The organism is Streptomyces sp. NPDC087844 (assembly GCF_044742785.1).
Classification (GTDB): Bacteria; Actinomycetota; Actinomycetes; order Streptomycetales; family Streptomycetaceae; genus Streptomyces.
Genome location: NZ_JBIUVD010000002.1, coordinates 115,344 through 173,014 on the forward strand (window position 1 = coordinate 115,344; position 57,671 = coordinate 173,014).

General features: G+C 71.0%; 43 protein-coding genes and 1 pseudogene. 30 read left to right on the forward strand and 14 right to left on the reverse strand.

Going from position 1 to position 57,671, the window contains the following annotated elements; all coding sequences use genetic code 11:
* The first annotated feature begins 165 nt into the window (after positions 1 to 165).
* From ACIOKD_RS04185 to ACIOKD_RS04195, 3 genes are read left to right on the forward strand one after another with little or no spacing between them, the layout of a single operon-like run.
* Positions 166 to 1,338: a 5-(carboxyamino)imidazole ribonucleotide synthase gene (locus tag ACIOKD_RS04185; RefSeq protein ID WP_402077918.1), complete on the forward strand. Its 1,173-nt coding sequence runs from the start codon at positions 166 to 168 to the stop codon at positions 1,336 to 1,338.
* Positions 1,335 to 1,868 carry a 5-(carboxyamino)imidazole ribonucleotide mutase gene (gene purE / locus ACIOKD_RS04190; RefSeq protein ID WP_402077921.1) on the forward strand — a complete coding sequence of 178 codons (534 nt, stop codon included), beginning with the start codon at positions 1,335 to 1,337 and terminating at the stop codon, positions 1,866 to 1,868. The genes ACIOKD_RS04185 and purE overlap by 4 nt, the downstream gene beginning before the upstream one ends.
* 5 nt (positions 1,869 to 1,873) lie before the next feature.
* Positions 1,874 to 3,100, forward strand: a complete 1,227-nt coding sequence (locus ACIOKD_RS04195; RefSeq protein ID WP_402077923.1) for a dipeptidase — start codon at positions 1,874 to 1,876, stop codon at positions 3,098 to 3,100.
* An 82-nt stretch (positions 3,101 to 3,182) separates the two neighbouring features.
* Here the strand turns inward: ACIOKD_RS04195 and ACIOKD_RS04200 are convergent, their stop codons facing one another.
* Complete coding sequence (locus ACIOKD_RS04200) at positions 3,183 to 4,391, reverse strand: methyltransferase domain-containing protein (protein WP_402077925.1); 1,209 nt, start codon at positions 4,389 to 4,391, stop codon at positions 3,183 to 3,185.
* Positions 4,392 to 4,649: 258 nt separating this feature from the next.
* Between ACIOKD_RS04200 and ACIOKD_RS04205 the strand changes: the two genes are divergently transcribed.
* The 4 genes from ACIOKD_RS04205 (at position 4,650) to groL (ending at position 8,857) form a co-directional block, all read left to right on the forward strand.
* Entirely contained in the window at positions 4,650 to 5,450 is an 801-nt protein-coding gene (locus tag ACIOKD_RS04205; protein ID WP_402079168.1) for a polysaccharide deacetylase family protein, read from the forward strand.
* On the forward strand, positions 5,447 to 6,217 hold the full coding sequence (locus ACIOKD_RS04210; RefSeq protein WP_402077927.1) for a polysaccharide deacetylase family protein: 771 nt from the start codon (positions 5,447 to 5,449) through the stop codon (positions 6,215 to 6,217). The genes ACIOKD_RS04205 and ACIOKD_RS04210 overlap by 4 nt, the downstream gene beginning before the upstream one ends.
* A gap of 589 nt (positions 6,218 to 6,806) precedes the next feature.
* A complete protein-coding gene (gene groES, locus ACIOKD_RS04215) occupies positions 6,807 to 7,115 on the forward strand; it encodes a co-chaperone GroES (protein ID WP_055507210.1) in 309 nt (102 codons plus the stop codon).
* Positions 7,116 to 7,231: 116 nt separating this feature from the next.
* Positions 7,232 to 8,857 carry a chaperonin GroEL gene (groL, locus tag ACIOKD_RS04220; protein ID WP_402077929.1) on the forward strand — a complete coding sequence of 542 codons (1,626 nt, stop codon included), beginning with the start codon at positions 7,232 to 7,234 and terminating at the stop codon, positions 8,855 to 8,857.
* 191 nt (positions 8,858 to 9,048) lie between these two features.
* Here the strand turns inward: groL and ACIOKD_RS04225 are convergent, their stop codons facing one another.
* Together ACIOKD_RS04225 and ACIOKD_RS04230 are read right to left on the reverse strand one after the other, a co-directional pair.
* Positions 9,049 to 9,822, reverse strand: coding sequence for an SDR family NAD(P)-dependent oxidoreductase (locus ACIOKD_RS04225; protein WP_402077932.1), 774 nt, complete (start codon positions 9,820 to 9,822; stop codon positions 9,049 to 9,051).
* A gap of 9 nt (positions 9,823 to 9,831) precedes the next feature.
* Positions 9,832 to 10,503 carry an MOSC domain-containing protein gene (locus ACIOKD_RS04230; RefSeq protein ID WP_402077934.1) on the reverse strand — a complete coding sequence of 224 codons (672 nt, stop codon included), beginning with the start codon at positions 10,501 to 10,503 and terminating at the stop codon, positions 9,832 to 9,834.
* 79 nt (positions 10,504 to 10,582) lie between these two features.
* On the opposite strand from ACIOKD_RS04230, the gene ACIOKD_RS04235 reads away from it, so the two are divergent.
* On the forward strand, positions 10,583 to 11,497 hold the full coding sequence (locus tag ACIOKD_RS04235; protein WP_402077937.1) for a LysR family transcriptional regulator: 915 nt from the start codon (positions 10,583 to 10,585) through the stop codon (positions 11,495 to 11,497).
* Positions 11,498 to 11,613: 116 nt separating this feature from the next.
* Here the strand turns inward: ACIOKD_RS04235 and ACIOKD_RS04240 are convergent, their stop codons facing one another.
* The gene (locus ACIOKD_RS04240; RefSeq protein ID WP_402077940.1) at positions 11,614 to 11,937 is read right to left on the reverse strand and encodes a WhiB family transcriptional regulator; all 324 of its coding nucleotides are present in this window, start codon (positions 11,935 to 11,937) and stop codon (positions 11,614 to 11,616) included.
* Positions 11,938 to 12,317: 380 nt separating this feature from the next.
* On the opposite strand from ACIOKD_RS04240, the gene ACIOKD_RS04245 reads away from it, so the two are divergent.
* From ACIOKD_RS04245 to ACIOKD_RS04260, 4 genes are all read left to right on the forward strand, one after another.
* Positions 12,318 to 12,929 carry a response regulator transcription factor gene (locus tag ACIOKD_RS04245; RefSeq protein WP_003948568.1) on the forward strand — a complete coding sequence of 204 codons (612 nt, stop codon included), beginning with the start codon at positions 12,318 to 12,320 and terminating at the stop codon, positions 12,927 to 12,929.
* 271 nt (positions 12,930 to 13,200) lie between these two features.
* The gene (locus tag ACIOKD_RS04250; protein ID WP_189769700.1) at positions 13,201 to 13,788 is read left to right on the forward strand and encodes a sigma-70 family RNA polymerase sigma factor; all 588 of its coding nucleotides are present in this window, start codon (positions 13,201 to 13,203) and stop codon (positions 13,786 to 13,788) included.
* A gap of 317 nt (positions 13,789 to 14,105) precedes the next feature.
* Positions 14,106 to 15,611, forward strand: a complete 1,506-nt coding sequence (gene guaB / locus ACIOKD_RS04255; RefSeq protein WP_402077943.1) for an IMP dehydrogenase — start codon at positions 14,106 to 14,108, stop codon at positions 15,609 to 15,611.
* Between the two features lie 103 nt (positions 15,612 to 15,714).
* On the forward strand, positions 15,715 to 16,839 hold the full coding sequence (locus tag ACIOKD_RS04260; RefSeq protein WP_402077945.1) for a GuaB3 family IMP dehydrogenase-related protein: 1,125 nt from the start codon (positions 15,715 to 15,717) through the stop codon (positions 16,837 to 16,839).
* Positions 16,840 to 17,574: 735 nt separating this feature from the next.
* Here ACIOKD_RS04260 and ACIOKD_RS04265 read toward each other — a convergent pair.
* Positions 17,575 to 18,780 (reverse strand): nucleotide sugar dehydrogenase, encoded by a 1,206-nt coding sequence (locus tag ACIOKD_RS04265; protein ID WP_402077947.1) that lies wholly within the window; start codon positions 18,778 to 18,780, stop codon positions 17,575 to 17,577.
* Positions 18,781 to 19,079: 299 nt separating this feature from the next.
* On the opposite strand from ACIOKD_RS04265, the gene ACIOKD_RS04270 reads away from it, so the two are divergent.
* The 10 genes and pseudogenes from ACIOKD_RS04270 to ACIOKD_RS04315 all read left to right on the forward strand — a co-directional run bounded on the left by ACIOKD_RS04270 (position 19,080) and on the right by ACIOKD_RS04315 (position 38,068).
* The gene (locus ACIOKD_RS04270; protein ID WP_402077949.1) at positions 19,080 to 20,786 is read left to right on the forward strand and encodes a glycerol-3-phosphate dehydrogenase/oxidase; all 1,707 of its coding nucleotides are present in this window, start codon (positions 19,080 to 19,082) and stop codon (positions 20,784 to 20,786) included.
* 340 nt (positions 20,787 to 21,126) lie between these two features.
* A complete protein-coding gene (locus ACIOKD_RS04275) occupies positions 21,127 to 23,235 on the forward strand; it encodes a serine/threonine-protein kinase (RefSeq protein ID WP_402077951.1) in 2,109 nt (702 codons plus the stop codon).
* Positions 23,236 to 23,389: 154 nt separating this feature from the next.
* Positions 23,390 to 26,284, forward strand: coding sequence for a protein kinase (locus tag ACIOKD_RS04280; protein WP_402077954.1), 2,895 nt, complete (start codon positions 23,390 to 23,392; stop codon positions 26,282 to 26,284).
* 276 nt (positions 26,285 to 26,560) lie between these two features.
* Positions 26,561 to 28,357: a serine/threonine-protein kinase gene (locus ACIOKD_RS04285; protein ID WP_402079170.1), complete on the forward strand. Its 1,797-nt coding sequence runs from the start codon at positions 26,561 to 26,563 to the stop codon at positions 28,355 to 28,357.
* 275 nt (positions 28,358 to 28,632) lie between these two features.
* Positions 28,633 to 30,258 carry a serine/threonine-protein kinase gene (locus tag ACIOKD_RS04290; protein WP_402077957.1) on the forward strand — a complete coding sequence of 542 codons (1,626 nt, stop codon included), beginning with the start codon at positions 28,633 to 28,635 and terminating at the stop codon, positions 30,256 to 30,258.
* A gap of 100 nt (positions 30,259 to 30,358) precedes the next feature.
* A complete protein-coding gene (locus tag ACIOKD_RS04295; protein WP_402077960.1) occupies positions 30,359 to 32,101 on the forward strand; it encodes a serine/threonine-protein kinase in 1,743 nt (580 codons plus the stop codon).
* Between the two features lie 412 nt (positions 32,102 to 32,513).
* Positions 32,514 to 33,956, forward strand: a complete 1,443-nt coding sequence (locus ACIOKD_RS04300) for a diacylglycerol/lipid kinase family protein (RefSeq protein WP_402077964.1) — start codon at positions 32,514 to 32,516, stop codon at positions 33,954 to 33,956.
* A gap of 53 nt (positions 33,957 to 34,009) precedes the next feature.
* Positions 34,010 to 34,285 (forward strand): annotated as a pseudogene (locus ACIOKD_RS04305) (serine/threonine protein kinase); the annotation flags it as partial.
* Positions 34,286 to 34,551: 266 nt separating this feature from the next.
* A complete protein-coding gene (locus ACIOKD_RS04310; protein ID WP_402077967.1) occupies positions 34,552 to 36,189 on the forward strand; it encodes a succinic semialdehyde dehydrogenase in 1,638 nt (545 codons plus the stop codon).
* A 91-nt stretch (positions 36,190 to 36,280) separates the two neighbouring features.
* Positions 36,281 to 38,068: a GMC oxidoreductase gene (locus ACIOKD_RS04315; protein ID WP_402077971.1), complete on the forward strand. Its 1,788-nt coding sequence runs from the start codon at positions 36,281 to 36,283 to the stop codon at positions 38,066 to 38,068.
* 171 nt (positions 38,069 to 38,239) lie between these two features.
* Here ACIOKD_RS04315 and ACIOKD_RS04320 read toward each other — a convergent pair whose 3' ends face one another.
* A complete protein-coding gene (locus tag ACIOKD_RS04320) occupies positions 38,240 to 39,211 on the reverse strand; it encodes an LPXTG cell wall anchor domain-containing protein (protein WP_402077973.1) in 972 nt (323 codons plus the stop codon).
* Positions 39,212 to 39,495: 284 nt separating this feature from the next.
* On the opposite strand from ACIOKD_RS04320, the gene ACIOKD_RS04325 reads away from it, so the two are divergent.
* Positions 39,496 to 40,746 (forward strand): hypothetical protein, encoded by a 1,251-nt coding sequence (locus tag ACIOKD_RS04325; RefSeq protein WP_402077976.1) that lies wholly within the window; start codon positions 39,496 to 39,498, stop codon positions 40,744 to 40,746.
* Between the two features lie 47 nt (positions 40,747 to 40,793).
* Entirely contained in the window at positions 40,794 to 41,666 is an 873-nt protein-coding gene (locus ACIOKD_RS04330) for a hypothetical protein (RefSeq protein WP_402077979.1), read from the forward strand.
* A 605-nt stretch (positions 41,667 to 42,271) separates the two neighbouring features.
* Here ACIOKD_RS04330 and ACIOKD_RS04335 read toward each other — a convergent pair.
* A complete protein-coding gene (locus ACIOKD_RS04335; protein WP_402077981.1) occupies positions 42,272 to 42,577 on the reverse strand; it encodes a chorismate mutase in 306 nt (101 codons plus the stop codon).
* A gap of 520 nt (positions 42,578 to 43,097) precedes the next feature.
* On the opposite strand from ACIOKD_RS04335, the gene guaA reads away from it, so the two are divergent.
* Positions 43,098 to 44,675 carry a glutamine-hydrolyzing GMP synthase gene (gene guaA / locus ACIOKD_RS04340; protein ID WP_402077984.1) on the forward strand — a complete coding sequence of 526 codons (1,578 nt, stop codon included), beginning with the start codon at positions 43,098 to 43,100 and terminating at the stop codon, positions 44,673 to 44,675.
* Between the two features lie 21 nt (positions 44,676 to 44,696).
* Here guaA and ACIOKD_RS04345 read toward each other — a convergent pair whose 3' ends face one another.
* Positions 44,697 to 45,179 carry a pyridoxamine 5'-phosphate oxidase family protein gene (locus tag ACIOKD_RS04345; protein WP_402077987.1) on the reverse strand — a complete coding sequence of 161 codons (483 nt, stop codon included), beginning with the start codon at positions 45,177 to 45,179 and terminating at the stop codon, positions 44,697 to 44,699.
* A 93-nt stretch (positions 45,180 to 45,272) separates the two neighbouring features.
* Positions 45,273 to 45,836, reverse strand: a complete 564-nt coding sequence (locus tag ACIOKD_RS04350; RefSeq protein WP_402077990.1) for a hypothetical protein — start codon at positions 45,834 to 45,836, stop codon at positions 45,273 to 45,275.
* Positions 45,837 to 46,205: 369 nt separating this feature from the next.
* On the opposite strand from ACIOKD_RS04350, the gene ACIOKD_RS04355 reads away from it, so the two are divergent.
* On the forward strand, positions 46,206 to 47,000 hold the full coding sequence (locus ACIOKD_RS04355) for a class II aldolase/adducin family protein (RefSeq protein WP_402077994.1): 795 nt from the start codon (positions 46,206 to 46,208) through the stop codon (positions 46,998 to 47,000).
* 54 nt (positions 47,001 to 47,054) lie between these two features.
* Here ACIOKD_RS04355 and ACIOKD_RS04360 read toward each other — a convergent pair whose 3' ends face one another.
* Positions 47,055 to 48,098, reverse strand: coding sequence for a DUF4429 domain-containing protein (locus ACIOKD_RS04360; protein ID WP_402077997.1), 1,044 nt, complete (start codon positions 48,096 to 48,098; stop codon positions 47,055 to 47,057).
* A gap of 245 nt (positions 48,099 to 48,343) precedes the next feature.
* Here ACIOKD_RS04360 and ACIOKD_RS04365 point away from each other — a divergent pair, with 245 nt between their 5' ends.
* Positions 48,344 to 49,645 (forward strand): hypothetical protein, encoded by a 1,302-nt coding sequence (locus ACIOKD_RS04365; RefSeq protein WP_402077999.1) that lies wholly within the window; start codon positions 48,344 to 48,346, stop codon positions 49,643 to 49,645.
* Between the two features lie 239 nt (positions 49,646 to 49,884).
* Complete coding sequence (locus ACIOKD_RS04370) at positions 49,885 to 50,430, forward strand: DoxX family protein (RefSeq protein ID WP_402078002.1); 546 nt, start codon at positions 49,885 to 49,887, stop codon at positions 50,428 to 50,430.
* 632 nt (positions 50,431 to 51,062) lie between these two features.
* Here ACIOKD_RS04370 and ACIOKD_RS04375 read toward each other — a convergent pair.
* Together ACIOKD_RS04375 and ACIOKD_RS04380 are read right to left on the reverse strand one after the other, a co-directional pair.
* Entirely contained in the window at positions 51,063 to 51,302 is a 240-nt protein-coding gene (locus ACIOKD_RS04375; RefSeq protein WP_402078005.1) for a hypothetical protein, read from the reverse strand.
* Positions 51,289 to 52,809, reverse strand: coding sequence for a PspC domain-containing protein (locus ACIOKD_RS04380; RefSeq protein ID WP_402078008.1), 1,521 nt, complete (start codon positions 52,807 to 52,809; stop codon positions 51,289 to 51,291). The genes ACIOKD_RS04375 and ACIOKD_RS04380 overlap by 14 nt, the downstream gene beginning before the upstream one ends.
* 601 nt (positions 52,810 to 53,410) lie before the next feature.
* Between ACIOKD_RS04380 and ACIOKD_RS04385 the strand changes: the two genes are divergently transcribed.
* Complete coding sequence (locus tag ACIOKD_RS04385; protein ID WP_402078010.1) at positions 53,411 to 54,694, forward strand: PspC domain-containing protein; 1,284 nt, start codon at positions 53,411 to 53,413, stop codon at positions 54,692 to 54,694.
* Positions 54,691 to 55,476, forward strand: coding sequence for a LuxR C-terminal-related transcriptional regulator (locus tag ACIOKD_RS04390; protein ID WP_402078013.1), 786 nt, complete (start codon positions 54,691 to 54,693; stop codon positions 55,474 to 55,476). The genes ACIOKD_RS04385 and ACIOKD_RS04390 overlap by 4 nt, the downstream gene beginning before the upstream one ends.
* Positions 55,477 to 55,651: 175 nt before the next feature.
* Here the strand turns inward: ACIOKD_RS04390 and ACIOKD_RS04395 are convergent, their stop codons facing one another.
* Together ACIOKD_RS04395 and ACIOKD_RS04400 are read right to left on the reverse strand one after the other, a co-directional pair.
* Complete coding sequence (locus ACIOKD_RS04395) at positions 55,652 to 55,960, reverse strand: class I SAM-dependent methyltransferase (RefSeq protein WP_402078015.1); 309 nt, start codon at positions 55,958 to 55,960, stop codon at positions 55,652 to 55,654.
* A gap of 149 nt (positions 55,961 to 56,109) precedes the next feature.
* The gene (locus ACIOKD_RS04400) at positions 56,110 to 57,168 is read right to left on the reverse strand and encodes an NlpC/P60 family protein (protein ID WP_402078018.1); all 1,059 of its coding nucleotides are present in this window, start codon (positions 57,166 to 57,168) and stop codon (positions 56,110 to 56,112) included.
* Positions 57,169 to 57,671: the final 503 nt, after the last annotated feature.

A 57,671-nucleotide genomic window follows, 5' to 3' on the forward strand; every position in this document is an offset into this window, starting at 1 on the left:
TACGTCATTTTCGTCAACCTTCGTCGACTCCGCCATGCTAACCAGCGGTTCCTCGCGCTGCCCGGCTCGGACTCGAAGATGTGGCCGGGATGTGACGAACCCGCACAAGGTCCGATGATCGTGCGGGCGACAGGGGTGGCTCGAAACGGCCGATACCCTGGGGGCGTGACGTTCCCGGTAGTCGGCATGGTCGGCGGCGGTCAGCTCGCTCGTATGACGCACGAGGCTGGCATCCCGCTCGGCATCAGGTTCAAGCTCCTCAGTGACACCCCCCAGGACTCTGCGGCGCAGGTGGTCAGCGAGGTCGTCGTCGGCGACTATCGCGACCTCGGCACGCTGCGGGCCTTCGCGCGGGGCTGCGACGTGATCACTTTCGATCACGAACACGTACCCACCGAGCATCTGCGGGCACTGGAGGCGGACGGCATCCCCGTGCGCCCCGGCCCCGACGCGCTCGTGCACGCCCAGGACAAGGGCGTGATGCGCGCGAAGCTCGTCGAGATCGGGGTGCCGTGCCCACGGCACCGGATCGTGAGCGATCCCGCAGACGTGGTGGCCTTCGCGGCGGAAGGGCTCCCCGAAGGGGCCGAGGGGGACGGCTTCCCGGTCGTCCTGAAGACCGTCCGCGGCGGCTACGACGGCAAGGGCGTGTGGATCGTCCGGTCCGCGGCCGACGCCGAGGACCCCTTCCGGGCGGGCGTCCCGGTCCTCGCCGAGGAGAAGGTCGACTTCGCCCGCGAACTGGCCGCCAACGTCGTACGGTCGCCGCACGGCCAGGCCGTGGCCTACCCGGTTGTCGAGTCCCAGCAGGTCGACGGGGTCTGCGACACGGTGATCGCGCCCGCGCCCGGCATCTCCGACGAGCTCGCGCTCCGGGCGGAGGAACTGGCCCTGCGCATCGCGAAGGAACTCGGCGTCGTCGGCCACCTCGCCGTCGAGCTCTTCGAGACCCGTGGACCCGACGGGAAGAACGGCATCCTCGTCAACGAACTGGCCATGCGCCCGCACAACTCCGGCCACTGGACCCAGGACGGCGCGATCACCTCCCAGTTCGCCAACCACGTCCGCGCGGTCCTGGACCTGCCCCTGGGCGACCCTCGCCCGCGCGCGAAGTGGACGGTCATGGTGAACGTCCTGGGGGGCGACTACCCCGACATGTACTCCGCGTACCTGCACTGCATGGCACGCGACCCCCAGCTCAAGATCCACATGTACGGAAAGGACGTGAAGCCCGGCCGCAAGGTGGGCCACGTCAACACCTACGGCGACGACCTCGACGACGTGCTGGAGCGCGCCCGTCACGCAGCCGGCTACCTCAGAGGAACGATCACCGAATGAGCCCTGTCGTAGGCATTGTCATGGGGTCGGACTCCGACTGGCCCGTCATGGAAGCGGCCGCGCAGGCCCTCGACGAGTTCGAGATCGCGTACGAGGTCGACGTGGTCTCCGCCCACCGGATGCCGCGCGAGATGATCACGTACGGCGAGGAGGCGGCCGGGCGTGGCCTGAAAGCGATCATCGCGGGTGCGGGCGGCGCCGCCCATCTGCCTGGCATGCTCGCCTCGGTCAGTCCGCTGCCCGTGATCGGCGTACCGGTCCCGCTGAAGTACCTCGACGGCATGGACTCGCTGCTGTCGATCGTCCAGATGCCGGCCGGTGTCCCGGTCGCCACGGTCTCGGTGGGCGGCGCGCGCAACGCGGGCCTGCTCGCCGCCCGCATCCTGGCCACGCACGACGAGGAACTCCTCGCCAAGATGCGTGACTTCCAGCAGGAGCTGAACGACCAGGCCACCGAGAAGGGCAGAAGGCTGCGCTCCAAGGTCGAGAGCAGCGCGGGCACGGGCAGCGGCTTCGGCTTCGGAAAGTGACGGACATGACTTCCCCCGGTACTCCCCCCAGTACTCCCTCCGGTACTCCCCGCGGCACCTCTCTTGACGACGCCCGCGCGTTCCTCGCCGACTTCCCCGTGGTCGACGGGCACAACGACCTTCCCTGGGCGCTGCGCGAGCAGGTCCGCTACGACATCGGCGCCCGCGACATCGCCGCCGACCAGAGCGCCCACCTGCACACCGACCTGGCGCGACTGCGCGCGGGCGGCGTCGGCGCGCAGTACTGGTCGGTGTACGTGCGCTCGGACCTGCCCGGCGCGGTCACGGCGACCCTCGAACAGATCGACTGCGTACGGCAGCTGATCGAGCGCTACCCGGCGGATCTGCGGAGTGCCCTGACCGCCGCCGACATGGAGGCGGCGCGCGCCGAGGGCCGGATCGCCTCGCTGATGGGCGCCGAGGGCGGCCACTCGATCGACAACTCCCTCGCCACGCTGCGCGGCCTGTTCGAGTTGGGGGTGCGCTACATGACCCTCACCCACAACGACAACATCGCGTGGGCGGACTCGGCGACCGACGAGCCGGTGGTCGGCGGCCTGTCGCCGTTCGGCCACGAGGTCGTACGCGAGATGAACCGGCTGGGCATGCTGGTGGACCTCTCCCACGTGGCCGCCACGACCATGCGGGACGCGCTGGACACGTCCACCGCGCCGGTGATCTTCTCGCACTCGTCCTCGCGCGCGATCTGCGACCATCCGCGCAACATCCCGGACGACGTGCTGGAGCGCCTGCCGGCCAACGGCGGTGTCGCGATGGTGACGTTCGTGCCGAAGTTCGTCCTCCAGGCAGCCGTCGACTGGACGGAGGCCGCGGACGAGAACATGCGGGAGAAGGGCTTCCACCACCTCGACTCGACCGCCGAGGCGATGAAGGTCCACCAGGCCTTCGAGGAGTCCAACCCCCGCCCGGCCGCGACCGTTTCGACGGTCGCCGACCATCTCGACCACATGCGTGAGGTGGCGGGTGTTGATCACCTCGGCATCGGCGGCGACTACGACGGCACGGCGTTCACCCCCGACGGCCTCAGCGACGTCTCCGGCTACCCGAACCTGATCGCGGAACTCCTGGACCGCGGCTGGTCGAAGCCGGACCTCGCCAAGCTGACCTGGCAGAACTCGGTACGGGTCCTGGCCGCGGCGGAGGACGTGGCCCGCGACGAACAGTCCCGCAGGGGCCCGTCGAACGCGACCCTGGAGCAGCTGGACGGCTAGCCGTCTTTCCTGGCCGTCTTAGCCGTCTTGACCGCCTTGACCGCCTTGACCCTCTTGGCTGTCTGTCTGTCTAACTAACTGTCTAACTGTCGAGCGTGGCGGGGTGCCCCAGGAGCATGGTCGGGGCGCCCCGCACGCGCGTCAGGAACACGGTCGCCGAGTGCGGTCCCTGCGGCTTCACCTTGCGCCGCAACTCCTCCGGCTCGACCGCCGACCCGCGCTTCTTCACGGTCAGGACGCCCACCTCGCGCTGCCGCAACAGCGCCTTGAGCTTCTTGACGCCGAAGGGGAGCTGGTCGGTGATCTCGTAGGCGGTGGCGTACGGCGTGGCCGTCGCGGAGTCCGCGGTGACGTAGGCGATGGTCTCGTCGACCAGCCCTCCGCCGTCCAGGCCGGCGGCCACTTCGGCGACCAGATGCGCGCGGATGACGGCACCGTCGGGCTCGTACAGGAAGCGTCCCACGGGACGCACCGCGGGATCGGGCAGTCCGCGGCCGTGGAGGGTGCGCGTCCCGGGCAGCAGGGTCGCGCGGACCGAGCCCGCCTCCCCGGTGCCGAACCACAGCACGGCTTCCTTCACGTCCCCGGCGTCCGAGATCCACTCGGCCCCGGCCTCGGCGGGGACGGTCTCGTGCGGAATGCCGGGGGCGATCTTCAGCGCGGCGAGAGGCGCTTCGCGGGCGGCTTGGACGGCCCACGACAGCGGCGGTGAGTAGGCCTCGGGGTCGAAGATCCGCCCGCGCCCGCCCCGGCGCCCCGGATCCACGAAGACGGCGTCGTACCCGGCGGTGTCGACCTCGGTGACATCGGCCTCGCGCACCTCGATCAGCTCCGCGAGCCCGAGCGCCTCGGCGTTCGCGCGGGCCACGGCCGCGGTCAGCGGGTCCCGGTCGACGGCGAGGACCCGGATCCCGGCGCGGGCGAGCGCGATCGCGTCACCGCCGATGCCGCAGCACAGATCGGCCACGGACCGCACCCCGAGTTCCCCGAAGCGCGCGGCACGGTACGCGGCGACGCTCGCCCGGGTCGACTGCTCGACCCCGTTCGGCGTGAAGAACATCTCCGCCGCGTCCGCCGCACCGAACTTCGCGACGGCCCGCTGCCGCAGCCGCGCCTGCCCGATCGCGGCCGACACGAGCCCGACGGGATGACCGCGCCGCAGCCGCGTCGCCACGGCCAGTTCCTGGGCCGGTTCGGTACCGCGCACCTCGTCGAGAAGGGCACGCCCCTCGGACGTGCGCAGAGCGGCGAAGGAGGCGAGCGGGGAGTCCGGCGGATCGAGGTCGTTCACCGCCCCATTGTGGGCCAGTCGGTGGACGGCACGCGCGCGACGGCGGTGTCGAGCCAGGGGAGGGCTGTTGACCTGGGAGTATCCGGCCCCATGCGACTTGTACGACAATCCCACAGCAACAGTGTCAAAGGGGTCGAGGTGAGCGCCTTGAAAGGGGCGCGGGGAACTGCGCGGCCCGCCCTCACCGGCCCGCGGCCGACCGCCCACCCGTCCCGAGCGGCTGCGCGCACGACCCTGACTCTGCTGGCGGCCACCGCGATGGCAACGGGCTGCGTGGGTCCGGCCCCCAAGGACACCAAGCCGGCCGCAGGCCAGCAAGCAGCCGCCGAACTCCGCCGGGAACAACGCGCCCACGCCGCCGCGGTGAAGAGATGGGGCCTGGCCAAGGCCCCCCTGCCCGCGCCCCCCGCCCCGGCGAAGAAGCCGCACATCACCACCCGTGACGGCTTCGAGGTGGACGACCACGACGGACTGCCGCCCGTCTTCACGACGATCCCCACCAAGGACAAGGTCGTCTTCCTCACCATCGACGACGGGGCCGAGAAGGACCCGGCGTTCCTGCGGATGATGAGCGAGCTGAAGATCCCGTACACCGCGTTCCTCAGTGACTACCTGGTCAAGGAGGACTACGGGTACTTCAAGAAGATGCAGGCCGACGGGGTGGCTCTGAACAACCACACGCTTCACCACCGTTACCTGCCGGGCCTGTCGTACGCCGCGCAGAAGCGTGAGATCTGCGGGATGCAGGACGTGATCGAGAAGCGGTACGGAAAGCGGCCGACGCTCTTCCGCCCGCCTTTCGGTGACTACAACGAGGACACCCTGCGGGCCGCCAAGGCCTGCGGCGTCAAGGCGGCCCCCCTCTGGAACGAGGAGGTCTTCGTCGACCGCTGGGAGTACCGGGAGTGGGACCGCGACCTGCGCCCCGGAGACATCGTTCTCAGCCATTTCCGCGGCAAGGAGGACTGGGAGGGCACGATGCCCGACATGGTCCGCCGCTTCCTGAAGCTGATCACCGACAAGGGGTACGCGGTGGCACGCCTGGAGGACTACCTGTGAGGCGTCGGGGAGCCACCGCCGCACTTCTCACCGGCGTGCTCTGCCTCACCGGCTGCGCCCAGTCCGTCGACCCCATCGAGCGGCTGGGCAAGAAGGCCGCGCAGAAGGTACGCACACACGGGCCCCCTGCGGACGCGTACCGCCGCTGGGGCCTGAGCGCCCCGCTCGCCGCGGCGCCGGACCCGTCCGCCCCGAGGCCCGCCTTACGGGCCGCGGGGCCCGGCCTGCCGCCCGTGGTGGACCGCGTCCCGACCCGCGACAAGGTCGTCTTCCTGACCTTCGACGACGGCGCGGAGCGGGATCCGCGGTTCGTCGACATGGTCAGGGAACTGCGGCTGCCGGTCAGCGTGTTCCTCACGGACAGCGTCGTCGGCCCGGGGTACGCCCACTTCGGCCGGCTGCGCGCGGTCGGCGCGAGTGTGCAGAACCACACGCTCGATCATCCGTATCTGCCGGGGCTGCCGTACGAGGGGCAGCGGGCCGAGATCTGCGGCCAGCAGGAGAAGCTCAAGCAGCGGTTCGGGATCCGGCCTCGGCTTTTTCGGCCGCCCTATGGGGAGTACGACGGCGACACGCTGCGGGCGGCGGGGGATTGCGGGATCGCCGCGGTCGTTCTCTGGCGTGATGCCGAGCGGTTGCGGGCGGGGGACATTCTGCATTGTCCGGAGGGGGAGGGGGGCGGCGCGTTGACGGCCGCGACCACGGGGATGCTGCGCCGCATTCAGGAGCAGGGGTTCGCTGTGGCGCGGCTGGAGGACTACCTGTAGGGGGCCCGGAGGGGTTCCTCGCCCCCGCCGCCCCTACCCTCCCCCGTCGTCACCGCATGGGGGCTCCGCCCCCTCGCCCCCGTTGCGCAGTTCCCCGCGCCCCTGAGGGGTTGGGGTCTGGGGGTGCGTCCCCCGTTGAAAGGCCGGGGCGCAGCCCCGCCTATCAGGGGCGCGGGGAACTGCGCGGCCAGCCCCCGCCGGGCCCGCAGGCGAAATCCCTCAGGCCTGTCCGGCGCTTGAGGACGAGCGCGCAGCGCGTCCGGGGGCGCGGGGAACTGCGCGATCCGTCCCCGCCGGGGCCGCAGGCGGAGTCCTTTCAGGCCGTCCGGCGCTTGAGGGCAACGGGGGTCCGGGGGCCGTGGCACCAGGGCGTACAGCCCCCTCTCGACCCGCCGGGATGCCGCTGACCGCCTGACGCGACTGGCACTCCGCTTGACCGAGTGCTAATCGCAGTCATAGTGTCGGCTCTGGCACTCACCACAGGAGAGTGCCAATAGCGACGGGCAGGTCCGGCACCCGCGACGACGGATCCACCTGGTCGCCACCTCAGACAGTTAACCCCGTAATCTCCGAAGGGGGAGGTCGGATAGTGACGACCACCAGCTCCAAGGTTGCCATCAAGCCGCTCGAAGACCGCATTGTGGTCCAGCCGCTCGAAGCCGAGCAGACCACCGCCTCTGGCCTGGTCATTCCGGACACCGCGAAGGAGAAGCCCCAGGAGGGCGTCGTCCTGGCCGTTGGTCCGGGCCGCTTCGAGAACGGCGAGCGTCTTCCGCTCGACGTCAAGACCGGCGACATCGTGCTCTACAGCAAGTACGGCGGTACCGAGGTGAAGTACAACGGCGAGGAGTACCTCGTCCTCTCGGCTCGCGACGTGCTCGCGATCATCGAGAAGTAATTCACCCAGGTTTGCTTTGAACTGCGCCCCTGGCCCCAGCGAGTACTGAACGCGAGTGCTAAGAAGCCGGGTGCTGGGGGCGCCGTTCGTTTTTTCGAGAGGACTGAATCAGCTCCATGGCGAAGATCCTGAAGTTCGACGAGGACGCCCGTCGCGCCCTTGAGCGCGGCGTCAACAAGCTTGCCGACACCGTGAAGGTGACGATCGGCCCCAAGGGCCGCAACGTCGTCATCGACAAGAAGTTCGGCGCCCCCACCATCACCAACGACGGTGTCACGATCGCCCGCGAGGTCGAGCTCGACGACCCGTACGAGAACCTCGGCGCCCAGCTGGTGAAGGAGGTGGCGACCAAGACCAACGACATCGCGGGTGACGGTACGACCACCGCCACCGTGCTGGCCCAGGCGCTCGTACGCGAGGGCCTGAAGAACGTCGCCGCCGGCGCGTCCCCCGCCCTTCTCAAGAAGGGCATCGACGCGGCCGTCGCCGCGGTCTCCGAGGAGCTCCTCGCGACCGCCCGCCCGATCGAGGAGAAGTCCGACATCGCGGCCGTCGCCGGTCTGTCCGCCCAGGACAGCCAGGTCGGCGAGCTCATCGCCGAGGCGATGGACAAGGTCGGCAAGGACGGTGTCATCACCGTCGAGGAGTCCAACACCTTCGGTCTTGAGCTTGAGTTCACCGAGGGCATGGCCTTCGACAAGGGTTACCTGTCGCCGTACATGGTGTCCGACCAGGAGCGTATGGAGGCCGTCCTCGACGAGCCGTACATCCTGATCCACCAGGGCAAGGTCTCCTCGATCCAGGACCTGCTGCCCCTCCTTGAGAAGGTCATCCAGACCAACGCGTCGAAGCCGCTGCTGATCATCGCCGAGGACGTCGAGGGCGAAGCCCTGTCGACCCTGGTCGTGAACAAGATCCGCGGCACCTTCAACGCGGTGGCCGTCAAGGCTCCCGGCTTCGGCGACCGCCGCAAGGCCATGCTCGGTGACATCGCCACGCTCACCGGCGCCACGGTCATCGCCGAGGAGGTCGGCCTCAAGCTCGACCAGGTCGGCCTGGACGTGCTGGGCACCGCCCGCCGCGTCACCGTCACCAAGGACGACACGACCATCGTCGACGGCGGCGGCAACAGCGCCGACGTGACCGGCCGTGTCAACCAGATCAAGGCCGAGATCGAGTCCACGGACTCCGACTGGGACCGCGAGAAGCTCCAGGAGCGCCTCGCGAAGCTGGCCGGCGGCGTGTGCGTGATCAAGGTCGGCGCCGCCACGGAGGTGGAGCTGAAGGAGAAGAAGCACCGTCTGGAGGACGCCATCTCCGCGACCCGCGCCGCGGTCGAGGAGGGCATCGTCTCCGGTGGTGGCTCCGCGCTCGTCCACGCCGTGAAGGTCCTCGAAGGCAACCTCGGCAAGACCGGCGACGAGGCGACCGGTGTCGCCGTCGTCCGCAAGGCCGCCGTCGAGCCGCTGCGCTGGATCGCCGAGAACGCCGGCCTGGAGGGTTACGTCATCACCTCCAAGGTCGCCGAGCTCGACAAGGGCCAGGGCTTCAACGCCGCGACCGGTGAGTACGGCGACCTGGTCAAGGCCGGCGTCATCGACCCGGTCAAGGTCACCCGTTCCGCCCTGGAGAACGCCGCCTCCATCGCCTCCCTGCTCCTCACGACCGAGACCCTGGTCGTCGAGAAGCCGGCCGAGGAAGAGGGCGACGCGGGCCACGGCGGCCACGGCCACTCGCACTAGGCGCTCCGCCCGGCGTTCTACCGGATGCGCGGTGATGCGACCGCGGGCCCGGTGAGGGCTGGTCGCGCCCACGCGACGGAGCCGCACATGGATACAGCCCCGCGCCCCTTCGGGGCGCGACATGAAGGCCCGGCCCCGCCTCGGCGGGGGCCGGGCCTTCATGCTGCCGCCGCCTAACGGCACCGACGCGCTCACCTCGGGCCGTACTTGCGGCCCGTCTTCGAGCTGATGCCGCTGAGCAGGCCCCGCGGGGTCACCTTCGCCACGCCCATCAGGGCCTTGTAGCGCGGGTCCGGGATGGACAGCGACTTGTCCCGGGCCAGGTCCGCCAGCGCGGCCGCGACCACCTTGTCGGCGTCCAGCCACATCCAGTTGGGGATGTTGTCCGTGCCCATCCCGGCCCGCTCGTGGAACTCGGTCCGCACGAACCCGGGGCACAGCGCCATCAGCCGGACGCCACTGCCCGCCAGGTCCTTCGCCACGCCCTGCGTGAACTGCACGACCCACGCCTTCGACGCCCCGTACGTGCCGCGCGGCAGGAACGCGGCCGTCGACGCCACGTTGACGACACCGCCGCGACCGCGCTCCCTCATGGCCTCGGCCGCCGCCGACGTCAGCCGCAGCACCGCCTCGCAGTGCACCTTGAGCATCTTCAGCTCGTCCGCCATCGGTACGTCCAGATAGAGGCCCTTGTTGCCGAAGCCCGCGTTGTTGACGAGCAGGTCGACCGCGTTCTTGCGGTCCGAGACGCGGGCGGCCACCGCCTCGATGCCCTCGTCGGTCGCCAGATCCGCCGTCAGCACCTCCGCCTCGATGCCGTGCCGGTCGTGCAGTTCCGTCGCCTGCTCGCCGAGCCGCTTGCTGTCACGCGCGACCAGCACGAGGTTGTGCCCGTCGGCGGCCAGCCGCCGTGCGAAGGCGGCACCGATGCCCGCTGTCGATCCCGTAATCAAAGCCGTTGTCATGGCCCAAGGTTAGTGACCGCCGTACTTCTCGACGTACTTCAGCGCCGTCTCCCGTGCCGCCGGGTGCAGGGCGTCGCCCGCCGCCAGCACCCGCGGCAGCAGCGTCCGTTCGAGCGTGACCGCGCGGAACTGGAGAGCGGCGGTCACCTCGTGGTCCGGCCGGTGCACGATCTCGATCGGATCGCCCGCCCGTATCTCGCCGGACTCGATCACCCGCAGATACGCGCCGGACGCACCCTTCCGCGTGAACCGCCTGACCCACCCCTTCTCGCCCAGGTGGCCCTGGAAGGTGAGGCAGGGAATCCGCCCGGACGTCACTTCGAGCACGACCTCGGAGCCGATGCGCCAGCGCTCCCCGATCCTCGCCCCGGACACGTCGATGCCCTCCGTCGTGAGGTTCTCCCCGAACATCCCGCTGGACAGAGGGCGCCCCAGCTCGCGTTCCCACTCGTCGAGGTCCTCGCGCGCGAAGGCGTACACGGCCTGGTCGTCGCCGCCGTGGTGCCGCAGCTCGCACACGGCGTCCCCGGCGAGACCGCTCCCGCCGACGCCCTTCGGCCCGGGCGCGGCGACCCGTACCGGCCCGTCGACCGGCCGCTTGTTCATCCCTGTCACGCCGTCGGCCTGATCCGTGTAGTCGACCGCCTCGGGTCGTCCCAGATTCACTGAAAGAAGCTTCATGACGGCACGCTAGGCGATGCGATCCAAAGCGTCGATGCGATATTCGTCGCCGTATCCAAGATTCGCTTATGCTTCTAGGGTGATCGAGGCCCGTCATCTGCGTGTCCTGCGTGCCGTCTCCGCCACCGGCTCCTTCTCGGCGGCGGGGCGCGAACTGGGCTGCACCCAGCCCGCCGTCAGCCAGCAGATGAAGGCACTCGAAACCTCCGTCGGTACACCGCTGCTCATCCGCACCGGCCGCGAGATGCGGCTGACCCAGGCCGGCGAGGCCCTCGTGCGGCACGCGGCGGGCATCATCGCCGGTCTGACCGCCGCCGAGGAGGAGGTCGCCGCGATCGCCGGGCTGCGCGCGGGCAGGGTGCGCCTGGTCTCGTTCCCCAGCGGAAGCTCCACGCTCGTACCGACCGCGCTCGCCGCCCTGCGCGCCGCGCACCCCGGCACCCGGGTCTCCCTGGAGGAGGCCGAACCGCCGCGCTCCGTCGAGATGCTGCGTGAGGGCGACTGCGACGTGACACTCGCCTTCCGCTACGAGGGCGCGGCCTCAGCGGCGGGTTCGGCGGGCGCGGAGGAGTGGGACGACCTGGTGATCCGGCCGCTGCTCACGGACCGGCTCGTCGGTCTGGTCCCCGAGGGGCACCGGCTGGCCCGGGCGGGCACGGTCGCCATCGGCGACCTCGCCGACGAGCCGTGGATCGCCGGCTGCCCGCGCTGCCGGGCCCAGCTGGTCGAGGTCTGTGAGAGCGCGGGCTTCACCCCGCGCATCGACTTCGCGACCGACGACTATCCGGCGGTGGTCGGTCTGGTCGGGGCGGGCCTCGGGGTCGCGGTCCTGCCGGAGCTGGCCATCGAGTCCGTACGCCCCAGGGGTGCACGCACAGTGACGGTGGAGCCGGCCCTGCGACGGGAGATCGTCGCGCTCACCCTGCCGGATCTGGCCCAGGTGCCCGCCGTGGCGGCCACGCTGGACCAGCTGGCCAGGGCCGCCAGCCGTTGAACCCGGTTCTGCGGGGCCCGGTTTCGCGGAGGCCCGGTCCTTTGGGGCGCGGAGTATGCCGTCGGGGACGTGAAGAGGGGGCACGCGCGCGCGTGTCGGTTCGGAGAAACGTTCCTTCAGTGGTGTGACGGGTCGCCCCCGCTCGATGTCGAGACCAGACGGGTGCGCGCCCGTCCCATGAGTTCCTCGCGCTCGTCCTCGGTCAGGCCGCCCCACACGCCGTACGGCTCGCGCACCGCGAGCGCGTGCGCGGCGCACTCCGCTCGCACCGGGCACCTCATGCAGACCTCTTTGGCGGAGTTCTCACGAGCGCTCCGTGCCGCACCGCGCTCGCCCTCGGGGTGGAAGAAGAGCGAGCTGTCGACCCCGCGGCACGCCGCGAGGAGCTGCCAGTCCCACAGATCCGCGTTCGGTCCGGGAAGGCGGGAGAAATCTGCCATTGCTTTGTCCCCTTGTAGCCGTTTTGGTCGGTTACGTGCCCATCACCGTACATCTACGATCTAAGGAGATGAAAATATGACTCATTGCAAATCTAGCCGCAGACACCAGTAAATGGAACGAAAAGCGGCTAAATGGGGCATGGCTTGTGATGAAACCTTGAGGGTCTGCCGCACGTGTCTGCACCGTGTCCGCGCCCTCACGTAGAGTGCCGAACGTGGCTCACCGCCCCGTAACTCTTTCGAGTGACCGTCGTTGAGTGTGCGAGGCGGTTGAAGGAACAAACGCTCGGGCAAGCGTCCGAGTCGGTCGACCGCACAGGTGACGATTTCGTACCAGCCTGGAGGCCCAAGGTGACGCGCATCAGCTGCGGAGGACGGCCATGACATCCGTCCTCGTCTGCGACGACTCCCCGCTTGCCCGAGAGGCGCTCCGCCGTGCGGTGGCGACCGTGCCCGGCGTAGAGCGCGTGACCACGGCGGCCAACGGCGAGGAAGTCCTCCGCCGCTGGGGTGCCGACCGTTCGGACCTGATTCTGATGGACGTACGCATGCCCGGTCTGGGCGGCGTGGAGACGGTCCGGCGGCTGCTGTCCGCCGACCCCGGTGCGCGCATCATCATGCTCACCGTGGCCGAGGACCTGGACGGTGTCGCACTCGCGGTCGCCGCCGGTGCCCGCGGCTATCTCCACAAGGACGCCTCCCGCGCGGAGCTGCGGGCGACCGTCACCCAGGCCCTCGCCGACCCGACCTGGCGGCTCGCCCCGCGCAGACTGCGGTCGGCCGAGATGGGCGCGGCGCCGACGCTCACCGCGCGTGAGATCCAGGTCCTGGAAGGCATGAGCCACGGCCGGTCGAACGCGGAGATCGGCCGTGAGCTGTTCCTCTCCGAGGACACGGTCAAGACGCACGCCCGCCGGCTCTTCAAGAAGCTCGGCGCCTCGGACCGCGCGCACGCGGTCGCGCTCGGGTTCCGATGGGGCCTGGTCCGCTAGGTGAACCGCCGCGGGGGTACGGGTGTCCCCGCCTGCCGTGAGGCGGGCGGGGCCGGGCCCGACAGGGGATCGAATGACGCCGTTCGGGCACCCGATCCCCGTTTCCCGGCGGATGCCGCATCCTTGAGGTGTGGAGTTCCTCGGGAACAAGTCGGTCGAGCGGGAGGGGAGGGCGCAGGAGATGAGTTCCGGCGCACCTGCTCATAACGCTTCGGTGCACAACTACGGACGCGGTGCCACGGAACGAACGACGCCAAGGCACCATGGACCGATGCGTGACGACGAGGCGACTAATGCCCAAGGGGTCATTGGTGGGCTCGTTCACCGCGCGGTCGACGGCGACGAGCAGGCCACGCACGATCTGCTCGCCCATGTCCACCCGCTCGCCATCCGCTACTGCCGTACGCGACTGTCCCGCCTTCCGGGCGACGCGCGGCACTTCGTGGAGGACCTGGCGCAGGAGGTCTGCGTAGCGGTGCTGCTCGCACTGCCGCGCTACAAGGACACCGGGCGCCCCTTCGAGGCCTTCGTCTTCGCGATCGCCGCCCACAAGGTGGCCGACCTGCAGCGGGCCGCGATGCGCCATCCCGGTTCGACGGCCGTGCCGTCGGACGAGATGCCCGAGCGGCCGGACGACTCGCTCGGCCCCGAGGAGCGCGCCCTCCTCAGCAGCGATGCCGAGTGGGCGAAGAAGCTGATGGCCAACCTCCCCGAGAACCAGCGCGAACTCCTGCTGCTGAGGATCGCGGTGGGCCTCACGGCCGAGGAGACCGGACAGATGTTGGGAATGTCACCCGGCGCGGTCCGGGTCGCCCAGCACCGGGCGCTCAGCCGCCTGCGGGCACTGGCCGAGCAGTAGGCGGTTCTCCTTACGGGTTACGGGTTACGGGTGCGGCTTCCGGCGGGCCCAGGACCGGGTCCGCCGACGTGCGGATCGCAGTGGGGCGGGCTTTCTCGCCGGTGCGCTTCGGTACTCACCGGTACTCACCGGTACTCACCGGTGCTCACCGGTACGCATCGGTACGCATCGGTGTGGGGCAACGCGCTGAACACAGTGGCCGCCCGGCCCGTAGGAACCTACGAGCCCCAGGGGCGCTCCCGACCGTGGAATGAGAGAGCCATGCTTCCCGTTAGCATGGACATCCGCACCGATCAAGGCCATTTGGGGAAGGTGTCATGACTGCAAACGTCGACGGAGTGCCCGAGAAATTCGCGACGCTCGGGCTGACCTACGACGACGTGCTGCTGCTGCCGGGCGCATCGGAAGTGCTGCCGGGCGCGGTCGACACCTCGTCCCGCATCTCCCGCAACGTACGCGTGAACATCCCGCTGCTCTCGGCGGCGATGGACAAGGTCACCGAGTCCCGGATGGCGATCGCCATGGCCCGTCAGGGCGGCGTCGGGGTCCTGCACCGGAACCTCTCCATCGAGGACCAGGTCAACCAGGTCGACCTCGTGAAGCGCTCCGAGTCCGGCATGGTCACCGACCCGATCACGGTGCACCCGGACGCGACGCTGGGCGAGGCCGACGCGCTGTGCGCCAAGTTCCGCATCAGCGGTGTCCCCGTCACCGACGGCAACGGCAAGCTGCTCGGCATCGTCACCAACCGCGACATGGCCTTCGAGACCGACCGCTCCCGTCAGGTGCGCGAGGTCATGACCCCGATGCCGCTCGTCACCGGCAAGGTCGGCACCTCCGGGACCGACGCCATGGAGCTGCTGCGCCGCCACAAGATCGAGAAGCTTCCGCTGGTCGACGACGCGGGCATCCTCAAGGGCCTCATCACGGTCAAGGACTTCGTCAAGGCCGAGAAGTACCCGAACGCCGCGAAGGACGCCGAGGGCCGCCTCCTCGTGGGCGCCGCCGTGGGCGCGAGCCCTGAGGCCCTTGAGCGGGCCCAGGCGCTCGCCGAGGCCGGTGTGGACTTCCTGATCGTCGACACCTCGCACGGGCACAACAGCAACGCCCTCAACTGGATGGCGAAGATCAAGTCGAGCGTCGGCGTCGATGTGATCGGCGGCAACGTGGCCACCCGTGACGGCGCCCAGGCGCTGATCGACGCCGGTGTCGACGGCGTCAAGGTGGGCGTGGGCCCCGGCTCGATCTGTACGACCCGGGTGGTCGCCGGTATCGGCGTACCGCAGGTCACCGCCATCTACGAAGCGGCCCTCGCGGCCCGCTCCGCCGGTGTACCGGTGATCGGGGACGGCGGTCTGCAGTACTCCGGAGACATCGGCAAGGCGCTCGCCGCCGGCGCCGACACGGTGATGCTCGGCAGCCTCCTCGCCGGCTGCGAGGAGTCGCCCGGCGAGCTGCTCTTCATCAACGGCAAGCAGTTCAAGTCGTACCGCGGCATGGGTTCGCTCGGTGCCATGCAGTCCCGTGGCCAGGGCAAGTCGTACTCGAAGGACCGCTACTTCCAGGCCGAGGTGGCCTCCGACGACAAGCTCGTGCCCGAGGGCATCGAGGGCCAGGTGCCCTACCGCGGCCCGCTCGGGAACGTGCTGCACCAGCTCGTCGGCGGTCTGCGCCAGACCATGGGCTACGTCGGCGCCGCCTCCATCGACGAGATGGAGACCAAGGGCCGCTTCGTACGGATCACCTCGGCGGGCCTCAAGGAGAGCCACCCGCACGACATCCAGATGACGGTCGAGGCACCGAACTACAGCCGCGGCCAGTAGCAGCGACACGTTCGAGGGCGGTCTCGGAGACTCCGGGACCGCCCTCGCCGTATGCGTCGGGGATACTGGAACGCGCAGAACCGAAGAGGGAAAGGCCACACACGTGACTGAGATCGAGATCGGGCGCGGCAAGCGCGGCCGCCGGGCGTACGCCTTCGACGACATCGCCGTCGTCCCGAGCCGCCGTACGCGCGACCCGAAGGAGGTCTCGATCGCCTGGCAGATCGACGCCTACCGCTTCGAGCTGCCGTTCCTGGCGGCTCCCATGGACTCGGTGGTCTCCCCGGCGACCGCCATCCGCATCGGGGAGCTGGGCGGCCTGGGCGTCCTCAACCTCGAAGGCCTGTGGACGCGGCACGAGGACCCGCAGTCCCTCCTCGACGAGATCGTGGGGCTGGACGTCGAGACCGCGACCCGCCGCCTCCAGGAGATCTACGCGGCTCCCATCAGGGAGGAGCTGATCGGGCTGCGCATCAAGGAGGTGCGCGACTCGGGCGTGGTCACCGCGGCGGCGCTCTCCCCGCAGCGCACCGCCGAGTTCTCCAAGGCAGTCGTGGACGCGGGCGTCGACATCTTCGTCATCCGCGGTACGACGGTCTCGGCGGAGCACGTCTCGGGCGCCTCCGAGCCGCTGAACCTGAAGCAGTTCATCTACGAGCTGGACGTCCCGGTCATCGTCGGCGGCTGCGCCACGTACACCGCGGCCCTGCACCTGATGCGTACCGGCGCGGCCGGTGTCCTGGTGGGCTTCGGCGGCGGTGCCGCGCACACCACGCGCAACGTCCTGGGCATCCAGGTCCCGATGGCCACCGCCGTCGCCGACGTGGCCGCCGCCCGCCGCGACTACATGGACGAGTCCGGCGGTCGGTACGTGCACGTGATCGCGGACGGCGGTGTCGGCTGGTCCGGCGACCTGCCCAAGGCCATCGCCTGCGGCGCCGACTCGGTGATGATGGGCTCCCCGCTCGCCCGCGCGACGGACGCGCCCGGCCGGGGCCACCACTGGGGCATGGAGGCCGTCAACGAGGAGCTGCCGCGCGGCAAGAAGGTCGACCTCGGCACCGTCGGCACCATCGAGGAGGTCCTGCTGGGCCCCTCGCACACGCCCGACGGTTCCATGAACTTCTTCGGCGCCCTGCGCCGCGCGATGGCCACGACCGGCTACAGCGAGCTGAAGGAGTTCCAGCGGGTCGAGGTCACGGTGGCGGACGCCCAGCACAAGCGCTGACGCCGCGCTCCATCCGAGCGGACGAACGACGAGGGGCCCGGTCACTCACAGGGGTGAGTGACCGGGCCCTTTCGCGTGCCCGCGTGCCCGAACGTCCTGGTGGGGCGCGTTCCGCGTTCGGGGGGCGCACGGTTGCCTTTGGGCCGAATGCGCGGGAAACGGCCGTGTCGAGGCGATAACGTCCGTGTTCGGCGCTCCAGTTGTGTGGGCGCCCCCTTCCAAGGACACGTTCCGGACCCCGGCCCTCGGGGCCCGGCCCGAGTTCTGACGAGCCGCCTACCGGGTCTCTGGGCGGCGTCGTGGAAGGGGGCCGCCCATGGGCCGCCACCGCAAGCCCACCCGCTGGGACCGGATCCGTCTGCGGACGGTGAAGTGCCGGAGGAGGTGGATTCTGCGGATTTTCGGATGGTGAGCGGCCGCCCCCAAGACAACTAGGGGCGGACACTCCGTGAACCATCCTGGAGCCTGCCGCAGCGCCCCTGCGGTGGGCTCCACCCTTTTTGCACGGTGCCGAATACTGCCGACGAACGGCACGGCACCGCAGGAGGTGGATCCTGTGGATTCCCGGATGGTGAGCGGCCGCCCCCAGCACAACTAGGGGCGGACACTCCGTGAACCATCCTGGAGCCTGCCGCAGCACCCACTGCGGTGGGCTCCACCTGTTCCGTACGGTACCGGCGGTGGGCGTCGTTCGCCACCAGCGGCAGGGGCTCCGGCCGTGTCGGGCGCCCCCCTTCACAACCTGTGCGCCGCCCCCGTGGGGGTCGCTCCGCGGGTGTCCAGCAGGAGCTGTGCCTTCACCGACAGGCCCTGCAGGTCGTACGTGCGGTGTTGCTGGAGCAGGATCGTCAGGTCCGCGTCGGCCGCCGCCTCGTACAGGGAGTCCACGCGGGGGACCGGGCGGTCGAGGATGGACCAGGACGGGACGTGCGGGTCGTGGTAGCTGACGGCGGCGCCCAGTTCCATCAGGCGGGTCGCGATCTCCTGGGCGGGTGAGCCCTGCTGGTCGGCGTGGTCGGACTTGTAGGTGACGCCGAGGAGCAGCACACGCGCGCCGCGGGCCGACTTGCCGTGTTCGTTGAGGAGTGCGGCCGCGCGCTGGATGACGTACCGGGGCATGTGGTCGTTGACCTGCTGGGCCAGTTCGACCATGCGCAGGGCTCGGGTCCCGGGGCCCGCCAGGTCGCGTGGGACGGCGTGGCCGCCCACTCCGGGGCCGGGGCGGAAGGCCTGGAAGCCGAACGGCTTGGTCTCGGCGCAGCGGATGACGTCCCACAGGTCGACGCCCAGGTCGTGGCAGAGGACGGCCATCTCGTTGACCAGGGCGATGTTGACGTGCCGGTAGTTGGTCTCCAGGAGCTGCACGGTCTCCGCCTCGCGGGGTCCGCGCGCGCGTACGACCTTGTCGGTGAGCCGGCCGTAGAACGCGGCGGCCGACTCCGTGCAGGCCGGGGTGAGCCCGCCGATGACCTTCGGGGTGTTGGCGGGGCCGTGGTCGCGATTGCCCGGGTCCACCCGGCTGGGTGAGTACGCGAGGTGGAAGTCGCGGCCCGCCCGGAGCCCGGAGCCCTCTTCGAGGAGCGGACGGAGGAATTCCTCGGTCGTCCCCGGGTACACGGGGGACTCCAGGATCACCGTGGTGTGCGGGCGCAGGTGCGCGGCCAGGGTGCGGGCGGCGGAGGCCACCTGCCCCAGGTCGAGCGTTCCGTCCGCGCCGCGCGGGGTCGGAGCGCAGATGACGGCGGTGCGTACGCGGCCCAGCTCGGCCGGGTCCGTGGCCCGCCGGAATCCCGTGGACAGCATCCGGCGCAGATCGGCCGCGGCCAGTGGCGCCGGATCGCCGCACTCGTAGCCGAGGGTGGGGATGCCGGTGGAGGCGGCGGCCCGGGCCAGGGGCAGGCCGAGCTGGCCGAGGCCGATGACGGCGAGGTCTGCGGGCATGGCGGTGGGCCGTCCTTCCCTGTAGCCGGAGTGGCAGTAGCCGGAGCTGGGCGAGGGCGCAAGCCCTGTGGACAGAACGGGCGAGCGCAATGTCAGACTAGGAGTAAATATGACCGATATGCGGGATTGTTCGGTTGCGTTTCTCCTGGAGTCGCCGAGCCGGGCACCGGGAGTTGTCCACAGGCGGACCGCCGGTGGTGGCCGATGGCGGGCATCACGGTCAGAATTTGGGCATGGGGGATGTGAGCGGGGCCTCGCCGTACGGGTGAGCCCGGCGCGACAGACAGCTGGAGGCAACTGTGCGGACAGCGACACTGGGACCGGCGGAGCGCGCCGAGTCACTCGCGGCGATGGCCGAGCACGAACTGGATGTGCTCGTCGTGGGAGCGGGCGTGGTGGGCGCGGGCACCGCGTTGGACGCCGTGACCCGCGGCCTGTCCACCGGCCTGGTCGAGGCACGTGACTGGGCGTCGGGCACATCGAGCCGGTCGAGCAAGCTGATCCATGGCGGCCTGCGCTATCTGGAGATGCTCGACTTCGCGCTCGTACGGGAGGCGCTGAAGGAGCGCGGGCTGCTGCTTGAGCGGCTCGCACCGCATCTCGTGAAGCCCGTGCCGTTCCTGTATCCCTTGCAGCACAAGGGCTGGGAGCGGCTGTACGCCGGATCGGGCGTCGCGCTCTACGACGCGATGTCCATGGCGCGCGGCCACGGGCGCGGCCTGCCGATGCACCGCCACCTCTCCCGGCGGCACGCACTGCGCGTCGCCCCCGCCCTGAAGAAGGACGCCCTGGTCGGGGCGCTGCAGTACTACGACGCGCAGATGGACGACGCCCGCTATGTGGCGACCCTGGTGCGCACCTCGGCGGCGTACGGCGCGAAGGTCGCCAACCGGGCGCGCGTGACCGGCTTCCTGCGCGAGGGCGAACGGGTCGTCGGTGCCAGGGTGCGGGACGTCGAGGGCGGCGGGGAGTACGAGATCCGCGCCAAGCAGGTCGTGAACGCCACCGGCGTGTGGACGGACGACACCCAGGCCATGGTCGGAGAGCGGGGCCAGTTCCACGTCCGGGCCTCCAAAGGCATCCATCTGGTCGTACCGAAGGACCGGATCACCTCGTCGAGCGGGCTGATCCTGCGCACCGAGAAGTCCGTGCTGTTCGTGATCCCCTGGGGCCGGCACTGGATCGTGGGCACGACGGACACCGAGTGGGACCTCGACAAGGCGCATCCGGCGGCGTCCAGCGCCGACATCGACTACGTACTGGAGCACGTGAACGCGGTACTGGCGGTCCCGCTGACACGCGACGACGTACAGGGGGTGTACGCGGGACTGCGGCCGCTGCTCGCCGGTGAGTCGGAGGCCACGAGCAAGCTGTCGCGCGAGCACACCGTGGCCCATCCGGCGCCCGGGCTCGTGGTCGTGGCGGGCGGCAAGTACACGACCTACCGGGTGATGGCCAAGGACGCGGTGGACGAGGCGGTGCACGGCCTCGACCAGCGGGTCGCCGAGTGCGTCACCGAGGACATCCCGCTGGTCGGCGCCGAGGGCTACCGGGCCCTGTGGAACGCGCGAGCGCGGATCGCCGCGCGGACCGGTCTGCACGTGGTGCGCGTGGAGCACCTGCTGAACCGGTACGGATCACTCGCCGAGGAAGTGCTCGACCTCATCGTCGCGGACGCCACGCTGGGCGATCCGCTGCCGGCGGCCGACGACTACCTGCGCGCCGAGATCGTCTACGCGGCCTCGCACGAGGGGGCCCGGCATCTGGACGACGTGCTGACGCGGCGCACCCGGATCTCGATCGAGACCTTCGACCGGGGCACGCGCAGCGCGCGGGAGGCCGCCGAACTGATGGCGCCGGTGCTCGGCTGGGACAAGGACCAGATCGAGCGCGAGATCGAGCACTACCAGAAGCGGGTGGAGGCGGAGCGGGAGTCGCAGCGCCAGCCGGACGACCTGACGGCCGACGCGGCGCGGCTGGGAGCACCGGACATCGTGCCGCTGTAGGGGTGCAACTCGGCGGCGGGCAGGGGCCGGTACCCGCCGCCGGAAGCGGCCGTGTGCGCGGTCGTGTTCGCGGCCGGGTATCTCGTGGTGGCTTTCGCGGGGGTTGAGTGGGTACCCGCATTCGGAGGTTGCGGAGAAGGCAGAGCCCTCGGCGGTGGCGGCGAAATCCTCCCTTGTCACAGTTCATGACAGGGGAGGAGCCGGGCCGAGGGGCGGATGGGGCACGGATGGGGGGCGGTTCGGGGAAGCGTTGTCTCCAGGAGGGGCACCCGGGGCATCGGACGGTGGCCGGGTGGGGGACAATGGAGGCTCTGTCAGGGCGGGTTGCATGAGGGGACGCATGTCGGAGGCGGAGCGGGCGGGAGCATCCCGTCAGGACGATAGTGAGCGTCTCCTCGCCGGGCGGTACCGGTTGGGAGGAGTCCTCGGCCGCGGCGGCATGGGCACCGTGTGGCGGGCCGAGGACGAGACGCTGGGCCGCACGGTCGCCGTGAAGGAACTGCGGTTGCCGCCACGTATCGACGAGGACGAGAAGCGTCGACTGATCACACGGACCTTCCGCGAGGCCAAGGCCATCGCAAGGATCCGCAACAACAGCGCTGTGACGGTCTATGACGTGGTCGACGAGGACAACCGGCCCTGGATCGTGATGGAACTCGTCGAGGGCAAGTCCCTCGCCGAGGCGATCCGCGAGGACGGACTGCTCACGCCGAAGCGCGCGGCCGAGGTGGGCCTCGCCATTCTCGACGTGCTGCGTTCGGCGCACCGAGAGGGCATCCTGCACCGCGACGTGAAGCCGTCGAACGTGCTCATCGCCGAGGACGGCCGGGTCGTGCTCACGGACTTCGGCATCGCCCAGGTCGAGGGCGACCCGTCCATCACCTCGACCGGCATGCTGGTCGGCGCGCCCTCGTACATCTCGCCGGAGCGGGCCCGAGGACACAAGCCGGGCCCCGCGGCCGACCTGTGGTCGCTGGGCGGCCTGTTGTACGCGGCGGTGGAAGGCGTGCCGCCGTACGACAAGGGGTCCGCCATCGCGACGCTCACCGCGGTGATGACGGAACCGGTGGAGCAGCCGAAGAACGCGGGCCCGCTGGAGAACGTCATCTACGGGCTCCTCGTCAAGGACCCCGAGCAGCGCCTCGACGACGCCGGGGCACGGGCGATGCTCACCGAGATCATCAACACGCCCGAGCCCAAGGACGAGCCGGAGCCGGTGGACGCGACGAAGGTCGTGCCGTTGCCGGACCTCCCCTCCGGCCCCGCCAGGAAGGGGACTTCGGGCGGCGGCAAGAAGAGTGAGGAGCCGGGCGACCGGCTGCGCGGGGCGCTGCGCTCCGTGCGGAAGGGCAAGGGCGCCGGGGCGGCAGGGGCTGCTGCCGCCGCTGCCGGTACCGGAGTCGCCGCGGACCGGTCCGCGGAGGCGTCGAGCGGGAAGGCCGCGTCCGCGTCGCAGGCTCCCGCGGGTTCCGGGGCGGCTGCGGTGCCGCCGTCCTCCGGGTCAGACGCTGCCACAGGTACGAGGTCCGGGTCCGCAGCCGGTACCGACGCGGGCGCCGGTGTACCTGCTCCCGCCGAGAACCGGGACGCTGCCGCTTCCGTACTGAACTCCAGTGCGGTGGGCGGAAATCCGGGCGACTCGCGGGGCGGGTACTCGCGGGGCACCACGTCCAGGGCCCCGCTCACCGATGTGGTGTCCCGGCGGACGCTGGTGATCATCGCCGTCGTCGTGGCGCTGGCCGTGCTCGGCACGATCCTCGCCGTCACGCTGGGTGGCGACGACGGCTCGGGATCCAAGGAGAACAAGGGCGGCGACGACAAGTCGACGTCCAGTGGCGCGAACGCGGGAAGCGACACCAAACAGGACGAGAACAGCGGCACCGATTCGGACGACGACGACAAGACGGACTCCTCCGGCGGGAGCACGGCGAAGGAGAGTACGCCGAGTGCGAGCGCTTCCGGTGAGTCGAGCGGATCGGGTGGGTCGGGAGACGGCTCCAACAGCGGTTCGGGCAGTGGGGTCGAGTCGACGCACAAGGACGGGCAGGGGTTCTCGATCGGCCTGCCCAAGGGCTGGAAATACCAGTCCACGAGTGCGGCCGGCGCCCGGTTCGCCGGTCCCGACGGCCAGAAGCTGCTGGTCGGCTGGACCACGACGCCCAAGGACGACCCGGTGGCCGACTGGAAGAACCAAGAGCAGTACATGCAGCGGTCGCAGTATCAGCGGATCCGAATAGAGAAGGTGGACTACCGCGGCTGGAACACGGCCGACTGGGAATTCACCTATGTGGACGGCGGCACGGAATACCGGTCCATAGACCGCGGCTTCGTCGTCAATGACAGCCAGGGATATGCGCTCATGTATACCGCGAAGGGCTCGAAATGGGACACCGAGCTTCGTAAGGACACGTGGCGCACGCTGACCAAGTCGTTCGAACCGAAGTCCTGAGGAGCACGGGACAACTGAGATCTCGTATCTCCTCATGGTGGGTTGCCTCCGGCACGTATCGTGAGTGGTTGCGGACCGTACGCAGGCACAACTGCAGCCACAACGGGACGCATGGCGAACGGATTTGACCAACCGGGCGGCCGGGGGAGGCATCGTGGAGGACTATGCGGGACGGGTGCTCGCCGACCGCTACCGCCTGCCGCTCCCGCCGACGGACGAGTACGAGTTCGCCGAGTCCCGGGCCTGGGACACCTACAGCGGACAGGAAGTCCTGGTCCGGCAGGTGCCGTTGCCCGAGGTCGTCGAGGCGGAGGTGCTCGACGCGGACGGGCTGCCCGACGGGTTCGTGGCGCGGGACGCCGGAACGCGGGACGCCGGGGTGCGGCGGCCGTCCGCGCGGACCACACGGCGGCCCGCCGAGCCGGCCGTGCGACGGGCCATCGAGGCCGCCCAGGCCGCGGCGCAGATACCTGACCACCCCCGGCTCGACCAGGTCTTCGACGTGTTCGCCGAGGGCGGCTCGCTGTGGATAGTGAGCGAGCTGGTGCCCGCGCGGCAGCTCGCGGCGCTGCTCGCCGACGGGCCGTTGAGTCCGTACCGGGCCGCCGAGGTGGCCTCCGACGTGCTGACCGCCCTGCGGGTGCTGCACGCGCACGGATGGGTGCACCGGAACATCACCGCGCGCACGGTGCTCGTCTGCGACGACGGCCGGGTGATGCTCACCGGACTCGCCTCGGGGGCTGCGGAAGAGGCGCTGTGCGGGTACGACCCGGTGCCGGCCGCCGAAGGCGAAGCAGGCACACAGGGTGCGCCCGGAACGCCGGGCGGCCCGGCAGGACAGGTGGGCCGGACGGGTCAGGCAGGTCAAGCCGGTCCTACGGGTGCGGGCGGTTCGGCGGGGCAGGCGGGCCGGACCGGTGGCGCGGGCGGACAGCTCGGTCGGTCCGGCGCCCCGGGCCGCTCCGTCGGACAGGCGGTGCCCGGAGCGCGTGGGCCGGACGGTGGTCGCGCCGCGGTCGAGGCCGTACGCGGGGGCGGCGGCGCAGGCGCGTTGCCCGTCCCGCGGACACAGGCACAGGCACAGGTTCAAGCACAGGCCCAGGGACGGACACAGTCACAGGCGCACGCCTCCGACATGGCGCAGCGGGCGCTGGAGGCGGGCGGAGACGTACGGGCCGCGCGGGCCGGAGCCATCGCGGCCTACCGCGCGGGTGCGCGCGCGGCGGCCCAGGTGCAGGAGGAGCAGCGGGGCGGCGGGAACGCGGCGTTGCCCGCTCCGCGGTCGCTGTCCGGTGAGAGCGACCCGGAGACCGGTCAGGCCTCGGGGCCGATCTCGGGCCGGATAGCCGGGCAGGGAATGGAGCACACATCGCCGCCGGGGCAGATCGCCGACCCGTATGGAGTGGGCGGGGTGGGCGGGGCGGGGCTGCCGGGCGCGTGGCACGGCGCCGCGCCGCGCGGCGGGGCCCCGGCCGTCGGAAGCCCTGGACAGGGCCGGCCTCCCGCGCTCCCTGACGGCGGCGACAGCGGTCATGGCGGCAACGAGGGTCATGGCGGCGACGGCGGCATCGGTGGTGCGACCGACGGCCGGGCGGAGACCGTCGCGTACGGCGCCGGGTACGCGCCGTCGGCCGACCACACCTCCGCGGCCCCCGGCACGGGCGCGGAGCCCGGCACAGGTACAGGTGCAGGTACAGGTACAGGCGCAGCTCCCACGCAGTGGAACCGGCTCACCTCCGCCGCTGCCGACACCCGGCGGGGCCCGGCGACCGCGCTGGCGGCGGAGCGGGCCCGGCAGGCCAGGATGGCCGTCGTGGGACCCGTCACCGAGCGCTGGGCGCCCGAGCAGGCCGGACCCGTGCACGAGAACTGGCAGCTGGCGGCGCCGATCGGGCCCGCGACCGACCTGTGGGCGTTGGGCGCGCTGCTCTTCCGTGCCGTTCAGGGCCACGCGCCCTACCCGGAGGAGAGCACCGCCGAGCTGGTGCAACTGGTGTGCGCGGAGCCGCCCGCGTTCGCGGAGGAGTGCGGCCCGCTGCGGCCGGTCGTGGAGTCACTGCTGCGCCAGGACCCCACCGAGCGACTGGACTTCGAGGAACTGCGGGGCTGGCTGCGCTCGCTGGTGCGCTCGGCGCCCGAGCCGGAGGCGGGCACGTTCGTCATAGCGGCACCGCCGGTGGACCCCACCCGGCTTCCTGTCGTACGCCGGCGGGGCGAGCTGGTCCGCAGGCGTCGTGCGGGGCTGCCCGCGACCACCCCCCACGGTCGGCACAAGCGGGGCAAGCGGGGCAGGGAGGCCAAACCCCGCCGGCTCGGCCGGACACTGCTTCTGCTGATCCTGCTCGTCATGGCCGCGGCCGTCGCGTACGCCATGGCGTTCATGCCCAGGACCGGCTCCGGCGGTGAGCGCACCGGTTCCGCGGGGGACGTCGTCGTCCCCACCCCCGGTCACTCCGGGGAAACCGGCGCGGGGTCGGACGGGAACGCGGGCTCCGATCCGCAGGGCGAGAAGACGTCGGGCGAGAAGCCGCCGAGCGGGAAGAACAGCCCGACGCGCTCGTCCAGTTCGACGACCCAGACCACCGGCCCCGAGCTTCCGCAGGGCTTCACCCTGCGCAAGGACTCCGAGGGGTTCCGGGTGGCGGTCGCCAACGGCTGGGAGCGGACGGGCAGGAACGGCCGCGGTCAGGTCGTCTACTCGCACGGGAAGTTCGAGCTGCTGGTCGTGCCCGGACGCGACACGACCGAGGAGTTCGGCAGCGATCCGATGTCCTACCAGCGTGAGGACGAGCGCGAGTTGCAGCCGTTCCGCGACTCGACCTGGGCCACGTCCAGCGGGATGCGGCGGATCGACGTGGGTGGACGGGCCATGGCCGAGGGGCAGTTCACCTGGCAGGACTCCACGGGCAGCGAGGTCTACGTACGGAACCTGGTGGTCATCGCCGGCGGGAAGTACCACGTGCTGCAGCTGCGCGGTCCGGAGGCCGAGCGGGACGAGGTGACGCGGCTCTACGAGCAGGCGTCGTCGACGTACCAGATCACTGGTTGATGCCGTGCCGGATCACTGGTCGAGGGCGTACCGGATCATCGGTTGAGGGCGTACCGGGTCACCGGTTGATGCGGCGTCATCACACCTCGCAGTCAGGGGTCTTGTGCGGCCGTGGCACCGGTTCCCCGCCGACCCGCGATCACCGGGTGGCAACCGCTCGATCCCTCCCGTGGGAACCGTCACAGTGCTGTCTCCGTAGGACCCCGCCGGTTCCCTGGGCACGTGTCGGTCCTTAGTCTGACCCTGTCAAGAGCATTGCGGGGAAACGTGAATCAGATGCAGGGCCTGCTTCTCGCAGGCCGCTACCGGCTCGCCGACTCCATCGGCAGTGGCGGCATGGGCCGGGTATGGCGTGCGCGCGACGAAGTGCTGCACCGCGCCGTCGCGATCAAGGAGCTGACGGCCGCGCTCTACGTGTCCGAGAGCGAGCAGGCCGTCCTCCTCGCCAGAACCCGGGCCGAGGCCAGGGCCGCAGCGCGCATCAACCACTCGGCCGTCGTCACCGTGCACGACGTACTGGAACACGACGGCCGCCCGTGGATCGTCATGGAGCTGGTCGAGGGCGGGTCGCTCGCCGACGCCGTCAAGGACGCGGGACGCATCGAGCCCAGGGAGGCGGCCCGGGTCGGGCTGTGGGTCCTGCGCGCTCTGCGGGCCGCGCACGCCGCCGGCGTACTGCACCGCGACGTCAAACCCGGCAACGTACTGCTCTCCAACGACCGGCGCGTGCTGCTCACCGACTTCGGCATCGCCCAGGTCGAGGGGGACACGACGATCACCCGGACCGGCGAGATAGTCGGTTCGGTCGACTATCTGGCGCCGGAACGCATCCGCGGCCAGGACCCGGGCCCGTCCGCCGACCTGTGGGCGCTCGGCGCGACGCTCTACACGGCCGTCGAGGGCAGGTCGCCGTTCCGGCGGACGACACCGCTCACGACCATGCAGGCCGTCGTCGGCGAAGAGCCCGACGCCCCGGAGAACGCGGGCCCGCTCACCTCCGTCATCACCGCCCTGCTGCGCAAGGACCCCGCCGAGCGGCCCGGTCCCGACGAGGCCGAGCAGATGCTCGCCGAGGCCGCGGAGGGGCGGACACCCGACTCGGCGCAGGCCTATGTGCCGACGCAGCACGTGGACGGCACGCGGGACCCGCGCGGAACGTACGGCCAGGGGATGCCGGGCGCGTACGGGCCCGCGCAGGCCGCCGCTCCCGGATCCGAGGACGCCACCCACGCCGTCGCCCACGGGTCACATGGATACGACGGGCCCCGGAGCGGCCAGTATCCGCAGGGCCCCTACGGCGGCCCGGCCGGCCGCGACACCTACGGCAGTCACGGCCGGCCCGCTCCCGACCCGGCCGTCGCCACCGCGAACCAGCCGGCGGTGGCCGGCGGGCCCGGGCGGCGACGGTTCCGTACCGTCGCCGCGGTCCTGCTGGCGGCCGCGCTCCTCGGCGGCGGTGGCGTCGCGGCGATGCTGATTGCGGACGGACAAGGGGGCGGTGACGGGTCGAAGTCCCCGGACCACTCCTCCTCGTCCCCCGCGACCCCGTCCTCCTCGGGCGGTGAGGACGACGACGGAGAACAGACCGAGGCGGCCCAGACCGGTGACGTGCCCGCCGGCTGGGAGCGTGTCGACGACCCCGAGGGTTTCAGCCTCGTACTGCCCAAGGGCTGGAAGCGGCAGGTCGAGGGCACTCAGGTCGACTACACGCCCGACGCAGGCGAGCACTTCGTACGCATCGCCATCGACGACTCGCCGGACTTCGACAATCCGTACCGGCATCTCGTCGACCTGGAACAGCAGATCTCGGGGCGGCTGAGCGAGTACCGGCAGGTCGGTCTGGAGTCCAACACCTTCCGTGACCGTCCCGGGGCGCTGTGGGACTTCACCTGGACCGCGTTGGGCAAGGACACGGAGTTTCCCGGGCCGCGCCGGGCGATGGAACAGGCGTATCTCGGCCGTGACGGGGTCGAGTACGTGATCTATATGTCCGCGCCCGCGGATGACTGGGAGACTGCGCGGGAGCAGTTCGACGCGGTTCTGCGGGGGTGGGAGCCGCCGGTTTCGCGGTGACGTGCCCGTGCACCGGGGGTGTCGGCGCCGCGGGGTGGGCAGGGGTTCTGTCGGCCGGGGCCGGTGGGGTCGGGTCGCGCCCGGTGGCGCAGCCGCATGTGTCGCAGCCCCGCGCCCCTGAGAAGCTTGCGCAGTTCCCCGCGCCCCCAGGAGAGCCGCGCCGGTCCCCACGGCCCTGGGAGATCGTTGCCCTTGTCGGTGCCTGCGTCGGTTGTCGGCCAACCCCGGTCGCGTGACCCCGGAAGGGTTCCGTCCGTTGCGGCATGATGGGACGCATGGCGACCGAGGGGGAAAGACCGGAGGACAACGCCCGTGTCATCGCGGGCCGTTACCGCCTGGAAGCCAGAATCGGCCGCGGTGGCATGGGCGTCGTGTGGCGGGCCACGGACCAGGTGCTCGCCCGGCAGGTCGCGGTCAAGGAACTCGCCGTCGACGCCTCGCTCTCCGCGGCGGAGTCCCGGCTGCAGCGTGAACGTACCCTGCGCGAGGCACGCGCGATCGCGCAACTGCGGCATCCGCACATCATCGTCGTGCACGACGTCGTCGAGCAGGACGAACGCCCGTACATCGTCATGGACCTCCTCGAAGGAGGTTCGCTCGCCGAGCGCATCTCCCGGTCCGGACCCGTCGGCCCGGTCGAGGCGGCCCGGATGGGCATCGACCTGCTCAGCGCGCTGCGCAAGGCGCACGACGCCGGTGTCCTGCACCGCGACCTGAAGCCCGCGAACGTGCTCCTCACGCTGGACGGCATCGTCGTCCTCACCGACTTCGGGGTGGCGCAGGTCGCGGGCTCGACGACGCTCACCGAGAGCGGGTCGTTCGTGGGCTCGCCCGAGTACACCGCACCCGAGCGGATGTCGGGCGTCAGGACCGGGCCCGAGTCCGATCTGTGGTCGCTCGGCGCACTGCTCTGCACGGCCCTGAGCGGCGAGTCACCGTTCCGGCGCGACTCGTTGGGCGGGACGCTGCACGCGGTGGTCGTCGACGACATACTTCCGCCCGCCGCCGCCGAGCCCCTCCTCCCCGTCGTACGCGGCTTGCTCGAACGCGATCCGGAACGGCGGCTCGACGCGGCCGAGGCGGAGCGGCTGTTACGGGTGTTTCTGGACACGGGCCGTATGCCGCAGGTCCCGCCCGGCTATACGCCCTCGCGGCGGGACGTGTCGGGGCGGGAGCCCGGCACCTCGACGACGCCGGTTCCGGAACCGGCCGTGCCGCACCCGCTGAGAGTCCCCTTCGCCGTCTCCTCGTCGATGCGCAACGTGCTGATCGCGGCGGCCCTCGTCGCGGCGATGGCCGTGGCGGGCGTGTCGGCGGCGGCGCTGCTGATGGGCGACGGCGACAACGGGCCGATACCACCGGGGGGTTCGGTCTCGTCCTCCCGGACGGCCACCGGTGCCACGCCGAGTCCCACCGCCACCGCCTCCCGGCCCACGGCCTCCGCCGGCCGCACGGTGCCCACGGGATACCGTCTCGTCCGCGACGCGGCGGGCTTCTCCCTCGCCGTCCCCGTGGGCTTCACGCGCGAGGCGCAGGGTGAGCGCGTCTACTACATGTCGGCGGGCAAGACCTTCCGCATCGGCGTCAAGGTGTCCGCACCGGAACCGGGCGGCCCGCTCGCGGTGCTGGAACGCGCCGCCGAAGAGGGACCGGACACCTACGCCGGGTACCGCGGCGGCCGGGTCACCGAGACCACCCGCTCCGAGCGCCCCGCCGCACTGTGGGAGTTCACCTGGGACGGCTTCAGCGCGGCGGAGGGCGCGCGGCACATCTACGAACTGTGCTGGGAGGAGGGCGGCCGGATGTACGACGTGCTGGTGTCGTCGCCGGTCGGCAAGGCGCGGGAGGCGCGGGAGTACTTCGACGTCGCGGTGGACACCGTGGCACGTAAGGGCTCATGAGCCGCATATCACCGCGAAGCGTGCGTCGTGCGTCACGGGTCTGTGACTGGAAAGCGCCCGGGGTGGAGCGCGGACGCCTGCCGCGATAAGGATGGACCCCATGAGCAGCAACGGGGGAGCCCCTCACGGACCCGACGAGCCAACGAGTTTCGGTCTGCAACCGCCACGCCCGCCGGTCGCGGTGCCACACCCCGGGAATCCGTACGTCACACCCACCCAGGTCGTGCCCCAGGCCGTACCGCAGCAACAGGCGCACCCGGCACAGCAGGCGCAGTCGACACAACAGGCGCACCCGGCACAGCACGTGCAACCTGTGCAGCAGGCGCCGCACGACCCCGGTTCCGGCCGCCTCATCGCGGACCGGTACCGGCTGCTCGACAAGCTCGGCCACGGTGGCATGGGAACCGTGTGGCGGGCCAAGGACGAGACGGTGGACCGGGAGGTCGCGGTCAAGGAGCCGCGCATCCCCGATCATCTTCCCGAACGTGAACGAGCCAATGTCTCCGAGCGGATGCGCCGTGAGGCGCGCGCCGCGGCCCGGCTCGACCACCCGGCGGTCGTCACCGTCCATGACGTCGCCGTCGTGGACGGCCGGCCGTGGATCGTGATGGAACTGGTCCGGGGGCGCTCGCTCGGCGCCGCACTCCAGGAGGGCACGCTCGGCGCGCGTGAGGCGGCGAGAATCGGCCTTGAGGTGCTCGGCGCGCTGGAGTCCGCGCACGCGGCGGGCATCCTGCACCGCGACGTCAAGCCCGACAACGTCCTGCTCGGCACGGGCGACCGGGTCGTCCTCACCGACTTCGGCATCGCCCAGATCGAGGGCGAGACGAATCTGACCGACACGGGCGGCTTCGTCGGCTCGCCCGAGTTCATCGCGCCCGAAAGGGTGCTGGGGCAGCGCCCCGGCCCGGCCTCCGACCTCTGGTCGCTGGGCGTCGTCCTGTACGCGGCCACGGAGGGCGTGTCGCCGTTCCGCCGCAGCAACACGCCCGCGACGCTCCAGTCCGTCCTCAACGCCACGCCGGCTCCGCCCAACGCGGCCACGGGACCGCTCGCCGAGGCCATCAACGGCCTCCTCGACAAGGATCCGAACCGCCGTCCGGACGCCGCGCGGGTACGTGCCCTGCTGGAGCAGACCGCGCGACCGCCGCAGCCCGCGCCCACCCAGGTCGTCCAGCGGCCGGCGCCCGACGGGGTGCGACCGGGTGGCAGGCCGGTCCGTATCGGCCGCAAGGGATGGATCGGCCTCGGGGCCGTGGTCGTCGCGGCGGCGGTGGCCGCGTACCTGGTGATCGCGGACCCGTTCGCCGGCCCGCTGCCCGACGACTGGAAGAAAGCCGACGTGAAGGCGCTGGGCGCCACGCTGGCGGTGCCGAAGGGCTACCAGAAGACCGTGCCCGAGCCCGACGCGCCCAAGGACGAACACTGGGTGCAGTTCACCGACCTGAGCGGCACCCTGTGGATCAGTCTGTCGCTGGACAGGAAGGCCGAGGACACCTCGGGCGAGATCGCCGGGACCGCGTCGGCGGAGATGTACGAGGACGACGCCGCCTACAAGCAGAGCGGTGCGTACGGGCTCGGTATGGACTCCGATCCCGCGCCGAGGAGCGATCCCAACGATGTCAAGTACGAGGACCGCAAGGCCGCTCGGAACACCGTCGTCTACTCCAGCACGGACACCGAGAATCCGCGTCCGCGGGAGATGCAGGTCCTGTACTACAGGACGACGTCGGGCGACATGTACAAGCTCATGATCGGATATCCGGGCAAGGGGGACTTCGCCGAGCGCGGGCGGGCGGTCGCGAAGACGGCCATCGCGAACCTCGACATCGACAGGCTGTGACCCTCTGCCGACGGCTATCGACGGCTATCGACGGCTATCGACGGCTACCGACGGCTGCCGATGGCGACGGCTACCGACGGTTGGCGATGGCTTGCCGAGGCGTCGAGTGAGCGTCGGTAGCGGCATACTGCTGCCTCGGGCCGACGTCCGGCGGGTGCGGCCCGGTGGGGGTCGCCCGCGCAGTTCCCCGCGCCCCTGAAGCCCCCGAGGGCCCCAGGGGCGCGGAGAGCGGCGCGGGCTTTTGCCCTTGGGGGCGCGGGGAACGGCGCAATCTTGTGCTTTTTGGGGCGCGGGGAACTGCGCAGGCCTTTGCCTTCAGCAGCGCGGGCTTCTGTCTCCAGGGGCGCGAGGAACGGCGCGATCTTGTGCCTGTAGGGGCGCGGGGAACCGCGCGAACAGAGAGGCGGCAGGCGTGGGCCTGGATCTTGACGGGCGGGCGCATGCCCGGCAGCGCTGGGCGGCACGCGGTGCCCTGACCGGCGCCGCCCTCGCGGTACTGCTGCCACTCGGCTACGGCGGAGTCGCGAGCCTGCTCCTCGTCGCGGTCGGCGCGTTCGGCACGGCGCTCACCGTGGCCGCCCTGTGGTGGGTGCTGACCCTCAGGGGACCGTCCCGCGCGGCGGCCGTCGCGCTGGCCGTCACGACACCCGCCGCGGTCGTCTGGTTCTTCGCCGCCGAGAACCTGCTGTGGGTCGTCATCGTGTCCCTGACCCTGTGGGGAGTCGCCGTCTGGGCCGGGAAGTTCGCGCTCAGCAGCACCAGGTCGCACACGGTGAGCGTGCGGGAGCACCGGACTCCCGCCCCCACGAGCCCTTTCCTCATCATGAACCCGCGGTCCGGGGGCGGAAAGGTCGAGCGGTTCGGGCTGAAGGAGAAGGCCGAGAAGCTCGGGGCGCGAGTCCACCTCCTCGACCCCGACCGGCAGGAGGACGTGACCGAACTCGCCCGGCGTGCCGTGGCGGACGGCGCCGATCTGCTCGGTGTCGCGGGCGGGGACGGTACGCAGGCGCTGGTCGCCGCCGTGGCCGCGGAGCACGGCATACCGTTCCTCGTCGTCTGCGCCGGTACGCGCAACCACTTCGCCATGGACCTGGGGCTCGACCGGAACGATCCGGCGGCGAGCCTCGACGCCCTCACGGACGACGGCGTCGAACTCCACGTCGACCTCGGCTTCGCCGACACGTACCCGTTCGTCAACAACGCCTCGTTCGGGGCGTACGCGGTCGTCGTGCAGAGCCCCGAGTACCGGGACGACAAGGTCCGTACGACGCTGGAGCTGCTGCCCGAACTGCTCACGCACCAGCGGGGGCCGCGGCTGACCGCCCGCGTGGAGGAGCCGGGCACGGCCGCCGGTCCGCAGGCGGGGGGTGCCACGGCGGCGACCGTCGTCGACGGGCCCCAGGCCCTCCTGGTGAGCAACAACCCCTACCGCATGGACGATCCGGCGGGCCTCGGCTACCGCGAGCGGCTGGAGTCCGGTGTGCTGGGTGTCCTCGGCGTCAGGGTCGAGAACGCCGCCGAGGCCGCCGGGCTGCTGCTGGGCAGGCACTCCACCGGGCTCACGGTGCTGACGGCCCGCGAGGTGGTCGTGGACGCCGACCGCCCCGAGATCGAGGTCGGCGTGGACGGCGAGGCCCTCATGCTGCCCACGCCGGTACGGTGCCGGATCGAGCCCGGTGCCCTGCGCGTGCGCGTCCCCGGGAACCGGCCGGGCGTGCCGGAGACCAAGCCGCCCATGGACTGGCGCCGGCTGCGCAAACTCGCGGCGGCGGTGGGGCGTACGGCCCTGCCCAAACACCGGGTTCTGCCCCGGGAGGAGCCCCTGCCCGCGAACCGGACGCCTCCCACGGCCTGACCCACGGCGGACACGGCCCGAACATCGACAAGCTCCGTCCCAGCGCGGTACTGATGGGACATGAGGGATGGCGGGGGCGCCTGGTCGGCGGCCGTTACCGGCTGACCGAGCGCATCGGCTCGGGCGGCATGGGCACCGTATGGCGGGCCACGGACGAACTCGTGGGGCGGGACGTCGCGGTCAAGGAGCCGCGGCTGCCCGGCGATCCGCGGGACGCGGCCCACCAGCGCGCGTACCACCGGCTGCAGCGCGAGGCACGGGCGGCAGCGCGTGTGGACCATCCCGGCGCCGTCGCGATCCATGACGTGGTCGTGGAGGACGGACTGCCCTCCGGCTCCTGGCGACATGCCCAAGGGAACGGCGGACGAGAAGAGGGGCACGGTGGTGTTCAAGGGGGCGCGGGACCGTCTTGAGATCGAGCCGTGAGTTCCGGGTACGGATTCTCGGCCGGGTTCTGCTTCTCTCTGATCATCACCCGGACAACGACCTGATCAGGCCGTTTACTGCCAGTGATCACTGGCGCCTTGTGTGTACTCGGTGAAACCCTATTACCGACGGGTACCCAAAGAGCTCGGGCGGGCATACCCTGCGGCTCATGACGGACTCGCAGGCCCCGGCACAGGCCCCGGCACAGGCCCCGGAAAAGACCGGTACCAACCCTCTCGCGCCCGCCCCCGAAGGCGCCCGCACGGCCGCTGACGTGGTCACGCCGGAGCTGATCGCTCAGCTCACCCGTGGCGTGGTCGGCTCGGGCCGCACCGCCAACCACACGCCGTTCACCGGCGAGAAGCTGGCCGACCTGCCCGAGTCCACCCCGCAGGACGTGGAGGTCGCCTACGAGCGGGCGCGCGCCGCCCAGTTCCTCTGGGGCCAGATCCCGGTCAGGGAACGCGCCGCCGTCCTTCTCCGCTTCCACGACCTCGTGCTCGCCCGCCAGGCCGAGGTGCTGGACCTGATCCAGCTGGAGACCGGCAAGGCCCGCCTGCACGCGCACGAGGAGGTCCAGGCGGTCGCCGTCGCGGCCCGCCACTACGGCCGCAGGGCCCCCTTCTACCTGCGCCCCAAGCGGCACGCGGGCGCCATGCCGACCCTCACCAAGGTCACCGAGCTGCGCCACCCGCGAGGCGTCGTCGGTCAGATCGCCCCCTGGAACTACCCGCTGGAACTCTCCGTCGGCGACGCGCTGCCCGCCTTCGTCGCGGGCAACGCCGTGGTGATGAAGCCCGACACCGAGACCTGCCTCACCGCGCTGTGGGCCCGTGACCTGCTCATCGAGGCGGGCCTGCCCGCCGGCGTCTTCCAGGTCGTCCTCGGCGAGGGGCCGGTCATCGGCCCGGAGGTCGTCAAGCACGCCGACTACGTCTCCTTCACCGGCTCCACCCGCACCGGCCGCGAGGTCGCCCAGGGCGCGGCGGCCCGGCTGGTCGGCGTGTCCCTCGAACTCGGCGGCAAGAACGCCATGCTGGTCCTGGCGGACGCCGACGTCGACAAGGCGGCGGCCGGTGCGGTCCGCGCCTGTTTCTCGTCGGCCGGGCAGCTGTGCATCTCGATCGAGCGGCTGTACGTCCACGAGTCGATCGCGGACACGTTCCTGGAGCGGTTCGCCGCACGCACCAGAGCGATGCGCCTCGGCACGTCCCTCGCGTACGGCGCGGAGATGGGCTCGCTGGTCGGCGAACGCCAGCTGGAGACCGTGACCCGGCACGTCGAGGAGGCCGTCGCCAAGGGCGCGACCGTCGTCGCCGGCGGTGTCGCGCGCCCGGACATCGGCCCGTACTTCTTCGAGCCGACCATCCTCGACGGCGTCGAGGCACCGATGGCGGTCTGCGGCGAGGAGACCTTCGGCCCGGTCGTCTCGATCTACCGGTTCGAGGACGAGGACGAGGTGATCGCCTCCGCCAACGCGACGGCGTACGGCCTCAACTCGTCGGTCTGGACGAAGGACGGCCGTCGCGGCGCCAAGGTCGCGGCCCGCCTGCGCACCGGAACGGTCAACATCAACGAGGGCTACGGGCCGGCGTACGGCAGCGTCCAGTCGCCGATGGGCGGCATGAAGGACTCCGGCCTCGGCCGCCGCCACGGCTCCGAGGGCATCCTCAAGTACACGGAGGCCCAGACGGTGGCCCAGCAACGCCTGCTGCCGATGGCCCCGTCCCTGGGCATGGACGACGAGAAGTACGCCGCTTTCATGAGCCGAAGCCTGAGGCTGATGAAGGCCTTCCGCTTCCGCTAGACGCGCCTGGTCAGGAGCGCCCCGTCAGGGGCGCGGGGAACTGCGCGAGCAACCACACACGACCCGCACGGACACTCAACGAGGAGCACACGTGCCTCAGGAAACGTACGACTACGACGTGATCGTGGTCGGATCGGGCTTCGGCGGATCCGTCACAGCCCTGCGCCTCACAGAAAAGGGCTACCGCGTCGGCGTCCTGGAAGCCGGCCGCCGCTTCACCCGAGGCACGCTGCCCAAGAACTCCTGGGACCTCAAGAACTACCTGTGGGCGCCGAAGCTCGGCATGTACGGCCTGCAGCGCATCCACCTCCTCGGCAACGTCATGGTGCTCGCGGGCGCGGGCGTGGGCGGCGGCTCTCTCAATTACGCCAACACCCTCTACGTACCGCCGAAGCCGTTCTTCGAGGATCCGCAGTGGAAGGACATCACGGACTGGCAGGAGGAGTTGAAGCCGTACTACGACCAGGCGCAGCGCATGCTCGGCGTACGGCTCAACCCGACCATGACCCCCTCCGACGTCCATCTCAAGGCGGCCGCACAGCGGATGGGCGTGGGCGACACCTTCCACATGGCGCCGGTCGGTGTCTTCTTCGGTGACGGCGAGGACGCCGACGGAACAGCGAAGGCGCGGCCGGGGGAGCAGGTCGACGACCCGTACTTCGGCGGCGCGGGCCCCGCCCGCAGCGCGTGCGCCGAGTGCGGCGAGTGCATGACGGGCTGCCGGCACGGCGCGAAGAACACCCTCAACGAGAACTATCTGTACCTCGCGGAGAAGGCGGGCGCGGTCGTCCACCCCCTGACGACCGTCGTGTCCGTCACGGACGACTCGCAGGGCGGTTTCGCCGTCTCGACGCTTCCCACGGACCGCGGGCGGAAGGGCCAGGGGCGCAAGGGGCGTGTCCTCAAGGCCCGCCGGGTCGTCCTCGCGGCCGGCACGTACGGTACGCAGACCCTGCTGCACCGGATGAAGGACGGCGGCCAGCTGCCGCATCTGTCCAAGCGGCTGGGGGAGCTGACCCGTACGAACTCCGAGGCGCTGGTGGGCGCGCAGACCAGCGACCGCCGCTACCGCAAGGCCACCGGCGAGGCGAAGGTGGACTTCACCCGCGGGGTCGCCATCACGTCCTCGATCCACCCGGACGCCAACACGCACATCGAACCCGTCCGCTACGGCAAGGGCTCGAACTCGATGGGCAGCCTGTCGATCCTCCAGGTTCCGTACACGGAGGGCTCGTCGAGGGCGTTCGCCTGGCTGGTCAACGCGGTGAAGCACCCCACCCTCGTGGCGCGCTCGCTCTCCAACCGCCGCTGGTCGGAGCGGACCATCATCGGCCTGGTGATGCAGTCCCTCGACAACTCCCTGACGACGTACCTGAAGCCGAAGGGCGCGGGCAAGGGCCTGCTGACGGCACGCCAGGGACATGGGGCCCCCAACCCGAAGCAGATCCGGACCGCTTCGGAGGGCGCCTCCGCGATAGCCGCAGAGATCAACGGTTTCGCGGGCTCGAACGTCGGCGAGCTGATGGGCACCCCGCTGACCGCGCACTTCCTCGGTGGCTGCCCGATCGGCGCCTCCGCCGACGAGGGCGTCATCGACCCGTACCACCGGCTGTACGGGCACCCGGGCATCTCCGTCGTCGACGGCGCCGCGGTCTCGGCGAACCTGGGCGTGAACCCGTCGCTGACCATCACCGCACAGGCCGAGCGCGCGATGTCGTACTGGCCCAACAAGGGGGAGGCGGACCCGCGTCCGGCGCCCGGTGCCGCCTACGAGCGCCTGAAACCGGTCGAGCCGCTCACCCCCGCGGTCCCGGCCGGGGCCTTCGGCGCCCTGAAGCTCCCGTTCCTCGGCATGCCGACGATGCCACCGAAGAAGTAGCCACCGAAGAAGTAGCCACCGAAGAAGCAGTCACCGAAGAAGCAGTCAGGAAAGAAGCAGTCAGGGAAAGACGAAGGACCTGCGCCCCCCTCCGAGCGCAGGTCCTTCGTCTGTCGTGCATACAGCAAGTCAGCGACGCGTCATGAGCTGTAGCGGAGCTGAACGGCGGAACTACACGTCGGAGCCGGCCTTACGGCGACGAGCGACAACAACGGCCCCCACACCAGCGGCCAGCGCAACCCCACCGACGAGCCCGATGGTCGGCAGCGCGGAGCTGGACCCGGTCTCGGCGAGACTGCCGGTGACCTGCGGCGTGTTGGCCTTGTCCGGCTTCTGGTCGCTGACCGGCGCCTTGCCGCCCTCTGTCGGCTCGGTGTTGTCGGTGTCCGTACCCGCGGCGACGATCTGGAACTTGTACGCGACCTCGCCGAAGCCGGTGCACTCCGCGTCGTCGTCACCGTAGATCGTCGCGCCGAGCGAGAAGCCCGCGCCGACCGGAGCGGTGGACTTCACGTTGATACGCAGCGGGACCTGGACCTCGTAGTCGGGCTTGAGCTCGTCGGTGTAGCCGACGAAACCGACCGCGTAACCCTCGTCGTCGAGGTTCTCCCAGACCTTGGCGTCCGGGTTCCAGGCCTGGAGCTGCACCTGCTTGCTCTTGAAGAGGTCCGTGCCGTTCACGTCGGACGAGGCGCCCGCGAGGAAGTCGAGGTCCTGGAGCGTCGAGTCGGAGGAGTTCAGGACGTTCAGCGAGAACTTGTGCCAACCGCTGCCCACGGCGATCTTGCCGGGCAGGCCGGTGATGCTGACGTCGACCTTGGTGTCCTCGCACACGGACGGCTCGGGGTCCGGGGTCTCCGACGCCTCGGGCGGGGTGGTGCTCGGTGCCGGGCTGGTAGCCGGCGGGGTCGAGGTCGGCGTGCCCGCGGGAGGCGTGGTGCTCGGCGTCGTCGTCGTGGGCGTCGCGGCGGGCGTCGTCGTCCCGGCGGTCTCGGTGGTCTCCGTCGCACCCGGCGTCACGGTCGCCGACTCGGTCCCGGTGGGCGTGGGGTCGGTCGCGAAAGCGGCCGGGGCCGACAGGAGCGCGAGCGGGGCTATGACAGCCGTCGTGGCCGCTGCGGCCATGACACGGCGAAGCTTCATGAAGACCTCGAAAAGTCCGGTGCGCCGCGATGTCGCGGCACGAGATTCGGGAGGCCTCCGCGTGGCGGTCGCGGGTAAGGCCGTTGGTTCCGCAAGTGAGACCTGTGACTCCTGTGAAGGGTTGTCCTCGAACTCACAAAATTTTTATGTGGGCTGGGTCACACGCCGGCTCGACTTGTGAACTCCCGCGCCCACGCCATAGAACTGACCCTCGGTCGACGGTTCGAGTACGGCGACCAGTACGTCGACAGGCACGTCGGCCATGGGGGAGAGGCGCGAGCGCTGTGAGTGAGAAGCCGTCCGGACAGTCCGGGGAGCCCGACGGGTCCGGGTCCGGGTCCGGGCTCGGGCCCAGGTCCGGGGAGTCCATACCGGACGACGTGTGGGAGCGGTTCGTCCAGGACAGCGAGCGGGACATCCGGCTCTCTGAGGCGCCCAAGGAGCCGTCCGCGCGCGCCCGCATGGTGACCGAGCGGCTGCGCCTGCAGGACGCCCGCGGCGAACTGCCCCCGGCCTGGCGCGCCGACCCCGTCGGGCAGCGGGCGAACGGGCGCAGAGCCCGGCGCCGCAGGGTGTGGACGGTGATCGGCATCCCGCTCGCCCTCGTGGTGGCCGTGGTGGCCATGAAGCCGTCCCTGCTGCCGGGCGACCCTTTCGGCACGGACTCGAACTCGGGCACGGGTCTGAGCGCGGGCTCGCGGGCCCCGTCCTCGCTGCCGGCGGAGACTGCGCCCGAGACCGCGGCTCCGGGATCCGCGCCAGGAACGCCCACCCTGGACGAGCCCTTCGCCGGTTCCCCGGCCGCGCGGTACGCCGACGGCGCCGCCGGGATCGTACTGCCGGAGGCGAAAGCGGTCGGTTCGTTCTCGAAGGACCAGGTCGCCGGGGCCCTGGAGCAGAGCAGAACCCTGCTCGTCGAGGCGAACGTCGACCGCGGGACGCTGTTCGGCAACACCCCCGAGACCGTTCTCGGCAAGGTGCTCGACCCCAAGCAGCCCGAGCTGGTCGACGACCTGAGGTCCTGGCTGCGCAAGCCCGGCGAGGGCCACGATCCGCTGCGCTTCTTCAGCCGCTTCGACCGGGACGAGGTACGGCTCGTCGGTGACGTGGTCAAGACCCGCGGCCGTACGACGTTCGAGGCGGGCGAGGGCGGGGCGCTGGACATCCACACCGACTACACCTTCGTCTACGCGCTGGCCCCCGCCGACCCGGACTCCACCGAGGTGGCCCGCACCATCGTCCGCCGCGTCATCGACCTGCGGCTCCTCGACCCCGCGACGTACGAGGCCACGCCGGGCAGGCTGGCGGTCGTCAGCTACGACGACGACATCGCCAACTCCGCCTGCGACGTCTACGACGGCTTCCTGCACCCGCGGCTGGCCTCCGGCGGACCGGCGGGCGCGCCCCCGAGCGGGCCCGCGGTCGACCCGTACGACCGCAGCCGGGACATCGGAGACCGCTCGGGCGATTCCAGCGACTCCGGTGCTGCCGGTGATTCCGGTGAGGAGCCGTGTGGGACGGTGTCGCGGACATGAGGATGGGGATGGGGACGGGGACGAGGACGGGGAATAGGACGGGGACGATGACGAGGATGAAGATGTCGCGCCCTCTGGTGGCCGCGTCGGCCGTCGCCGTCCTCGGCTGCGTCGCGGCGTGCGGCGGAGGCGGAGACGGCGCGGATCAGGACTCGAAGTCGTCGCGGTCGAAGGCGAGCGGGCGGGCGGCCGGCGGGGAGAAGACGAAGACACCCGCCGAGGGAAGCAAGGACGCCAAGGACCCGCAGGACACAGGGAACACAGGGGACACAGGGAATCCGCGGGACATGCGCGACCCGCAGGACTCCTCGGGCGGCGGCGCGCGGAAGGGCGACGGGCCCCTCACCAAGGCGCAGTTGAAGAAGGCCGCGCTCGCGACGGGTGATGTCAAGGGCTTCGAGGTCAAGGAGTCGGAAGGGGCGGACCTCCTGGGCCAGACCGTCCCCGCGACCCCGTCGAAGTGCCAGCCGATCGCCGACATGTTCCTGTTCTCCACCGACCCGGCCTCGCGCGCGGGGGTCAGCCGCGGTGCCGTGTCGAAGGACGAGACGAACGCCTCGGTCATCACGTTCACCCTTCTCGCCTACAAATCCGGCGAGGCCGGCGAGGCCGGCGAGGCCGGCGAGGTGATGGACGGCCTGCGTTCGGCGACCAAGGACTGCACCGCCTACCGGCACGCCGACTACGACTACAAGGACGTCAAGGCGGCGGCCGATCCCGGGCTGGGTGACGAGTCCGTCGCGTTCAGGCTGGTCGCCTCGATCGAGGGGGCGCAGGTGCCCGCCGCGTACACGGTCGTCCGTGACGGTACGACGCTGGTGGCCTTCAGTTCGATGAACATGCTGGACCCGGACGAGATCGAGGTCCCGGCCGAGCTGGTCAAGGCGCAGCTGGCCAAACTGGCGAAGACGACCACCTAGCCCGCAGGGACAGGCGAAGGGCCCCGTGGGACGATCCGCGGGGCCCTTCGTGGTCAGCACCGACGTCAGGGCAGCGCCGGTGCCTGGGGAAGCGGCGCCCGGGGGGTGGCGCCGCCTAGTGGCTTGTCCGCCGGTCCGCGCCCGGCGCACTCGGGGAGTGCGCGTGGTCTCGACCAATGGCGGTAGGAGGTGCATGAGGGTGCACTGCGGATGTCGTTCGAGGACTCGGGGTGTTCCAGGCATCGTGCGCGATGGGCCGCGGCCTCCGCAACCGTTTCGGCCGCCCTTGCAAGATTCCGCCGGTCGGCTCCGAGCGTCCTCGGAGCCGACCTCTTCTGGGTGACCGGGCTGCTGTCCCCTGCCGTCCGGTCACTTCTCTGGAACGGGGTCCCACGGCGCACGTCCGTACGCCTCCCGCTCCAGCGGAGCCACGCGTGGTTCTTCGGGCCCGCCCCTGGCTGGCACGGACATCGGGAGAACGAAGCCCACCGGGGGACGGTCACGCGCCGTACGGGTGAGAGGGCATGCGTACGTGCGTGCACCGGACGTCCGTCGTACGCGCATGTCATACGGGATGCCGTACGCGGCTCCTCGGACGCCGCTCCTCAGATGCGGCCCCGGCACAGCTCCAGCAGCGTCATGGCGAGCGCGGTGCCCGGCTTGCCCAGAGCCTCCCTGTAGTGGCCGAGCACCTCCATCTCGCGCGACAGGTTCACCCGACGGCCGCCGGAGGTGATCCGGGCCTCCTGGATGACCGCTGAGACGGCCATGCGTTCCTGGACCAGGCCGATGATGCGGTCGTCGAGGGTGTCGATGCGTTCGCGGGCGCCGGTGATCGTGTCGGCGGCCTCTTCGGTGCGGGCGCCGGTCCTGTCCGTGGTCGTGGCCGCGGCGGGGGTGGCTGTGCTCATCTCGTGGGCTCCTCTTGGGGTGGGTGCCCCGGAGCGGCAAGGTCCGGAAAACGCAGGCGCCCCGGGCCTTGTCGGCCCGGGGCGCCTGGGAAGTCGCTTGTCAGTTGCTCAAGCAGCACGACCATGGCAGCCGGGGGGCCGGTTGCCATAGGTAAAGACGGAGGTCTGGTGCGTGAGCATGGGAGCAGTATGCCCGTGCGCCCGGCAGGGTCCAACCTGGCCCGCATCCTGAGACACCGGGTCTCTCGCCCCCGCCGCCCCTGCCCTTCCCGTCACTGACTCGGGGGCCAGCCCCCGAACCCCCGGTCCTCAAACGCCGGACGGGCTGAAACGTATTCAGCCCGTCCGGCGTTTGAGGACGAGCGCGCAGCGCGACAAGGGGGCGAGGGGGCGGAGCCCCCATGCGTGAACGGGACGGGTAGGGGCGGCGGGGGCGAGGGAAAACCCGGCGTGACCCCCCGCCCCCGGACCCCCGTTAGAATCAATGGCACAGCCCCGCTCAACCGCCGGAAGGCAAACCGTGCCAGAAGCGTCCCCCGCCGCCACCCCCGACACCGTCCTGGTCGTCGACTTCGGCGCGCAGTACGCCCAGCTCATCGCCCGCCGAGTCCGTGAGGCCCGGGTCTACAGCGAGATCGTCCCGAGCACCATGCCGGTCGACGAGATGCTCGCCAAGAAGCCCGCGGCGATCATCCTCTCCGGCGGCCCCTCGTCGGTGTACGCGGAAGGCGCCCCCCGCCTTGACCGCGCGCTCTTCGAGGCCGGCGTTCCCGTCTTCGGCATGTGCTACGGCTTCCAGCTGATGGCGACCACCCTCGGTGGCACGGTCGACAACACGGGCGCCCGCGAGTACGGCCGTACACAGCTGCACGTCAGCAAGTCCGGCTCGACGCTCTTCGAGGGCACCCCGGACGAGCAGTCGGTGTGGATGTCGCACGGCGACGCCTGCTCCGCCGCCCCCGAGGGCTTCACCGTCACCGGCTCCTCGGACGTCGTCCCGGTCGCGGCCTTCGAGAACGACGAGAAGAAGCTGTACGGGGTCCAGTACCACCCCGAGGTCATGCACTCCACGCACGGCCAGCAGGTGCTCGAACACTTCCTCTACCGGGGCGCGGGCCTGAGCCCGGACTGGACCACCGGAAACGTCATCGAGGAGCAGGTCGCGCTGATCCGCGAGCAGGTCGGCGACAAGCGCGCCATCTGCGGCCTCTCCGGCGGCGTGGACTCCGCGGTGGCCGCGGCCCTCGTGCAGAAGGCCATCGGTACCCAGCTGACCTGCGTCTACGTCGACCACGGTCTGATGCGCAAGGGTGAGACCGAGCAGGTCGAGAAGGACTTCGTGGCGGCGACCGGCGTACAGCTGAAGGTCGTGGACGCGGAGGAGCGCTTCCTCACCGCCCTCAAGGGTGTCTCGGACCCCGAGGAGAAGCGGAAGATCATCGGCCGCGAGTTCATCCGGGTCTTCGAGCAGGCCCAGGCGGAGATCATCGCGGACGAGGGCCCGGAGGTGGCCTTCCTGGTCCAGGGCACGCTCTACCCCGACGTGGTCGAGTCCGGTGGCGGCACGGGCACCGCCAACATCAAGTCCCACCACAACGTGGGCGGGCTCCCCGAAGACCTTGAGTTCCAGCTGATCGAGCCGCTGCGCCAGCTCTTCAAGGACGAGGTCCGGATGGTCGGCCAGGAGCTCGGCCTGCCGGACGAGATCGTCCAGCGCCAGCCGTTCCCCGGCCCCGGCCTCGGTATCCGGATCGTCGGCGAGGTCAACAAGGAGCGGCTCGACCTGCTCCGCGACGCCGACGCCATCGCCCGCGAGGAGCTGACGGCCGCCGGTCTCGACCGCGACATCTGGCAGTGCCCGGTCGTGCTGCTCGCCGACGTCCGCTCCGTCGGGGTCCAGGGCGACGGCCGCACGTACGGCCATCCGATCGTGCTGCGGCCCGTCTCCTCCGAGGACGCGATGACCGCCGACTGGTCGCGTCTGCCGTACGACGTCCTCGCGAAGATCTCGACACGCATCACGAACGAGGTCGCGGACGTCAACCGCGTCGTCCTCGACGTGACGTCGAAGCCGCCGGGCACCATCGAGTGGGAGTAGCGGTCCCAGGTCCTTCGGGCCTCAGGTCCGCCTGAGAGTGCGCACCGGCACTCCGGGCTGCCAGATCTGGACGACCAGATACGTGTCGTCCTCGACGTAGGTCCGTACGACCTCCGTCAGTTCGGTGCGGAAGAGGTGGAACGGCTCCGGCGGTTTCACCTCTTCGCTGTACCCGGCCTTCTCCTGCGGGTCGTGGACCTCGACGGCCCGGCCCGCGATCCGTACGTCGCCGCCGGCCATCTCCGTGCCCGGCCCCGGGTTCGCCTGCAGCGCGAACCGGGGGTCCCGGCGCAGGTCCAGCGACTTGAGGGAGTCCGGCATCATGCCGAGCCACAGCTCCCCGTTCAGGAAGCGCACCTCCAGACCGGAGGTGCGGGGCGACCCGTCCTTGCGGAGAGTCGCCACGACGTGGTGGGTGAAGGCCGCGAACCGTTCCTCGACGGTCCTGGCGAGGTCCTGTTCCGCGGCGGTGAAGGCCGCCCAGTTCGACGTCGTCCGAGTCATCCGAGTCATCCGGGCCTTCCGAGTCATGCGAGTCATGCGAGTCATGCGGGTCATGCGGGTCATATCGGCGAGTGTGGCGCCGATACTCGACATCTAGTGTCGCCTTTTCGGCAGCGAGTTGCGCAGGCCGGTCCTGCGGGAGTTGCGGTTCGCCGACCGCAGCCGGCGGGCGAGCCGGTCCTTGCGTACCACCTCCAGGCGCAGGAGGAGCGCGAACACCGCGGCCATCATGGCGCCCGCGGCGAGTGAGGCCGTCCAGCCCGCGGGTATCAGCAGCAGCGCCATGAAGGACGCGCTGGCGGTCATGAACACGGCCTTGCGGCGCCAGTCGAGGTCGTCGTCCAGGGCGTCGAACTCGATGCGGGCTCTCAGCAGACCCACCGTCGGCGCCACGTCCGGCAGGGGCTTCAGCGTGCCGGGACGCATACCGGGGGCGCGACCCGCCGCCAGCCGGCCGAGAGCTGCCGTACTGCGCTCACGGGCCTCGGGCCGGGAGTCGCGCACCAGCCGGACCTGGAGTGTCTGGCCGACCCGGCTCGACCGCTCGTACCGGAAGCCGTACTGCACGGCGATGTAGGCGAGTGCGGCGAGGCGGCGTGGGGAGCCGCCCCGGTCGTCCAGGACGACCACGTCACGCGTGGCGACCTGTCTGAGCATGTCCGTGATGAGGCGCTCGGTTCTCTTGCTTCTCTTGCTTCTGCTGCTTCTGCTGCTTCTCTTGCTGTTCTTGAATCGCTTGGTTCTGTTGGCGCTTTTGATGTTTCTCATGTTCTTCATGGGCAGGACGGTGATGCGGTCGCGGGGCGCGGTCCGCACAGCGTGTGGGGAAGGCTGTGCACGGGGGTTCCTCCAGGGGGCGTCGGCGCGGGTGCCCGACGGGTGTGACGGCTCCGGTCAGGCAGACCAGCGATCTCGTACAACGGTTGTGCACTCTCTTCCTCGACATCTCTGTTCTCCCGCGCTGACCGCCGGTAACTTCCCGCCCGTAAACACGTACGGAGTCCGCCCCTCAGGGCTGGAGGACATATGCACGGGCCCACGCCGCCCCTGCCCCTTCCCACCGACAGACTGCGGTTCGCGATGCCGCCCATGCACGAGTCGCTCGACGACGAGCGCCGGCACCGCAAGGAACGCCTCGCGGGCGCGCTGCGGCTCTTCGGACGGCTCGGGTTCGAGGACGGGGTCTCCGGCCACATCACCGCGCGCGACCCGGAGTACAGCGACTGCTTCTGGGTGAACCCGTTCGGAATGCCCTTCAAGCATGTCACCGTCGGAGACCTGGTGATGGCCAACGAGGACGGGCAGGTGCTGGAGGGCCGCTATCACGTGAACCAGGCCGCGTTCACCGTGCACGCCCAGGTGCACGCGGCCCGGCCCGACGTCGTCGCGGTCGCCCACTGCCACTCGGTGCACGGACGCGCGCTGTCCGCGCTCGGCGATCTCCTCGACCCGATCACCCAGGAGAGCTGCGCCTTCTACGAGGACCACGCGCTGTACGACGCCTACTCGGGGGTCGCCGTGGATGCCGAGGAGGGGCGCCGGATCGCCTCCGCGCTCGGCTCGTTCAAGGCACTCGTGCTGCGCAACCACGGGCTGCTGACAGTGGGCGACTCCGTGGACGCGGCGGCCTGGTGGTTCCTGTCGATGGAACGCTCCTGCCAGGTGCAGCTGACCGCGCGCGCGGCGGGGCGGCCGGTGCTGATCGACCACAAGCAGGCGGTCGCGACGCGGGAACAGACCGGTGGGGACCTGGTGGCGTGGATCAACTACCAGCCGCTGTGGCAGGACGTCAGCCGCAGCGAGCCGGATCTGCTGTCCTGACGTGTCTCAGGACGTGCCGCGCCAGAACGCCTGTCTCGTCGGGAAGGACGCGCTTCACTGGAAGTCGCGCAGCACGGCCGCTTTCGTCGTCGCGAACTCCGCGTCGGTGAGCACGCCGCCGCGATGCAACTCGCCCAACTCCCGCAGTCGGCGCAGGAGTGTGTCGTGAATGTGTTCCGGGGGTGCTGGGGGCGCTGGGGGCCTTTGAGGTGTCTGGGATACATGGGGTGTCTGGGATACGTGGGATACATGGGGTGCATGGGGTGTCCGGGGTGCTTGGAACGCCCCGGATGCCTGGAGCGGTACGGAGTCCTCGGGGGCGGCGGCCAGGAGGTGGGAGGGATCGCCCCGTACGAGTTCGCCCCGACCATGCCCGCCGATCGTCGTCCGGGCGGACGGATGCGGGAGACGGGCCATGACCGCGGCGGCGACGAGTGCCGTGAGCAGATCGCGGCGCGCGCTGCCCCACAGGTCGAGCGCGAACGGATCCTTCTCCGGCGGCAACTTGGAGAACACCGAGTCGTTCGTCACGAACCGCAGGAAGCCGTCCTCGTAACCGGAGTTGGGCAGCCACTCCACCCGTACCAGGTCCGGCAGGCCGATGATGCGCGGGCCCGTCGCGCGCTTCACCCGGTCCGAGGTGTCGCTCCAGTCGATACGGACCCTGGCTCCGTCGAAGGAGACCGTGCCGTCGCTGGAGCGGACCGAGACGGGTACGGGCGGGCCGGGCAGGAAATACGCCCCGGCCGGTTCCTTGGGGATCTGTTCGATGAGCAGGGCGTGCCGGATCTCCTCGGCGACGTACTCGGCGACCCCCGAACGGTCGATGTCCACGGACAGTCGGTACGGATCCGCCGCGTCGGGCAGCCGGCCCCCGGTCGCCTGGAGGAGCGGGTCGGCGCCCTCGCGGAGTCTCAGCCGCAGTCGGCCACGCTTGCGTTCGGGCTCGTAGACGACGCCCGCGACCGCTTCGAGGGGCACGGCGATCTCTCCGTACGTCTGCCGGAACAGCGGCACGGAACGGTGCAGTCCCGGGGTTATCCGGACCGTGCTGCCGTCGAAGACCCAGGTCCCGTCGCGCTGGATGATCTCGGCCATACGGAAATTCTCGCAGCCGGGTCAACACGGGAGTGGCCGGTTCACCCGCGCTGACCAGACCTGGCGGACGCGGGGGGTGTGCGGTACGGCACAATGCGCTGTCGTCACAAGGCAGTTGTACGGCTGCGCAGTTGTACGGCTGCGCAGGTGTGCGGTGGGCGGGTGTGCGGTGGGCAGGTGTGCGCGGTGGGTGGGCGCGCGGGGGATGAATATTCGACAGAGCGGTGCGGAAGGCGGCAACGGGCGTGGCGGTGCAGGAGACGGGACAGGGCACGGGGCGTGACCCCGGCCGGGGTCCCGGTCGAGGTGGGCACGAGGGCGGCTGTGCCTGCGGGGACTGCCCGCACGGGGCGCGGGAGGGTCATCGGCGGGCCGTCGCCGCGTTCCTCTCCAAGCGGGACGAACTGGCGTCGGGACACGGGTTGCCGGCCGCGGTCGCGCACTCGGCCGGGGCCTCGCGGCAGTGGGTGTCGGACGAGCTGACCCAGTCCGCCGACCTCGTCGCCGAGCGCGGCCGGGCAGAGGGGGAGGTGTGGCTCGGTCTTGTGTGGCGGCGAACGGTCGCGTCCGTATGGGGCTTTGTGGCCGTTCTGCTGCTGGTGCAGGCGCTCACCGCGATCGGGGCGGGCTGGACGTCCGCGCGCACCGCGGGGCTGCTCGCGGCGATCGTCGTGGCCGTGCTGTTGACCGCGGCCTCGTGGTTCCACCGGGCGCGCGGCGGGGTGCTGGCGCCGGTCATCGGCGAGGACAACCGGCTCTCCACCTCCCGCGTGGTGGCCGCCGGCTGGGTGCTGTTCGTCGTCTACGCCGTGCTGGTACTGGCCGGGCGGCTGGCCGGGGCGTCCTCGCACACGGAACGGGACTCCCTGATCGAGGGGCTCGAACTCGCCCGGGGCGCGGGCATCGTGACCGTCCTCGCCGTCGTGTGCGCGATCGCCGTCCTGGTGCGGCGGGTGGTGGGGCTGCGGGTTCTCGGGCAGCGGCTGCAGAAGGTACGGGCTGACCGGCCCCGGGCCGCCGACCTGCTGACCGACGACTCCGGACGCGGCAGCTTCGCGGACACGCAGTACGCGGTGCTGGGCGCCGTCGCGCTCGTGTTCGCGGCGGTACGGCTGGCCCGGCGTCCCGAACAACTGCCGGACCTGCCGTGGGGACTCGCGGTCATGGTGCTGATCTCGGCCGCCACGTATGTCGCCGCGAAGTACGCCGAGGGCGGTCGGCCGGTGATCCTCTCGGTCGTCCGGTCGCGCGAGGCCGGGGACCTGGACGCGCCGATCAGGACCGGCGACGACATCGAGATCCGGGGCGCCGGATTCGTGCCGCCCGGCGCGCAGAGCGCGGACCGGCTGTCGCGGATGGTGGTGCGGATCGGCGCGGTGCATGTGCACGTGCCGCTGGTCCCGGTGCCGGGCGGCTTCAGCAACCCCTCCGACGCCGTCCTCACCGTGCCGGTACCCGCGGACGTGGAACCGGGGCGCGTGGAGGTACAGGTCGTCACCGCGGCGGGCGTGGAGACGAACCGAGTGGAGATCGACGTGACGGACTGAGGACGCTCGGACCACTGAGGGACTCCTGCCCTTCCGGAGATTCAGGATCACCGCAGATTCAGGATCACCGGAGATTCAGGATCACCGGAGGTCAAGAGCACCGGAGATCAGGATCAAAGGGGACGATCGGGTGGACGTGGTGAAAATTTATGCGTCCGCCCCTGAGCGAGGACTCGTCCCCGTACGTATTGTCTTGTTGAGGGGTGAACCGTTCGGCGGTTGAGAGGTGGCGGAGGGCTATGGCTCACGGCATGCGCATGGACACGCACTCCGGATACTCGGACGACGGCGGCGGCGGTGGCGACTGGCGGGACACCGCGATGCGGTACGCGCTGCTGCCCCTGCGCGTGTTCCTCGGTGGCACCTTCATCTACGCGGGGCTCGACAAGCTCACCGACAGCGCGTTCATGTCCGACTCCGGCGCCGGCTCCATCGGCGACATGATGCGCGCGGTCCGTGACTCGTCAGCGATTCCCGCCCTCATCGACCTCTCTCTCAAAAACCCCGTCGGCTTCGGCTACGCCATCGCCCTCGGCGAGCTCGCGGTGGGCATCGCCACCCTGATCGGCCTGCTGGCCCGCCTCGCCGCGCTCGGCGGGGCACTGATCTCACTCAGCCTCTGGCTGACGATGAGCTGGGCCGCGGACCCGTACTACTACGGCAACGATCTCCCGTACTTGTTTTGCTGGGTGCCTCTGGTGCTCGCCGGAGCGGGTGTCTTCTCCGTCGACGCGACACTCCGCTCCCGCCGAAGGCGCAGGGCGGGCGCCGCCTCCGCTTACTAGACGGGCCTGCGGGCCCACGATCCTGTGGGCCTGTGGGCCGACACGGTCGCTCCGGTGTGGCCGAGCCGGGCCCGAACCCGAGTCGGGGCCCGAGCGGCGTGACCTGGTCGGTGCGACCTGTCGGAGCTGACCTGGTTGGTGCTGCCCGCCCGAGTCGGCCGGTCTGCGTCGGCCGGTCTGCGTCGGCCGGTCCGGGTCGGTCGGTCCGGGTCGGCCGGTCCCGGTCGGTCTGTCCGGGTCGGGCTCACGCCGAACTGTTCGCCTGGCCTGCCCCTCCCGGACCTGTTCGAGACGTCGTGCCCGCCGAGCGTTCGCGCTGGGCCTGGGCCGCCCGGCCCCACCCGCCCGAGCCGAGCCCTGGCTCGGGTTCAGGCCGAGGCCCAGGCCTCACCACGGGGCCTCACCACGGGGCCTCACCATCAGGCCCGGCTTTGGGCGCCGGTCCCAACCCCTGACTCCGTACGGGTCCGGAACGGGCTGGCTCTCGGGCCGGCCCGGGCGGCGGTCTGAAGCGGCGGCCCGAGGCGACGGCCCGAGGCGAGGGCCGGCGGTTCGAGGATCAGCCGAGCTCCGACGCTTGGCCGCGCTGAGCCGGTGCGGGGCCCGGTTCCGTGCTCAGTCCGGCGCCGGCCTCAGCCCGGCGCACCCGCGCTGTCCCGTGGAGGCGTCGTGCGGCGGCGGTGGCGGCGTCGTATTCCGTGGGCCACGCTGCCCGTGACAGCCGCCAGGCACAGGCCTCCCGTGACGAGCGGGATCACCGCGAACCATGGGGTCTCCCAGAGGCCGCCAGCGTCGCCGGCGTAGATGACAGCCGTGAGGGTGAGGAAGAGACCCGCTATGAGACGGCCGGGCTTGAACTCATGACGTCGCACGGGCCACCTCCGCCTGTCCGAGGGCGACTTCGAGGGTGAGGTCGAGCGTGCCGCCGTCCTTGCTCCCGTCCGCGGGCGCGAGTGTCAGTTCCTTGTGTTTGCCAGGAGCGACGTCCACGTCCTGCTTGTCGTCACCCGGAAGCTGGATGTCCCCGACGCCCACTTCGATGTTCAGTCTCACCGTCACGCCCTTCGGTACGACGACCTTGAGCTGGCCCATGCCCACCTCGGCATTCGTCGTCACGGTCCGGCCCTTGCCGGGGCCGATCCGGCTGAGATCGAGCGTGCCTACGCCCGTGCCGAGGTCGTACTGCTCCCGTACGGCGGCCGCCGTGGCCGGTGTCCAGTTCACACGCTCCCAGTGAGTGGTGATGTCCGCCGGCAGCACCGCGGAGCAGGCCAGCAGCCCCGCCGTGACGATCGCGAGGAAGACCGAGCCCGCTCCCGTACGCCCGCGGAACGAGCTGACCGCGATGCCCAGGCCGAACACGGCGAGCGCACAGGCCAGGCCGGCTTGCAAACTGGTGCCGAGCGTCTGGTCGTCCCAGGTCAGACGCGTACCGAGCGCGCCTGCGACGAGGGCGAGCATGAATATGCGGCCACCGATCCCGCTGGGACCACGCTGTCTGACGTCCCGCGTCCGTATGTCCCGGTCGGAGCCCCCGCCGTGCGCGATGGTGATCGCCGCGGCGATGTCCCGGTCCCACGTGCCCCTGGGGCCCCACAGATAGCCCGTGCCGCCCTCGTACGTACCGTCCTTGACGATGGGCTCACGCCACCAGGAGGGGAAGGCGGCGGGCACGGGCGGCGCCTGCGCCTCGGGCGGAGCGTCGGCGACGGCCTGCGCGGCTATGGGCCCACCCCTGCCCGAGCGGACCCGGGAGCTGGGAGACGGATCGGGGACGTCGGTACCGCGCTGCCGCGACCAGTAGCCGGCGCCCGCGAGGAGCAGCGAGAGTGTCGCCGCGAAGGTGAGCACGCTCGCGTTGTTCAGCATGGAGAGGAACACACCGCAGCCGACCAGGGCGAACAGCACACCCGCCAGCGCCTGGCCGTCGACGCGGCCGGTGAGGAGCTTGCGCACCTCGTTCTCCTCCTCGTCGTCGTAGGGGACGAAGAGCCAGGCGAAGCCGTAGAAGATGAGGCCGAGGCCGCCGGTCGCGGAGAGCACCGCGAGCACGATCCGGAAGATCACCGGGTCCATGTCGCACTGGCGCCCGAGCCCCGCGCACACACCGCCCAGCATCCGGTGCCGCCGGTCGCGCCGGAACCTGCGCGGCACCTCGGGCACCACCGGGTCCTCGTGCGCGCGCCTTTCCCCGGGCGCACGCGGTTCCTCACCGGCGGTGGACGCGGTGGACGCGGTGGGCGACGGTGCGTCCGCCCGGGCGTCCGCCGTCGGCACGGAGTCCTGCGGCCCGCTGCCCGAACCCGGGGCCGCACTCGCGCCAGGGCCGGGGCCCGGCCCTGGCCTCGGATGCGCCGCGGCGTGCTGCTGATCGCTCATACGTCCATGGTGACGGCCACGACGGCCCGATGGCAGTCGGAACGACCCTGGCCGAACCCTGAATTCGACCCCGGGACGACCCCGGGACGACCCCGGGACGACCCCGGGACGACCCCGGGACGACCCCGGGACGACCCTCAGGACCGTGCGGCGCCGGTCGGCGGAGTCGTGGGTGCTGATGCTGCCGGTGCCGATGCCTGGATCGGGTGGGGGCGGTGTCGGGGCGACGCGGTGCCGACGCCTGAGCCCGCGACGCTCGTGCCTGAGCCCGCGACGCCGGTGCCTGAGATAGGCGGCGCCGATGTCCAAGCCACGCGACTCCGGCGCCCGTGCCGTGCCCTTCCTGTACTCCCACGACGACGAGGGACAGCAGCAGGCGCAGCGTGCCGTGCCGTGCCGTGTCACGGAGCTGGGCCATGCGACGCCGAAGCCTGGGCCGCTCAGCCACCGGTGTCTGGGCCGCTCGGGCATCGGCGTCCGGCCACGAGGCCCCGGTCGCCGCGGCCCCGCGGACACCCGCCGGGAACGGATTCGAAGATCAGGGGAGTCTCGGGGGTCGACCCTGATGCCCGGTGGCGCCCGGCGTGTGAACATCGATGGCATGCCGGACGCCGCAGCCTTGACCATCGAGGACCCGGGGCCTCCGCGCAAGCTCTACCGCAGCAGCGACGGACGCTGGCTCGGGGGCGTGGCGCGGGGGCTCGCTGGGCATCTCGGCCTGCCCGTGATCTGGGTCCGGCTGGTCTTCGCGGGCCTGTTCATGGCGGACGGCCTGGGAGCCTTGCTGTACGCGGCGTTCTGGTTCTTCGTCCCCCTCGGTGTCGGCGGCGTGGACGCCGAGAGGCCCCCCGCCCTCGCCACCGAGACCGCCCCCGACGGCCGCCGCAGGCTAGTGGCTCGCAAGCCCGACAAGGGCCAGATCGTCGCGCTGCTCGCGATGGTCGTGGTGGCCATGATCTTCGTTGGGAACGTGGATCTGAGCGGCGGCGCCAAGGCCTACCTCTGGCCCACCGTCCTCGTCGGCGCGGGCGTGGCCCTGGTCTGGCGCCAGGCGGACAATGCCCGCCGGGCCCGTTGGATGGAGGTGGGCCGCCGCAAGCGCACGATCAGCCTCCTCCGCTCGGCGGCCGGTGTCCTGCTCGTCGCCGCGGGAGTCTCCGGGATATTCGTTCTGCAGGGCTCCGCCGCCCACCTCGGTTCGGTCCTGCAGGCGGCGCTGGCCGTCCTCGTCGGGATAGCGCTGCTGGCCGGCCCGTATCTCGTGCGCATGACCCAGGACCTCTCCGAGGAGCGCCTGATGCGCATCCGCGCCCAGGAGCGGGCCGAAGTCGCCGCGCACGTCCACGACTCGGTGCTGCACACCCTCACACTGATACAGCGCAACGCGGAGAACGCGAGCGAGGTCCGACGCCTCGCCCGCGCCCAGGAGCGCGACCTGCGCAACTGGCTCTACAAACCGGAGGGCACCGGCAAGGACGAGGCGGACGAGCCCGACACCCTCGCCGAGGCCGTCAAACGCAGCGCGGCGGAGGTTGAGGACAAGCACGGAGTTCCCATAGAGGTCGTGGTCGTCGGCGACTGCCCGCTGGACGACAGGATCAGCGCCCAGATGCAGGCCGCGAGGGAGGCCATGGTGAACGCGGCCAAGTACGGTGGCGACGGCGGCGCGGTGCAGGTCTTCGCCGAGGTCGAGGGAAGGACCGTCTTCGTTTCGGTCCGGGACCGCGGTCCCGGATTCGACCTGGACTCGATACCCGCCGACCGCATGGGCGTCAGAGAATCGATCATCGGCCGCATGGAGCGCAACGGCGGTACTGCCAGGCTGCGCGCGGTGCCGGACGGCGGCACGGAGGTCGAGCTGGAGATGGAGAGGGCGGAGACATGAGCGACGCGAACGAACCGGCCGGTACGGCCGGAGCAGTCGGGCCGAAGGCAGGCGCGGCCGGTCCAGGTGCGGGTGCGGCCGGCGCGGGTTCGGCCGAGGACCCGGCGGGTTCCGCTCCGGGGCGGCGGGTGCGCGTGGTGCTCGTCGACGACCACCGTATGTTCCGTACCGGAGTGCAGGCGGAGATCGGGCAGACCGAGCGGACCGGCGTCGAGGTGGTCGGCGAGGCCGCGGACGTCGACCAGGCGGTCACCGTCATCACGGCGACCCGCCCCGAAGTGGTCCTCCTCGACGTGCACCTCCCGGGCGGGGGCGGGGTCGAAGTGCTGCGCCGCTGCTCGCCGTTGATGGCCGACCCCGAGCAGCCGGTGCGCTTCCTCGCGCTGTCCGTGTCGGACGCGGCGGAGGACGTCATCGGTGTGATCCGAGGCGGCGCCCGCGGCTATGTGACGAAGACGATCACCGGCACGGATCTCGTCGACTCCGTCTTCCGTGTCCAGGACGGCGACGCCGTCTTCTCGCCCCGCCTCGCCGGCTTCGTCCTCGACGCCTTCGCCTCCACCGATGCCCCGCCGGTCGACGAGGACCTCGACCGCCTCACCCAGCGCGAGCGCGAGGTCCTGCGGCTCATCGCCCGCGGGTATGCCTACAAGGAGATCGCCAAGCAGCTCTTCATTTCCGTCAAGACGGTCGAGTCCCATGTCTCGGCGGTCCTGCGCAAGCTCCAGCTCTCCAACCGACACGAGCTGACACGGTGGGCGACGGCACGACGACTGGTCTAGGACTTGCCCGCCAGCCGCCAGCCGCCAGCCGCCAGCCGCCAGCCGCCAGCCGCCAGCCGCCAGCCGCCAGCCGCCAGCCGCCAGCCGCCAGCCGCCAGGCCTGGGCGAGTGGTGTGGCGCCCGCACAGGGTGGTGGGGGCCGGTGGTGGGAGGCCGCTCACAGATCGTCGCGGCCTCAGGGGTGGTCGGCCGTCACGCGCGTGCGGGCCGCGGCGAGCGAGGCGGCCGAGACGTCCACCGCCGTGAAACGGGCCGCCGGGCTCGCCGCGACAAGGTGGACCGTCTGGGCGCCCACGCCGCAGCCGACCTCCAGGACTTCGCTGCCTGGTGGGTAGGCCGTTCCGGCGTGGAGGAGTTCCGCGAGGGTGTCGGCCTGGTCACCGAGGCGGCGGGACTCGTGGGCGGAGTAGCCGTGGACGTAGTCGATAAATGTGGCGAGGGCGGGTGGGGCGACGGCGGGAGTGGTGTCGGCAGGCGTGGTCATGAGCGTGAGCCTCGTCCGGGGACGGCCCCGTGGACAGGTCCAATGAGGAAGCCGTATGGGGGACCAAATGAGGAGGGCCGCAACCCCCCTCGCGTCACTTGCGCGCCTCCCCGCGCGACTCACGTGCCCCTCACACACCACTACACCACTCACGCCACCCGCGTCGCCCCCGCGAACGGCATCTCGTCGATAGGCGCGACCCGCACGGGAGCCGACGGGTTGGGTGCGTGGACCATCTGCCCGTTGCCCACGTACAGCCCTACATGAGAGATGCCCGAGTAGAAGAACACCAGGTCACCGGGTTGGAGTTCGGATCGGGAGACGCGTTGGCCCGCGTTGATCTGCGCGTATGTCGTCCGGGGCAGCGAGATGCCCGCCGAGCGGTACGCGGCCTGCATCAGACCCGAGCAGTCGAAGGCGTCGGGACCGGTGGCACCCCACACGTAGGGGCTGCCGAGCTTTCCGTAAGCGTACGAAACCGCGTCCGACGCCCGGGAGTTGGGGGCGGTCGTAGAGGGGGAGCCGAGGGCGCGGGGAACCTGTCCGGAACGTGAGGCGCGTGCGGTGTCCGGGTCGTCCGCGCCAATGCGGACGCGGTCCGCGTCCGGCAGCCGGGACAGCAGTTGGCGTGCCTCGCCGAGCTTGCCAGTGACTGTCTTCTTGTGGCGTTTGAGGTCCGCCTGTCGTGCTGTGAGCGAGGTGAGTTCGATGTGTGCGGCACCGCGCAACTGCTCGATGTCGCGCAGTTGTGTGCGTACGCGGGAGACCGCCGAGGCCTGCCTGCTGCCGGCCCGCTCGGCGAACGCCGCCCCGTCCAGATACTGATCGGGGTCCGAGGAGAGCATCAGTCCCAGCGCGGGATCGATGCCGCCGTCCCGGTACTGGGCGGTCGCCAGCGAACCGAGTGCGTCCCGTTCGTCGTTGAGCCGGTCCGTCTTGCGCGCCGCCTCGTCCTGCAGCGTGCCGAGTCGGCCGGCCGCCTTCGTGGACTTCTCCTTCGCGCCGTTGTACTTCTCGGTGGCGACCTCCGCCTCCTGGTACAGCTTGTCGACCTTCGCCTTCACCTGGGCCGGCGTCAGCTCGGGTGCGGCGACCCCCGTCCCGTCGAACCCGGTCGCGCTCGCCACCCCCGCGAGGGCGATGGTGAAGGCGGTGCGGGCCGTACCGCCGCCGAGTGAGCGCTGTCTGGGCTTGCGGTGTGCTGCCACGTGCGATCCACGTTCCTTCCGTACGGCCGCCGGGGCATTGAGACGTCCACGGCGGCGGCCCTCAAGGGCTGGTTGCACGTCCGGCGGCAGCCCGCACAGGGGGAGCGGGCCGCCGCCGGACTTCTTGGCGGTGGTACCGACTGCCGCCCTGGCCCGGGCGGTTGTGGTGGGGAGCCGGTCACCTGGGGAAGGACGCTAAACCTCACGATGCGCCGGTGGTAACGGCATGTACGGAAGTGGTGGCACTCGGCCACGAGCTGACCGGGTGCGACCGTGATCCGGGCCCGGTGCCACCGACTTGGCGCGGTGGGGTGACCGATGTTCACGTTGTGGGGGAGCGGCACGCGCGACGGTGCTATGGACTCCGCCCGGGGCCTGCCAGGAGCCTGAGGTGCGGGCCGACGCGGGCCGACGCGGGCCGACGCGGGCCGACGCGGGGCGACGCGCGGCGACGCGAGCCGGTGCGGGCCGGTGCGAGGCGGCATGCGGGCGTCCGGTTAGGG

Bases quoted from the DNA above. Each gene is read 5' to 3' on its own strand.
- ACIOKD_RS04360 (WP_402077997.1), bottom strand. From the start codon at position 48,098: ATGGCCGAGATCATCCAGCGCGACGGGACCTGGGTCTTCGACGGCAGC.
- ACIOKD_RS04390 (WP_402078013.1), top strand. From the start codon at position 54,691: ATGAGCGACGCGAACGAACCGGCCGGTACGGCCGGAGCAGTCGGGCCG.
- ACIOKD_RS04290 (WP_402077957.1), top strand. From the start codon at position 28,633: ATGGCGACCGAGGGGGAAAGACCGGAGGACAACGCCCGTGTCATCGCG.
- ACIOKD_RS04225 (WP_402077932.1), bottom strand. From the start codon at position 9,822: ATGACAACGGCTTTGATTACGGGATCGACAGCGGGCATCGGTGCCGCC.
- groL (WP_402077929.1), top strand. From the start codon at position 7,232: ATGGCGAAGATCCTGAAGTTCGACGAGGACGCCCGTCGCGCCCTTGAG.
- ACIOKD_RS04195 (WP_402077923.1), top strand. From the start codon at position 1,874: ATGACTTCCCCCGGTACTCCCCCCAGTACTCCCTCCGGTACTCCCCGC.
- ACIOKD_RS04275 (WP_402077951.1), top strand. From the start codon at position 21,127: ATGTCGGAGGCGGAGCGGGCGGGAGCATCCCGTCAGGACGATAGTGAG.
- ACIOKD_RS04370 (WP_402078002.1), top strand. From the start codon at position 49,885: ATGGCTCACGGCATGCGCATGGACACGCACTCCGGATACTCGGACGAC.
- ACIOKD_RS04250 (WP_189769700.1), top strand. From the start codon at position 13,201: ATGCGTGACGACGAGGCGACTAATGCCCAAGGGGTCATTGGTGGGCTC.
- ACIOKD_RS04355 (WP_402077994.1), top strand. From the start codon at position 46,206: ATGCACGGGCCCACGCCGCCCCTGCCCCTTCCCACCGACAGACTGCGG.
- guaB (WP_402077943.1), top strand. From the start codon at position 14,106: ATGACTGCAAACGTCGACGGAGTGCCCGAGAAATTCGCGACGCTCGGG.
- ACIOKD_RS04285 (WP_402079170.1), top strand. From the start codon at position 26,561: ATGCAGGGCCTGCTTCTCGCAGGCCGCTACCGGCTCGCCGACTCCATC.
- ACIOKD_RS04320 (WP_402077973.1), bottom strand. From the start codon at position 39,211: ATGAAGCTTCGCCGTGTCATGGCCGCAGCGGCCACGACGGCTGTCATA.
- purE (WP_402077921.1), top strand. From the start codon at position 1,335: ATGAGCCCTGTCGTAGGCATTGTCATGGGGTCGGACTCCGACTGGCCC.
- ACIOKD_RS04350 (WP_402077990.1), bottom strand. From the start codon at position 45,836: ATGCTCAGACAGGTCGCCACGCGTGACGTGGTCGTCCTGGACGACCGG.
- ACIOKD_RS04395 (WP_402078015.1), bottom strand. From the start codon at position 55,960: ATGACCACGCCTGCCGACACCACTCCCGCCGTCGCCCCACCCGCCCTC.
- ACIOKD_RS04265 (WP_402077947.1), bottom strand. From the start codon at position 18,780: ATGCCCGCAGACCTCGCCGTCATCGGCCTCGGCCAGCTCGGCCTGCCC.
- ACIOKD_RS04385 (WP_402078010.1), top strand. From the start codon at position 53,411: ATGCCGGACGCCGCAGCCTTGACCATCGAGGACCCGGGGCCTCCGCGC.
- ACIOKD_RS04345 (WP_402077987.1), bottom strand. From the start codon at position 45,179: ATGACTCGGACGACGTCGAACTGGGCGGCCTTCACCGCCGCGGAACAG.
- ACIOKD_RS04230 (WP_402077934.1), bottom strand. From the start codon at position 10,503: ATGAAGCTTCTTTCAGTGAATCTGGGACGACCCGAGGCGGTCGACTAC.
- ACIOKD_RS04295 (WP_402077960.1), top strand. From the start codon at position 30,359: ATGAGCAGCAACGGGGGAGCCCCTCACGGACCCGACGAGCCAACGAGT.
- ACIOKD_RS04245 (WP_003948568.1), top strand. From the start codon at position 12,318: ATGACATCCGTCCTCGTCTGCGACGACTCCCCGCTTGCCCGAGAGGCG.
- ACIOKD_RS04310 (WP_402077967.1), top strand. From the start codon at position 34,552: ATGACGGACTCGCAGGCCCCGGCACAGGCCCCGGCACAGGCCCCGGAA.
- ACIOKD_RS04330 (WP_402077979.1), top strand. From the start codon at position 40,794: ATGACGAGGATGAAGATGTCGCGCCCTCTGGTGGCCGCGTCGGCCGTC.
- ACIOKD_RS04240 (WP_402077940.1), bottom strand. From the start codon at position 11,937: ATGGCAGATTTCTCCCGCCTTCCCGGACCGAACGCGGATCTGTGGGAC.
- ACIOKD_RS04205 (WP_402079168.1), top strand. From the start codon at position 4,650: ATGGCAACGGGCTGCGTGGGTCCGGCCCCCAAGGACACCAAGCCGGCC.
- ACIOKD_RS04335 (WP_402077981.1), bottom strand. From the start codon at position 42,577: ATGAGCACAGCCACCCCCGCCGCGGCCACGACCACGGACAGGACCGGC.
- ACIOKD_RS04380 (WP_402078008.1), bottom strand. From the start codon at position 52,809: ATGAGCGATCAGCAGCACGCCGCGGCGCATCCGAGGCCAGGGCCGGGC.